This is a genomic window from Asanoa sp. NPDC049573 (assembly GCF_040676615.1).
Classification (GTDB): domain Bacteria; phylum Actinomycetota; class Actinomycetes; order Mycobacteriales; family Micromonosporaceae; genus Asanoa.
In genome coordinates, this window is record NZ_JBFAPI010000023.1 from 54,792 (window position 1) to 95,261 (window position 40,470).

A 40,470-nucleotide genomic window follows, 5' to 3' on the forward strand; every position below is an offset into this window, starting at 1 on the left:
GAGCGGCACCGGTTACTGGTCACCGGCCACCGGCGTCTACCGGCCCGACCTGCTGTCGCTCGCGTTCGGTCGCGAGCCGCACCTGCCCACCGTGCTGGCACCCACCGGCCTCGCCGGCCGGTTGCCCGGGGGCGCCGCGCTCGGCCCGGGCACCGGCGACAACGCGGCGGCCGCGCTGGGCGTCGGCGCCCAGCCCGGCGACGTGGTCGTCTCGATCGGCACGTCCGGCACCGTGTTCAGCGTGGCCGACCTGCCGGCCGCCGACCCCAGCGGCATCGTCGCGGGCTTCGCCGACGCCACCGGCCGGTTCCTGCCGCTGGTCTGCACGCTCAACGCCGCCCGGGTGCTCGACGCGGCGGCGGCGCTGCTCGGCGTCTCGCACAGCCGGCTCGCCGAGCTCGCGGCCGAGGCGCCGTCCGGCTCCGACGGCCTGGTGATGGTCCCCTACCTGGAGGGGGAGCGGACCCCCAACCGGCCACTGTCGACCGGTGCGGTGCACGGCCTGACGCTGCGCAACTCGACGCCGGCCCACTTCGCCCGGGCCGCGGTCGAGGGCATGCTCTGCGCGCTGGCCGACGGCCTGGACGCGCTGATCGCCGAGGGCGCCGCGGTCAACCGGGTGATCCTGATCGGCGGCGGTGCGCGCAGCGAGGCGGTCCGGCGGATCGCGCCGGAGATCTTCGGCTGCGGCGTCGTGGTGCCCGAGCCCGGCGAATACGTCGCCGACGGCGCGGCCCGCCAGGCCGCCTGGGTGGTCTCCGACCAGCCCGCGCCGCCCGCATGGGCGACCGGCCGGGTCGAGCACTACGACGCCCGCCCGGTGCCGGCGATCCGCGACCAATACGCCTCCGTCCGCGAACTCGTCCACGACCGACCGGCGTGAAACTCGTCTGACTGGCCCGGCCGCGTTACCGTCGGACAGCGATGGAGCAGCCGGGCGGCGCCGACGCGCCACATGAGATCCGCGAGCGTGCCGGAGCGCTCGCGGAATACCTGCTCGCCGTCCGCGCGCTGCTCGACAAGCCGGTCCGCACGATCCCGCCGGCCGACGCCTACTGGCACGACGACCTGCCCACCGACCCGGCCGTCGACCTCGGCCCGCGGCAACCCGGTGCCGGCTGGCTGCGGGTCGGCCGGCCGGGCGCGCCGCCGCCTCCGTCCATCCCGACGCCGCTGCTGCGCCACCTGGTCTGGGACCTGACCGCGGAAAACCCACCAACCCTGCAAAATCAGGATGAGATACGCGCGGCCGCGTTCAGCCGGTGGATGGAGGAGGAGTGGCGCCCGTGGGCGACCGCCCACCGCCGGACGGCCGCCGTGAGGGCCCTGCACGACCGCCTCTACGACCTGCGCTACCGGGTCGACGTCGACTCCGCGCGGGTCGAACTCGTCTGGGGCCACGCGATCCTCGACGCGCCGGTCGGCGGCGAACCGGTCCGCTACCCGCTGCTGGCCACCCCGGTCGCGATCGACTACGACCCGGAGACCAGCACCGTCACCGTCCACCCGCAGGGCCCCGCCCGGCTGCAGGTCGACGCGCTCGGCGGGCTCGACAACCGCCGGGTCGGCGACCTGCTCGACCTGGCCGGCCCGGGCGGCCTGGTCGACGTCGACCCGTGGGACGCCGCCGAGCGGCAGGAGTTCGCCGGCCGCGCGCTGCGCCGGCTCGGCTACGAGCCGCGGCTCCGGTTCGGTGCCGAGCCGGTCGACGAGCCGCACGTGCACGACACCGGCGTGCTGTTCCTGCGGCCGCGCCAGCGGATGGTCCGCCGGTTCCTGGAGGCCGAACGCGACCGGCTGGCCGCGCCCGGCGACGGCGGGGTCGGCGCCCTGGCCGGCATCCTCGCGCACGAGCCCAGCGCGCTGCGGATGCCCGACGACGACCCCGACGCCTGGACCCGCACCGGCGAGCGGCTGCTGATGCCGATGGCGACCAACGACGCGCAGGAGTCGATCGCCGCCCGGCTGGCTGCCCACCGCACGGTCGCCGTGCAGGGCCCGCCCGGCACCGGCAAGACGCACACGATCCGCAACCTGATCTGCCACCTGGTCGCGCACGGCAAGCGGGTGCTGGTGCTGGCCCAGAAGGAAGACCCGCTGCGGGTGCTCCGCGACGGCCTGCCCGCCGAGATCCAGCCGCTGTGCCTGGCCGTGCTCGGCCGCTCGGCCGACCAGCTCGTGCAACTCCAGATCGCGGCCCGCGAGCTGTCCGACCGCGCCGCCACCCTCGACCGCACGGCGGCGGCCGACGAGGTCGGCCGGATCACCGCCGACATCGACGCCGCACACGACCGGTTCGCCCGGGCCCGCGACGAGTTGCTCGCGGTCGCCGAGCGCGAGGCGACGACGTATCCGGTCGCGGGGGTGCCCTCCTCGCCGGCCGAGGTCGGCGACTGGCTGCGCCGCACCCAGGCCGACGGCATCGTGCCCGACCCGGTCCCGCCCGGCACCCCGGCGCCGCTGACCGCGGGCGAGTTCGGCCTGCTCGGCGACCTGGCGCGGGGGATACCGGCGGCCGACCGGGCCAGCGCGCTGGCCGACCTGCCGGCCGACGACGCGCTGCCGACCGGCGAGGCGGTAGCCGCACAGCGGGCGGCGCTCGCCGACGCGGTCAAGGTGGCCGAGCAGGCCCGCGACCGCGGTGTCGACGCCGACGGCGCGCGCCGGCTCGGCCCCGAGGCGGTCGACGAACTCGCCGGTGCGCTGCGCACCGCCGCCGAGACGCTGGCCCGCCGGGCCGGCAGCTGGACCGACCGGCTCGGCCGGCTGATCCGCGAGCCGAGCTGGCAGTCGGTGTGGGACGAGCAGGTCGCCGCCAGCCAGCGGATGCTAGGCGAGCTGGGCCGGCGCACGGCGGCGCTGTCCGGCCACCGGGTGGAGATCGCCGAGGAGCATCTGGCCCAGCCCCGCCGGCTGCTCACCCACCTCGGCCAGATCCGCGAGCGGTTCGCCGCCGGCAAGCCGGTCCGAAGGCTCACCCACGGCGAGCTGGCCAAGGTGGTCGGCGACTGCCGGATCGACGGCGAACAGCCGCGGGCGGCGGCCGACGTCGACCTGCTGGCGGCGTTCGTCGAGCGCCTGCAGCTGCGGGCGCAGCTCGCCGCGCGGTGGGCGGAGTGGGCCGACCGGCTCGGCGCCCCACTCCCGGCGGACGCCGCGACTCCACGAGCCTGGATGCCGGCGGACGCTGCGGCTCCATCGGCCGGTGCCGGCGGCGTCTCGGTTGAGCCCGAGATCTGGGCCGGGCGGCTGCTCGCCGAGGCGCTCGACGCGCTCGATTGGGAGAGCCGGCGCTGGCCCGCCCTGCGCGAACACCTCGCCGTGCTGGTGCCGGCCTGCCCCCGCGCGGTCGACGCGGGCGGGCTGGCCGACCTCGCCGAGCTGACCGAGGCCGCCCTCGCGGTGTTCACCGTCGACCGGATCGAGGCGGCGCAGCGCGCGATGGGCCAGTGGCTGGCCCGGGTCACCGCCACGCCGGGCGCGCCGCCGGTGCTGCGCCAACTGGCTGCCGCCTGGTCGACCGACGACGCGGTGGGTTGGAACGCTGCGCTGGCCGAGGTCCGTCGGCTGTGGAGCATCAGGCCGGACGCGACCCGGTTCGCCGCGCTGCACGCCCGGCTGGCCGCGGTCGCGCCGCAGTGGGCCGCGGCCTACGACCGGGGCGTCGCTCCGACCGGCGGCGACGCGGCGCTGCGGGCCTGGGCCTGGCGGCAGGCGCAGACCTGGTTCGACGAGGTGGCCGGCACCCACGGGGTTGGCGACGACGAGCTGGGCCGGCGGCTGGAGCGGGCCCGCGACCAGGAGCGGCGGCTGACCGGCGAGCTGGTCGTCGGGTCGGCGTGGCTGGAGGTCGCGCGTACCCTCGACGACCGCCGCAAGGCCGCCCTGGCCGACTGGACGGCCGCGCTGCGCAAGATCGGCAAGGGCACTGGCAAGACGGCGGCCCACTGGCAGGCCGCGGCGCAACGGGCGATGGCCGAGGCGGTCACGGCCGTACCCGTGTGGATCATGTCGGTTGACCGTGCTCTTGAGCAGTTCCCCGGCGCGGGCCCGATCTTCGACGTGGTGGTGGTCGACGAGGCGTCCCAGGCCGACATCTTCGCGCTGCCGGTGCTCGGGCTGGCCCACCGCGCCGTCGTGGTCGGCGACGACCAGCAGATCGGCCCGCAACTGGTCGGCCTGCCCGCCGACCGGGTCAACGCGCTGATCGCGACCCACCTGGCGCCGGCCGGCGTGCCGTCGGCGGTGCACTTCGACACCGAGAGCAGCCTTTACGACCACGCCGTACGCCGCTCGCCCCAACGCATCCTGCTGACCGAGCACTTCCGCAGCGTCCCGGCGATCATCGGTTTCTCCAGCGAGACCTATTACGACGGCAAGATCCAGCCGCTGCGCGCCGACCGGCCGGCCGGGCTCGGTGTCGCGGTCACGGCGGTGCACGTCCCCGACGGCCGCCGGGTCACCGTCCCCGAGTACGGCGAGGTCAACGTCGCCGAGGCCGAGGCCCTGGTGTCCCAGGTGACGGCGATCGCGGCGGACCCGGCCTACCGGGGCAGGACGATCGGCGTGGTCAGCCTGCTGTCCACGAGCGGCCAGGCCGACTACCTGCAACACCGCCTGCGCGCCGAACTCGGCACCGAGGAACTCGAGCGGCGGGCGCTGCGGGTGGGCGACGCCTACACGTTCCAAGGGGACGAACGCGACGTGGTGCTCCTGTCCACGGTGGTGGCGACCGCCGACGGCACGATCGGCGCGTTCACCAAGCGCGACTACCACCGGCGGGTCAACGTCGCCGCGTCCCGGGCCCGCGACCAGCTGTTCGTCTTCCACTCGGTGAACGCCGGCGAGCTCAACCCGGACGACGCCCGCGCGCTGCTGCTGTCGTACGCGACCCGTCCGGCCGGCACGGTTTCCGAAGCCACGGACGACCCGGCCCTGGAGAGCGGCTTCACCCGTGAGGTCTGGCGCCGGTTGACGGCGGCCGGGCTGCGTCCGGTGCCGCGCTTCCAGCTCGGCGACTACCGGATCGACTTCGTGGTCAACGCCCCCGACGGCCGCCGACTGGCGATCGCCTGCGACGACCGCTACCGGGGCGCGGCCGCGTTCGCCGCCGAACTGCGCCGCCAGGCGGTGCTGGAACGGGTCGGCAACTGCGTCTTCGTGCGCCTCCGGGCCAGCCTCTTCCACCGCGACCCCGACCAGGCCATGGAGGCGGTCTGGACCCGCGCCGAAGAACTCGGCCTCGCGCCGGTGCGGCCGGTTTAGGCGATCGTGGTCAGTCGGGCGGTGAGCAGGGCGGCCTCTTCGCGGGTGCCGGTGATCTCGGTGTGGATGAGGCGGCGGAAGGCCGGGTCGAGGGGCTCGCCGTGGCTGATCGCCTCGTCCAGCGCCAGCAACGCGTTGCGCATCGCGACCCGGGCCGCGTGCACCTCCGACGCCGCGCTGTCGAGGTGGCCCGCGGGTGCCGCCGGGCGCCTGGACGCGCAGCTTCGACGTACCCGATGTGCGTCGGGCCGGTCGGTGTTGTGTGAGGCTCCGGAGGGAGCGCCGAGAGCACGGCGCCAGCGGCGGAGAAGAGGTGGATATTTTCGAACGCGCTCACGCACCATCTGCCGATAGGACATGTCTGCTCCTCAGCGGTCGGACATGTGGCGGCTGCCCCGAAGCCAGCGGAGCAGCCGCCTTGCCTTTCTACTCCTCTTCGGACGGTCGAACGGTGGGGTCGGGTGGCAGGTGTCCGGGCAACCGCAATCCGCGTTTGCGGCAGACTCGCTCTGGGTGACGCGCGACAGAACGTAACGTGGGGTCGCGGGCAGTAAATGCCGATAAATCAGTGCCAGTCGTTTCCCTGACAGTGACGTGGATCACAATTCGGGGGAGAGCGATTTCTCAGCGTCACCGGCGGCTCGGCGACACGCCGACGCGCGGTGGCCAGTCGGTATCGTCAATGCGACACTTCTGGTGGTTAGCCAACCACGTTACGTTGAATGCGTGTCGAAACAGCGCCCGAAACCACTCGACGAGTGGGACTTCCGGGCGTTCATCGCGCTCGCCGAAGAGCGCTCCTATGAAGACGCCGCCCGCCGGATGGCCGGATTGCACGGCGGTTACAGCCGCCAATCCGTGCAGCACCGGATCGGCAAGATCGAGAATTACGTCGGCGAGCCGCTGGTGCGGCGCAACGTCGACCGTCGCTACCTGCTGACCCCGGCCGGCGAGCGGGTCCTGCAGATCGCCCGCCAGGTCGTCGCGCTGCACGAGCGGATCGGTTCCGCCGCCGCCGAGCCCACCGTCTGGACGCTGGCCTGCGGCCCGCACCACACCCAATTCGTCGCGCTGGCCGAAGATCGGCTGCGCACCGCCGAGGGCGACAAGCTCCGGGTCGAATACCTCTCCCAGCCGCTCCGGGCCGAACACCAGTTCTTCGGCGACCCCGTTGACCGGCTGTTGCGCAACGAGTTCCACTTGATCATCGGCCCGCCGGTGCGCCGGCCCGGGCTGCGCTCGACCCACCTCTACGACGCCCGGCTCGAGGCGATGATCGACCGGGACTTTCCGGGAGACCGGCTTTCCCTGGCCGACCTCGTCAGCGACTACGAGGCGTTCCTGCAGCCGCGCGACGTGCGCGCCCGGCGGGTACTCGAAGACGCGATCGCCGCCGCCGGCATCCCCGACCCCGACCCGGCCCGCCGGGTGGCGATGGAGACCTACGAGACGGCGACGAGCGTGATCCGCCTGCAGAGCGAACGCCGCCGCCCCGGGCGAGACCGCGGCCGCATCCTGGTCGTCCCGTCCGACGTCGCGCTGCCCTACAAGGCCGGCATGGTCTTCGGCGGCCGCGAGGCCCACCGGTTCAAGTGGGTGCCGATCCACGATGGCGGTGCGACGCTGCGGATGGAGACCTGCGTGACCGTCCGCGACGCCAACCACACCGCGCTGCGCCCGGTGATCGACGCCCTTCGGGCGGGCGTCCGGCAACTCGGCGGCATATCCGGGTCGCCACTCACTTTCGCCACACCCATCCCGTCGCAGCGCACCTAGATCTCCAGGGGCGGTCGCCCGATGTAGCCTCCCGGAATGACCACGACCGGGGGCCGCGCGCACCGGATCTACAGCGTCGTGGTGTTCATCGTGCTGGCGTCGCTCGACAACGTCGCGGTGGGCCTGGTGCCGCCCCTCTACGGCTCGATCGCCGACTCGTTCGACGTGCCGCAGGGCCTGGTCGGCACCGTCACCGCGGTGTCGTTCCTGGTCAGCGCCGTCGCCTCGGTCGCCTGGGCCTATTACGGCGACCGGGGCAACCGCAAGCCACTGCTGATGATCGGCACGGTGCTCTGGGCGGCCGGCATGACCGGCAGCGGCCTCGCCGGCACCTACCTGCTGTTCTTCGTCTCCCAGGTGGCCGCGGCGATCGGCCTCGGCGCGGTCAGTTCGGTCGGCTTCTCGGTGGTCAGCGACCTCATCAAGCCGAAGCGCCGCGGCCTGGTGATGAGTCTGTGGGGCCTGTCCCAGGGCGCCGGAACGTTCTTCGGCACCCTGATCGGGGGCGTGCTCGGCGCCGCCGACTGGCGCCGCCCGTTCTTCGTGCTGAGCGTCGTCGGCCTGGTCGCCACGGTCGCCTACTTCTTCACCTACGACATCCGCCGCGGCCAGAGCGACCCGGAGCTGGCCAGGGCGATCGCCGAGGGCCACGAATACGACTACCGGATCAGCCGCCGGAGCCTGCCCTCGATCGTGCGGCGGCGTACCAACGTGTGGTTGATCCTGCAGGGCCTGCCCGCCCAGATCGCGTTCGGTTCACTGGTCTGGCTCCCGGTTCTGTTCCGGGAACGCGCGATCGCGCAGGGCTATCCCGAGGGCACGGCGATCGTCGTCGGCAGCATCTTCGCCACGATGTTCCAACTCGGCGGGGCCCTCTCGATCGTCGGCGGCCTGGTCGGCGACAAACTCCAGCGCCGCACCTTGCGCGGCCGCGCGCTGGTGTCGGCCGTCGGCATCCTGGCCGCCGTACCCCTGTATCTGGTCCTGTTCTTCCTGCCCTTCAAGATCGAAGTGCCGTCCGGCGGCGGTTCCGGCCAGATCGTGGTCGCGGCCCTGAAGAGCGTCGTCACCGAGCCGTCGGTCTGCGTCACGTTCCTGATCGCGATCGTCGCCCTGGCGCTGACCTCGGCCAACTCGCCCAACTGGTTCGCCCTGATCGCCGACATCAACCCACCCGAATACCGCGGTACGGTCTACAGCCTCGGCAACCTGACCAACGGCGTCGGCCGCGCGATCGGCAACGGCCTGATCCCGGTCGCCTTCGCGGTGCTGGCGTCGACCTATGCCTCGCCGCTGAACTATTCGATCGGCCTGGCCGCGTTCCAGCTCTTCTTCATACCGACCGGCATCATGTACTGGCTCGCCTCGCGCAGTTCGCCCCGCGACATCAGGGGCTTGCACGCTCTGTTGGCCGAGCGCGCCGAAGTCACGGCACACACCCCGACCACCGACGGCGCCCAGGACCACACGCGTCGGTGAGCCGCGCCGCTTGCCGGTTCCGCGCCCGGCCGCCGGCCGAGGACGTGATCGGCCTGCTGTGCCCGGTGGTGATGGTGCTGATTTCGCATACCTGTTTTGGCATGTGCCTACATGCCAAAACAGGTGCGTGCCCGCAGCCCTACCTCTGGGGCGCGGGAGCAGGTCGCCCATTTCCGAGCACCGGTCCCCGCTGCGGTCGGGGCGGGGATCCTGCGATCCCCGCCCCGACCGGCTTCGATCGCGGATACTAGGTCAGCCGCGCCCAGACGGTGACGTCCGTGGGGACCTCGCGGCCGGGCACCGGCTCGCTGGACAGGAGGACCTCGGCGCCGGCCGGCAGGGTGGCCGGGCTGTCGCCGAAGTTGGTCAGGATCAGGAGGTCGCCGTTGCGGAACGCGACCACCTCTTCCGGACCTGGAACCCAGGACAGCTCGCCGCCGCCCAGTCCGTGCCGCCGGCGAAGCCGCAGCGCCGCCACGTACATCTCGTAGGTCGACCCCGGCACACCCACCTGGCGGTCCAGCGCCAGCTCGCCGAACACCGGCGGCTGCGGGAGCCAGCTCTTGTCGGTCGGTCCGAAACCGTACGACGGCTCGTCGGCCTCCCACGGGATCGGCACCCGGCAACCGTCCCTGCCCACCGACGTGCCGCCGGTGCGGAAGAACGTCGGGTCCTGCCGGCTCTCGTCCGGCAGCGTGGTGTGCTCCGGCAGGCCGAGCTCCTCGCCCTGGTAGAGGTAGGCCGACCCGGGCAACCCCAGCATCAACAGCGTCGCCGCGCGGGCCCGGCGCAGACCGAGTGCGGCGTCCGGCTGCGGGTCGCCGGCGCCGATGCCGTTCGGCCGGGGCGCGCCGACCGGCAGCCCGAGCCGCGACGCGTGCCGCAGCACGTCGTGGTTGGAGAGCACCCACGTCGTGGGCGCGCCGACCGCCGCGCTCGCCGCCAGGGAGCGCGAGATCACCGACCGCTGCGCGGCCGCCGTCCAGGAAGCCTCCAGGTATTCGAAGTTGAACGCCTGGTGCATCTCGTCGGGCCGAACGTACGCGGCCAGCCGCTCGGCCGGCTGCACCCAGGCCTCGGCGACCAGGATCCGGTCGCCGGCGTAGCTGTCCAGGATCTTGCGCCAGCGCCGGTAGATCTCGTGTACGCCGTCCTGGTCCCACATCGGCGGCCGGGCGCCGCCCTCGGTGCCCTCGCCGGTCATCGGGATCATCGGCAGGTGCCAGTCGGCCAGGTCGGCCTGCTTGACCAGCCCGTGCGCCACGTCGACCCGGAAGCCGTCGACGCCGCGGTCGAGCCAGAAACGCAGGATGTCTTCGAACTCGGCGCGGACCTGCGGATTGTCCCAGTTGAGGTCGGGCTGCTCGACGTCGAACAGGTGCAGGTACCACTGACCGTCGGGGACCCGGGTCCAGGCGCTGCCGCCGAAGACGCTCTGCCAGCTGTTGGGTGGCTCGTCGCCGGAGGGGCCGCGCCCGTCGCGGAAGACGTACCGGTCGCGTTCGGGGGTGCCGGGCGCGGCCGCCAGCGCGGCCTGGAACCAGGCGTGCCGCGACGAGGTGTGGTTGGGCACCAGGTCGACGATCACCCTGATCCGCCGGGCGTGCGCCTCGGTGATCAGCTTGTCGGCGTCGTCCAGCCTGCCGAAGATCGGGTCGACGTCGCGGTAGTCGGCCACGTCGTAGCCCGCGTCGGCCTGCGGCGACGGGTAGAACGGCGAGAGCCACACGGCGTCGACACCGAGGTCGGCCAGATGGTCCAGGCGGCTGATGATGCCGGGGAGGTCCCCGATGCCGTCACCGTCGGAGTCGGCGAACGAGCGCGGGTAGACCTGGTAGATGACGGCGTCGCGCCACCACTTCACGGTGTACTCCAAGCAATAGATTTCTAGGGTTCCCGGGGCGGCCCGGTCGAAGCGCGGACGACCAGTCGGGTCGGCAGCACCACGGACCGGTCACCGTACTCGTTGACGTTGCCGCGCAGCGGGCCGAGCAGTGTTTCCGCCGCGATCCTGCCCTGTGCGGCCGCCGGTTGGGCGACCGTCGTGAGCCCGACCACACCGGAGACGTCGTGGTCGTCCACGCCGATCACGCTGACGTCTTCGGGCACCCGCAGGCCGGCCGAGCGCAGTGTGGCGATCGCGCCCATCGCCATCTCGTCGGAGGCGGCGAAGATCGCGGTCGGCGGCTCGCCCCGGCGCAGCAGTTCCGCGGTGGCCTTGCTGCCGCCGGCGATCGTGAAGGTCGCCTCGACGTCGAGCGCCGGGTCGGGCTCGATGCCCTGGGAGCGCAGCCGCTCCTGGAAGCCGTGCCGGCGATCGAGGTGGGTCGAGATGGCCAACTCGTCGGTCGGGTCACCGGAGATGTGCGCGATCCGCCGATGGCCGAGCGAGAGCAGGTGGTCGGTCGCCGTGCGGCCGGTCGCGATGTCGTCGATCCGCACGCTCGGCCAGCCCGGCACCGGCGTCCCGGCACTCACCGTCACGCCGGGTAGCGCCAGCCCGGTGACCGCCGCGAAGTCGCGCTCGGCCAGCGGCGTGGCCACGAGCATCAGCGCGTCGACCCGCTTGTGCAGCGTGCTGGTGTAGAGCAGGCGCTGCCGGGCGTGCTCGCTGCCGCCGAGGTTGAACAGCAACAGGTCGTAGCCGGCCCGGTGCAGCCGCTCCTCGGCGGCCTCGACGACGGTGCTGAAGAACCAGGGCGTGACCCGCGGCACGACCACCGCCACCGCCCGGGTCTTGCCCCCGGCCAGCCGGGACGCGCTGGGCGAGGCGATGTAGCCCAGCTGGGCGGCCGCCTCCAGCACCCGCTCCCGGGTCGTCTGCGAGACCGTTGGCAGGCCGCGCAGCGCCCGGGACACGGTGGCGGTGGAGACGCCCGCCAGCCGGGCCACGTCGTCGATCCTCGTCATGGTCCGTCACCTCACGTGCGGAAGGACGGTCACTGGCGGGAATCAGCCCTTGACGCTGCCGGTCAACAGTCCCCGCACGAAGTAACGCTGTAGGGACAGGAAGACGATCAGCGGTATGACGATCGACACGAACGCGCCGGCCGTCAGCCGTTGCCACTCGCCACCTCGGGTGCCGGCGAGGTCGGCCAGGCGCACGGTCAGCGGTGCCGTTTGTCGGCCACCACCGGAGAAGATCAGCGCGACCAGCAGGTCGTTCCAGACCCAGAGGAACTGGAAGATCGCCAGCGACGCGAGCGCCGGGGTGATCAGCGGCAGCACGATGCTGCGGAAGATCTTCGAGTGGCCGGCGCCGTCGACCCGGGCCGCCTCCATCAGCTCACCCGGCAGCTGGGAGATGAAGTTGTGCAGCAGGAAGATCGCGAACGGTAGCGCGAAACAGGTGTGCGCGAACCAGACCTGGATGAACTTCTGCTCCTGGTCGAGGTCCCACGCCGGCATCAGCGTGACGCCGCCGAGCGAGACGCCTCGCGAGAAGAAGCTCAGCAGGGGTACGAGCGCCATCTGCAACGGCACGATCTGCAGCGCGAAGACGACGATGTAGAGCCAGTCCCGGCCACGGAAGTTGATCCACGACAGCGCGTACGCGGCCAGGGCGGCGAACGCGATCGGGAACAGCACCGACGGGATCGTGATGACCAGCGAGTTGATGAAGTAGAGGGCGAGCTGGCCGGAGGACGACGACCGTCCGAACAGGACGTCGTTGTAGTTCTGGAAGGTCAGCTGCGGATTGGTGAAGAAGGTCCACCAGCCGGTCGTCTTGATCTCGTCTTCGGGCCGGAACGACGACAGCAGCAGGCCGAACGTCGGGACGGTCCAGAGCAGCGCGATGACGATCGACACGGTCGTCGCGGTGCGGCTGGTGAGCCTCTTGCGCACCCGGCCGACCGCGGTCCGCGGCGGCGCTTCGCCGACCGTCTCGCCCGCGAGGACGGGAGTCGTGGTTGTCATGCTCAAACCTCCCGCTGGCGGCGCAGGTTGCGGATCTGGAAGATGACGATCGGGATGACCAGGATGAACAGGAAGACGGCGAGCGCGGAGCCCTGGCCGTTCTCCTGGTAACGGAAGGCCTGGTTGTACATCTCGAGCGCGACGACGTTGGTGTCGTAGTTGCCGTTGGTCATCGTCCGGACGATGTCGAAGACCTTGAGCGTGGCGATCGTGATGGTGACCACCACGACGATCAGCGAAGGCCGGATGCTCGGCAGCGTGACCCGCCAGAACATCTGCCAGGGCGTGACGCCGTCGAGGCGGGCGGCTTCCACGATGTCGGCCGGGATCGCCTTGATGGCCGCGGACAGGATGACCATCGAGAAGCCGGCCTGGATCCACACCATGACGACGATCAGCAGCAGCGTGTTGAGCGGCGGGTCGAGCAGCCACTGCTGCGGCGTGCCGCCCACGGCCACCCAGAGCCAGTTGAGCAGGCCGATCTGGTCGCCCTCGCCGCGGTAGGCGTAGACGAACTTCCAGATGATGCCGGCGCCGACGAACGAGATGGCCATCGGCAGGAAGATCAGCGACTTGGCCACCGACTCGAACCTGGCCCGGTCGATCATGACCGCGTAGAGCAGGCCGACCGAGGTGGCCAGCAGCGGCACCAGGATGACCCAGGCGAGGGTGTTGATCAGGACCCGGACGATGTCGTTCTCTTGGAAGATCCACCCGTAGTTGCGCAGGCCGACGAACTTCTCGCCGTTGCCGTTGAAGAGCGACAGGATGACCGTCCGGATCGCCGGGATGACGAGACCGATGAGCAGCAGCAGCAGGGCGGGGACCATGAATGCGAGGCCCAGCAGGCCTTCGCGCTTCTTGCGCAGGCGCCGGGGCAGCGGGCCGGGGGAAGGCCCGTCGGCCGGCGCCGCCGCGGCGGCGATGAGGGCGGCCTCGCGGCGCCGGGCGAAGAAGTTGGGCACGACGTCGAGCAGGAGCAGCAGTCCACCGACCACCACCACGAACGCGATAACGCCGTACAGCAACATCGTCAGCTTCGGCGCGAAGTCTTCGAACTCCATCCGCCCTCCAGGGATGCGAGCGTGTGACAAGGGGGTTTGAGTGAAACGGTGGCCGGCCCCGTGGGGCCGGCCACCGTTCGGGGTCTTACTTGGGCCAGGAGCCCTCGATCTGGCCGAGCACCTCGGTGGTGCTCTTGCCGTTGATCCAGTCGACCATGCCCTTCCAGAACGTCCCGGCGCCGACGGCGGCGGGCATCAGGTCGGAACCGTCGAACCGGAAGACGGCGCTCTTGTCCTGGAGGATCTCGACCGCCAGCTTGTCGATCGGGTTGGCGACGTTGGCGATCTCCAGCTTGTTGTTGGCCGACACCCAGTTGCCGAGCTTGGCGCGGGCGTTGGCGGCCTCGCCGGAAGCCAGGTAGGTCTGCACCTTCTGGACCTCGGGACGGTCGGCGAACGCGACGGTGAACTCGCCACCGCCGAGGACCGGCTTGCCCTTGGCCGGGTCGACGGCCGGCAGGTAGAAGGCGAAGGTGTCGCCGTCTTCGCCGACCTTGGTGCCCTCGGGCCACTGGTTGGCGTAGAACGATGCCATCCGGTACATCGCGCACTTGTTCTTGAGGATCGGCGTGCCGCCCTCCTGGAACGAGGTGGTCGCGATGCTCTTGACGTCGCCGAAGCCGCCGTTGACGTACTTCGGGTCCTTCAGGATCTTGCCGACCCGGTCGACCGCCGAGACGACCTTGGGGTCGTTGAACGGGATGGTGTGGTCGACCCACTGGTCGTAGACGTCGGCACCGGCGTCGCGGAGCATCACGTCTTCGATCCAGTCGGTGGCCGGCCAGCCGGTCGCGTCACCGGACTCGATGCCCGCACACCACGGCTTGATGCCGGCGGCCGCGATGGTGTCGCTGAGCGTCATCATCTCGTCCCAGGTGGTCGGGACCTTCCAGCCCTTCTCGGCGAACAGCTTCGGCGAGTACCAGACGAAGGACTTGACGTTGGAGCCGAACGGGGCGCCGTAGAACTTGCCGCCGACGGTCGCGTAGTCCAGCCATTCCTTCGGGTAGTTGGCCTCGGCCATCGCCTTGGTGTCGGCCGACGCCTCCTTGAGCTTGCCGGCATCGGCGAAGCGCTTGAGCAGGCCCGGCTGGGGCACGAAGGCGATGTCGGGGGCGTTGCCGCCGTCGACCTTCACCGGCAGCTGCGCCTCGAACTCGCCGCTGCCCTCATATTCGATGGTGATGCCGGTGCAGTCCTCGAACGACTTCCAGGACTCCTCGAGGAGGTCGGCCTCGGCGTCACGAATGGACGAGTAAATCGAAACGGTGGTGCCGTCACTGCCGGTGTATTTGTCGAAAGCAGCACACTCCGGCGAGCTGCTGCCGCTGTCGCTGTCACCACTGTCGCCGCTGCAAGCGGCGGCGCTGAGGGCCAGCGCCAGGGTGGTGGCCAGCACGAGGGCTTGGCGAGGTCTGGTGGAGACCGCCATGCCGTCCTCCTTCCTTGCCGACGATCGCGGGCGCGCTGGCCCGGTGCCGGTGTCGAATGTGGGCGTGTTCACATGCAAGCGCTTGCATGGAGGTCCGTCCAGATCGTGGAAGGCACGACGATGTAACAATCGAGAAACTTACAGAGAGAAATGCACCGTTGTCACATTGACAAATACGGAAATGCCCGCCTGGAAACGCTCCAGGCGGGCATTTCGCCGGACGACGCCTACACCGGACGTCTCGGGTCCGTCCGGCGGGACTGTCAGAAGACGTCGCTGCCGGGTCGGAGGGCGACGGTGAACGGTGTCTCGGAGTGCCGGCCGCCGGTGGTCGGTGGCGGCGGTGCGGAGAACTCTTCCTCGGTCATCGCCTTGAGACCGCTGAACGCCATGCCGATCAGCGCCGCGGAGGAGATCAGGACGATGGGCACGAGCAACTGCATGGGCGATACGCCCTGGACGTGATGGATGCCGGACTCGTGCAACCGGACGTGCAGCGCGGCCATGCCGGTGTAGTGCATGCCGCACACCGCCAGCGCCATCACCCCGGCGGCCATCGTGATCCGGGTCCAACTGCCCACCGTGACGGTGAACCACAGGGCGACCGTAGCCGCGACCACCGCGACGCCGATCGAGGCCAGGACCAGCCGCGGGTCGTAGCTGATGGTGCCGTAGACCCGCATCGCGAGCATGCCGGTGTAGTGCATCGCGACCACACCGAGGCCGGTGACGAAGCCGCCGCCGAGAACGCGCAGCACCCGGCGCCGGCCGAAGCCGACGATGAACAGCCCACCACCGACGGTGAGCACGGACAGGGCCAGGCTCGCCATGGTCAGGTAGGGGTCGTAGCGCAGCGGACTGGCCGGCACGGAGAAGCCGAGGATCGCCATGAAGTGCATCAGCCAGATGCCGGCGCCGCCGATCGCGATCGAGGCGAGCACGAGCCAGCGGGCCCGCCGGGACCGTTGTCGGGTCGCGCGTGCGCGCGCGGTGCACACCAGGCCGAGCAACGAACCGATGAAGGCCAGCAGGTAGGCCGCGATCGGGTTGAAGGCGCCGTGTGCAAAGTGATGAATCTCTGCCACCAGGCAATCCCCGCACGCGGCCCCGGAAAACTGACGCACAGAGTGTCCGGCTAATCACGCCCAGGCAGACACCCGACGGAACGGGCTAACGCGACCGGGGTCGTCGGTGGGCCCACGGGCAGTGGGCCGCGCCGACGACCCCGGAAGGGTCGCAGGGATGGGGGGCGAGTGGGCCGGTGGTCACCGGCCCGATGGGTCCGGCGTCAACTGAAGATGCTGACGCCGCCGGGGCCGACGAGCAGGCCCACGATGATGAGCACGACTCCCCACAGGATCTGCCGACGGAACAGCGCGAAGATGCCGGCGACGACGAGGATCACTGCGAGGATCCAAAGAAGTAGGTCCATGCAGATCAAATACCCGAGGGCGTCGGCGGAGAAACGTGTTCCGGAGCGAGGTTGAACACGCTGTACGCCTGTTTGATGACCGGGTGGGCGACATTGCGCACCCGGACCCCGCCCGGGGTGCGGCCGCGCTCGCTGCCGTGGTGCGCGTGCCCGTGCACCGCCAGCGCCGTCGGCGCCGAGTCGATCGCCTGACCGAGCAGGTAAGAGCCGAGGAACGGGTAGATCTCCAGCGGCTCGCCGGCGAGCGTGTCGGGCACCGGCGCGTAGTGCGTCAGCGCCACCCGCACGTCGCAGTCGAGGTCGCGCAGCGCGCTGCCGAGCCGTTCGGCCACCACGCCGGTGGTGCGCACGAAGGCCTTCATCTCCGGCTCGCCGAACTCGCTGGCGCACCGGCCGGCGAACCCGCCTCCGAATCCCTTGACCCCGGCGACGCCGAGCCGCACCCCGTCGATGTCGACCACGGTGCTGTCGCCTTCCAGCACCGTGATGCCGGCGTCGGTCAGCGCGGCGAGCACGCCGGGCACCTCGTCACAGTGGTGGTCGTGGTTGCCGAGCACGGCGATCACGGGTACGCCCAGCCCGCCGAACTCGGTGGCCACGCACTTGGCCTCGGCCTCGGTGCCGTGCCGGGTCAGATCGCCGGCGAGCAGCAGCACATCGGCCTGGCCGGGCAACTCCTCGAGCGCCGGCCGGAAGCGGCCCAGCACGTCGCGGTCGATGTGCACGTCGCCGACGGCAGCGATCCTGATCACGCGAGCTCCTCCGCCTCGGTCGGCGCGCCGGCCCGGGTCACCCCGATGTCGACCGCGAACGTGACGCCCGGGAACCGCTCCCCGACGAGGCGGACGATCTCGTCCTTCCGGTGCGGGCTCTCGACCTCGCCGCACAGCACCAGCCCGGTCTCCGAGCGGACCACGGTGATGCCCTGCTCGGCGACGCCGAGGTCCTCGGCCAGCGCGCGCTGCACCTCGGCCTCCGTGTAGTCGTTCATTCAGTCCCTCCGGTAACCGGGGTAGGGCACGACATCGAGCCGATCGAGCAAAACCAGAAACGCCTCGGCGTACGGCGACTGCGCGGTCTCCTTGCGTACCCGGTCCCAGTCGATCTGCTCGCGCAGCGAGCGGGCCAGCGGGAGGCCACGGGCGAAGTCGCAGTAGTGCTGGGAGAAGCTGAGCAGTTTGTGCACCATCAGCCCGGTCGCGGAGAGCACCGGCATCTGGATCGCGTCGACCGTGCGGGTCACCGTGTCGCCGAACGTCTCGTCGGTCACCGGGCTCTCGATCGGCCGGTGGATCAGGTCGACCAGGTGGCCGTCTTCGTCGTAGACCTTGACCAGCCAGTCCTCCGGCGGCCGTTCGGCGGTGAAGCCGGCCTCGACCAGCGCGGCCAGGGACCGCTCGGCGTCCTCCTCCTTGATCAGGAAGTCGACGGCGTGGTCGCTGGAGTGCCCGCCGTGCGCGTACACGGCGAAGCTGCCGGCCAGCGCGAACGGAATCTCCTCCTGCTTGAGGACGGCGGCGACCCGCTTGAGGGTCAGCAGCAACGAATCGTCCCCGTGCGATGCCATGTGGCCTCTCCCGTCATGTCAGGAACCATCCCCGTACCCGTGGGTCCAGGGCCTCACACCTGTAACGAGGGTGATTGCTGGCGGTTCATCCCATTGGTCACCCGGCGTGCCCCCGCCCGCTACCGTTGTCCGGCATGGCGGGTAGCAGGCGGCTGCGGACGGTCGCGCTGGTTGGCATCGACGGGTCCGGCAAGACGACCCAGGCCAACCGGCTGGCGGTGGTGCTCGCCGACGCGGGAGTGCCGGCCACCTACCGGCAGAACGCCGGCGGGCGGGCCTGGTTCGGCCACTTCGCCCGGCGGGTCGGCCGGCCGGACGGGCCCGGCCTGTTCGGCCGCCGCGGGATGCTGCTGGTCGAGTCGGTGCTGCGCTGGCTCGCGATCGCCCGCACCTGCCTGCGGTCGGCGTTCGGCGGCGAGCTCGCGGTGATGGACCGCCACGCCGTCTGCCAGTACGTCAGCATCCGGGCCCATGCCGGCGGCCGGGGCGAGCGGTTCGCCCGGTTGGCCTACGGGCTGTTCCCGGCGCCGGACGTGACCGTGCTGCTGGCCATCGACCCGCAGGACGCGTACGCCCGGATCGAGGCCCGTGGCACCGACCACGAGAGCCTGGCCTACCTGACCGCCGCCGACGCGGCCTACCGGGCGCTGCCCGAGGCTGCCGGCTTCCTGGTGGTCGAGGCCGGCGGGGCACCGGACGAGGTGACCACGGCGGTGCTGGCCGCGCTCCGGCCGCTGCTGCCGCCGCTCGCGCTGCCGCCGGACCTGGACCCGGGCGGGCCGGTCACGCCCGTCCGTACACCGGAATCGCCGCACCGCTCGTCGGCGCCGACTCGTCGCTCGCCAGGAACCTGATCACCGCCGCGATCTCGGCCGGCGGCACCCACTTGCTGAAGTCGGCGTCGGGCGACTCGCGGCGGTTGGCCGGGGTGTCGATCACGCTCGGCAGCACCGCGTTGCTGCGCACGCCGCGGTGCTTGTAGTCGGCCGCGACGCCGTTGGAGAACGCCAGCACCGCCGCCTTGGACAGCGCGTAGGCACTGCCGGTGGCGAACGGCGCGAGGGCCGCGCGGGCCGACAGGCAGACCACCGCGCCGCCGTGGCGGAGCAGGTGCGGGAGGGCCAGCGAGGTGGCCAGGAAGGTGGGCCGCACGTTGAGCGCCAGCAGTCGCTCCACCTCTTCCACCGAGGTCTCGTGCACGAGCGTGCCGCCGCCGTAGCCGCCGACCAGGTTGACCACCGCGCGCAACGGCGCCTCCGGATCGGCGGCCGCAGCCTCGACCGCGGCGCCGACCGCGGCCGGGTCGGTGAGGTCGGCTGCGACCTCGACGACCTCGGGGCGGCCCGTCTCCTTGGGGCTGCGCACCGGAGCGAGGACCCGCCAGCCGGCGCCGGCGAACTCGTCGACGACGGCACTGCCGAGCCCGCCGTGTGCGCCCGTCAACAGCACGGTTCGACCGTTCATGGGCCCACCGTATCCGTTCCGCTGTCAGTGAAAGCCTCTGTTCAGGCGCGCCACACCCGCCGGATGATCGGGCGATGCGACTTCTCGTACTCGGTGGAACGGTCTTTCTCGGTCGTGCGGTGGCCCGGCTGGCGCAGGCGGGCGGCCACGACGTGACCTGCCTGGCCCGCGGCAGCAGCGGCGACGCGGTCCCGGGGGTGCGCTTCGTGACCGGTGACCGCGACCGGCCCGACGGACTGTCCGCAATAGACGGTGAGACCTTCGACGCGGTGGTCGACGTCACGGTCCGGCCGAGCCACGCCCGGCACGCCGCCGCCGCGCTGGCCGGCCGGGTGGGCCACTACTCGTTCGTGTCGACCTGCAACGTCTACCCCGACGACGCCACCCCCGGCCAGCGTGCCGACACCGCCAAGCTGCACGATCCGGCGCCGCCGGAGGTCGACAACCCGCGCGACGATCAGATGGACATGTACGGGCCGTGCAAGGTGGCGTGCGAGAACGCGATCCGCGACGGGATCGGTGGCGACCGGGTGCTGCTCTGCCGGGCCGGGTTGATCGTCGGCCCCGAGGACCGCAGCGACCGGTTCCCCTACTGGGTGGCGCGGATGCGCCGGGGCGGCGAGGTCCTGGCGCCCGGTGCGCCCGACGAGTCGGTGCAGTTCGTCGACGTCGACGACCTGGCCGAGTGGCTGCTGCTGGCCGCGTCCACGGGGCTGGCCGGCGCGTACGACGGGATGGGTCTGCCGATGCCGCGCGAGCGGTTCCTGACCGAGATGCGCGACGCGCTGGCCCCGCCCGGCACCACGCTCACCTGGGTCGACCAGGACTTCCTGGTCGAACACGACGTGCGGCCGTGGTCGGGGGAGCGGGCCCTGCCGCTCTGGCTGCCCTTGCCCGAGTATGGCGGCTTCCTGACCAGGGACACCGCCCGCACGGTGGAGGCCGGTCTGCCGGCGCGCCCGATAGCCGAGACGGCCCTGCGTACCGCCCACTGGATGGACACGGCGCCGCAGGACGTGAAGCCAGGCGGTTTGTCGGCCGAAGACGAGGCGTTCGTCCTGCGCGAGTGGCACGCGCGGTCGGTGTGACCGCCCGTGGCGGGTAGTTGACGGCGCTCGGCGCGTGAAAGTAAGTTTCATGCGTGGCGAAGACAGCGAAGGTTTCTGCGATGCCCGAGCCGGGCCTGATCGTGCAGATCAGTGGCCTGCTCCCGGCGCTGTCGCCAGCCGAACAGCGGGTCGCCCGGCTCGTCGTCGCCGACCCGGCCGACGCGGCCCGGCGCACGATCACCGACCTGGCGACGGCCGCGGAGACCTCGGAGGCCACGGTCATCCGGTTCTGCCGCTCCGTCGGCCTCGAAGGCTACCCCCAGCTGCGGATCCGGCTGGCCGCCGAGGCCGCTCGCCGGGTCGAGCCGCTGGACGCGCGGGTGGTCGGCGGCGACATCCCGCCCGGCGCCGACCTGACCCAGATCATCGCCACGATCGCGTTCAACGACGCCCGCGCCGTCGAGGAGACCGCGCAGCAACTCGACCCCGAGGTCTGCGAGGCGGTCGTCGAGGCGCTCAACGGCGCCAGCCGGATCGAGATCTACGGCGCCGGGGCGAGCGGTTTCGTCGCCTCCGACTTCCAGCAGAAGCTGCACCGGATCGGCCGCACCGCCTATTACTGGCCCGACGTGCACACCGCGCTCACCTCGGCCGCGCTGCTCGGCAAGGGTGACGTGGCGATGGGCATCTCGCACACCGGCACCACCGCCGACGTGCTCGACGTGCTCGACGTGGCCCGGTCACGCGGTGCCGTCACGGTCGCGCTGACCAACTTCCCGCGGTCGCCGATCGCCGACGTGGCCGACCACGTGCTGACCACGGCCGCGCGGGAGACCACCTACCGGTCCGGCGCCACCGCCAGCCGGCTCGCGCAACTCACCGTCGTCGACTGCCTGTTCGTCGGCGTCGCGGCCCGCAACCGGGCCAAGGCCAGAAAGGCGCTGGAGGTCACCGCGGAGGCGGTGCGGGCCCGCCGGGTGACGCGGCGGCGCGGGTGAGCGGTCCCGAGGTGGTTCGCGTCGCGGCACCGACCGAACGCCGCAACCCGTCCTCGTACGACCTCGACCTGTTGCCGACCCGCGACGTGCTCCGACTGATCAACGACGCCGACCAGACCGTGCCGGGCGCGGTGGCCGCCGTCCTCGACGCGGTCGGTGCGTGCGTCGACCTGGCCGTCGACGCGCTGCGGGCCGGGCGCCGGGTGCACTACTTCGGTGCCGGCACGTCGGGCCGGGTCGGCGTGATCGACGCGGCCGAACTGCCGCCGACGTTCGGCACGCCGGTCGACTGGTTCTGCCCGCACCTGGCCGGTGGGCGCGACGCGATGTGGGGCGCGGTCGAAGACGCCGAGGACGACATCGCCGGGGGCGCCCTGGAGGCGCGGACCTGCGTGCAGCCGGGGGATCTGGTGGTCGGCCTGGCCGCCTCCGGGCGTACACCCTATGTGTTGAGCGCGTTGCGTGCGGCCCGTGCGCTCGGCGCCCGCACCGCACTGGTCGCGGCCGACCCCGACGCCGCGGCCCGTGACGAGGTCGATTTGTTCATCGGTCTCGACACCGGCCCGGAAGTGGTGACCGGGTCAACTCGGATGAAAGCCGCGAGTGCGCAGAAACTGGTGCTGCACGCGTTTTCCACGACCGTGATGGTGCGGCTCGGCCGGGTCTACTCGAACCTGATGATCGACCTCTCGGCGACCAACGCGAAGTTGCGCGGCCGCCTGATCTCGATCCTGATGGAAGCGACCGGTTGTCCGGAAGCCGACTGCACGCGTGCATTGACCGGCGCCGACGGAGACCTGAAGACCGCGCTGGTGTCTCTGGTCTCAGGTGCTGCCGTCACGGAAGCCCGCGCGGCCCTCGCGCGTTCCCACCAACAGGTTCGGGAAGCCATCGCACTGCTCGCGTGAGCCATTTTGGGTGATGTCCGAGTGAACCGTGGCGCTCTGTGGTGCGTGTCACTACGCAGTGACGCGAATCGCATCCGCGCAGTGGCCTACGTCGCTGCGGGGACACGGCCGGAAATGGTGTGATAAATAGGGCGCGCGGTAGGCCAACGGCGGCAGGTACGCGACCCGATCCTCAAAGCCTGAGAGCCAGCAGGGTGAATATGACACTCACTCTCAGGAAGCACTCAGGCATTCGTGACAGTTTCGACTCGCAAGACGGAATCCCCGGAGCGTCTCAACTGTTGTGTAGGTGTCAGCACCGATGGGCACCTCGCGAGTTACGCCGGGGAGGGGCAGGTCGGTGTGGAACACGAGAACGTTGGGGTAACCGAGGGGACAGTGGGCAACGTGGAGAACAACATCGTGATGCGCACGGACGAGGTCGCCGAGGAGCGCGACCTGGTCGGCGTCTACCTGCACGAGATCTCCCGGACGCCGCTGCTCGACGCGGCCCGTGAGGTTGAGCTCTCCAAGTCGATCGAAGCCGGCCTCTACGCCGAGCACCTGCTCGAAGTGGGCGAGGCTCGCGAGGGTGTTTCGCGCGAGGAGTTGGAGCGGCTGGTCGTCGAGGGTGACCGGGCCAAGGACCTGTTCATCCGCGCCAACCTGCGGCTCGTCGTGTCGATCGCGCGGCGCTACGTGCGGTCCGGCATGCCCATGCTCGACCTGATCCAGGAGGGCAACACCGGCCTGGTCCGCGCGGTCGAGAAGTTCGACTACGAGCGCGGCTTCAAGTTCTCCACCTACGCCACGTGGTGGATCCGGCAGGCGATCAGCCGGGCCATCGCACAGCAGGAGCGCACCGTGCGACTGCCCGTGCACCTGGTGGAAGACGTCAACCGGATGCGCAATGTGGCCCGCCAGCTGACCCGTGAGCTCGGTTCCGACCCGGAGCCCGAGCAGATCGCGACGGCGCTCGGCGTGCCCGTCGAGCGGGTGCACGAGCTGGTCCGCTGGTCGCAGGACACGGTCTCGCTCGACACCCCGGTGGGCGACGACGGCGACACCAACCTCGGCGACCTGGTCGCCGACCAGGACGCGCCGTCGCCGGAAGACGTCGTGCTCAGCACGCTCGAGCGGCAGCGGATCGAGAGCCTGCTCAACCACCTCGACGACCGTTCGGCCGGCATCATGCGGGCGCGCTACGGGCTCGAAGACGGGCGCGAGCACTCGCTGACCGAGGTCGCCTCGCGGTTCTCGCTCTCCCGGGAGCGGATCCGGCAGCTCGAGATCCAGGCGTTGGGTCGGCTGCGTGAGCTGGCCCGGGCCGAGGGTCTGCAGGCCGCATAGCTTGACCTGAAGCGGCTGGCGTCCGGTTGGACGCCAGCCGCTTTTTGTCGTACCCGTGCGGGAGCCTTGCTCGCATGACACCTACCGTGGTCCATCGGGCGGTCCTGCCGGCCGCCCCGCCCTACGAGTTCGCCCTCAGCGTTCGCGCGCTCGAGGGCTTCGCGCCGATGGCCGGCGAGCATCAGGTCACCGGCGGCCCGGTGCGCCGGGCGTTCGCCCATCCCGACCCCGCCAAGGCCGCCGCGGGGGCGGCCGTGGTGGCGCAGGTCGGTGCGGCGCCCGGCGGCGTGCAGCTTTCGGTGCTGGCCTCGGCGCCCTTGTCGGCCCCTGAGACGGTCGCGGTCGAGCAGACCGTCGCCAACTGGCTCGGGCTCGCCGACGACCTGCGCGGGTTCCATGCGATCGCCGCCGCCGATCCGGCGATGGCGCCGCTGCTGCGGGTGGCGCGCGGGCTGCACCAGGTCCGCTTCCCGTCGCTGGCCGAGGCGACCGTCTACTTCACGCTGACCCAGCGCAGCACCCAGTGGTTCGCCGGTGCCCGCCGGCGCCGGATGGCGGCCGAGCTCGGGCCGTCGCTGGTGGTCGACGGCGTGGTCTTCCACGCCTTCCCGTCGCTCGAGATGGTGGCCGGGCTCGACGACGAGACCCTGCTCGGCTACGCCGGCAACGCGCAACGGGCCACCCGGATCCGCGAGGTGGCGGCCGGGGTGGCCGGGCTGGGCGAGACCTGGCTGCGGGTGGCGCCCTACTGCGACGCCCGCACCGCTCTGCTGGCCGTGCCCGGCGTCGGCCCCTTCACCGCCAACGCGCTGTTGCTGCGGGCGCTGGGCCGGCCCGACGAGGTGCCGCTGGAGATGCGGCAGTTCCGGCTGGCGGCCGAGCAGGTCTACGGCACGCCGCCGCCGACGCCCGACGAGTTGCGGGCCCGCTACGGTCCGCACATCGGCTGGTGGTCCTACGTCGCCCGCACGGCGTCGGGCTGGCTCGCGGAGCCGCGGCCTCAGGCGGTCCGCGAGATGGTCAGGTCGAGTCCCTCGCCGGGGTCATAGGTCCATGACGCGGTGAAGCCCGGCCAGGTGCCGTCCTGGCGGCCGTCGCTGGGCCGGGTGGAAAACATCTTCTCCTTCACCGACTCGGGCACCTTGGCCTGGTCCAGCACGCACTCGAGGCTGGTCAGGCTCAGACCGCTCTTGTCCTTGGTGCCCGTGCTGTCGACGAGCAGCCGGGCGCCGTCGCCCTCGAGGCGCGTGCCGTTGGCCGGCGCGTCGCACGTCTGCTGCGTCTGCGCAAGGAGGTTGGTGGTGTCCGCCTGATGGTCACTGTCGCCGGGCGCGAGCGCGACGGCGGCCGCCCCGATCACGGCGAGGAGGAAGACCGCCCCACCGCCGATGACCAGGGCCGTTCGCCGCGTCCGCCGCGACTGGTCATGCTCCGGGATCTGGTCGAGGTCGTGGTCCACGGTCGTCTCCTCGGTATCGGAGCCGCCGGGATTTCCCCGATCGTCCTAACCCGGCCGGCTGAACCCCGCAACGACCGTGTGCCACCGCTGGTTACGCCGGCGACCCGGCCCGGGCGGCGCGCACCGCTGTCGGCACGGCGGTGCACCGCGGTCAGCACGGCTGTCGGTAGGGCGGCGCACCGCGGTCGGCATGGCGGCGGACGGCTGCGCACGGCGGTCGGTACCGCCGCGGACGGCGGCGCACGGCGGTCGGCATGGGGGCACAGCGCGGCATGGCGGCGCACGGCGGTCGGCATGGGGGGCACGGCGCGGCATGGCGGCACACGGCGCTCGGCGCGGCGGCGCACGGTGGTCGGCATGGCGGTGCACCGCGGTCGGCACGGCGGCGCACTGCGCTCGGTACGGCGGCGCGTACCGCGCCGCCGTGCCGGATCGCGCTTAGCGCACGCGGCCGTAGCCGTATGGCGTCATCATGTCGACGGACGACAGTTTGACCGTCTCGCCGAAGGTCGGCGCGTGGATCACCTGGCCTCCGCCGACGTAGAGGGCAACGTGCCCCAAACCCTCGTAGAAGACCAGGTCACCGGCCTTCAGATCGCCCCGCGAGATGTGTGCGACCGTGTCCCACTGCATCGCCGCGTTGTGTGGCAGTGACTTCCCGGCCGCTCGCCATGCCGCGAGGGTCAGACCGGAGCAGTCGTAGCCGTCCGGGCCGTCGGCGGCCCAGACATAGGGGGTGCCGATCGCGTTGTAGGCGAACGTGACCGCGACACCGGCCTTGCCCGACACCGACGGGATCTTGCCGCTGTAGGCCGACCCGCTGGAGGTGGCCGAGCCGTACGCCTCCTTGCGGAGGTCGTTCAGCTTGTCCAGGTCCGCTTCGATCTTCTTCTTGCGGGCCTGCAACTCCTTGGCCTGCGCGTCCTGCTGGGCGCGCACCGTGGTGAGCCGTTCCTGGTCGGCGTTGAGCTGGTCGCGCGTCGACCGGAACGCGTCGATTTCGGTCTGGCGCTCGCGGGTCAACGCGTCCAGTGCCGACATCCGGGACAACAGCGTGTCGCTGTCACCCAGCAGCGCGGTGGCGGTGCTCAGCCGCCCCGACGTGTAGGCCGCGACGGCGATGTCGCCGACGTCCGCCTGCGCGTCGTCGAGCTTCTTCTGGAGTGGGGCCAGGCGGTACGCCACCTTGCCCGCCTCCGTCTTGGTGGCTTTCGTCTCCTCGTTGAGCTTGTTGTAGGCCTCGACGACCTTCTCCAACTCGGCGGACGACTTGTTGATCTTCTGTGTGAGCTCACTGGCCGACGGTTCGGCCGACGCTGCGCCCGCGGGCACGGCAATCGCGACCGCCACGGCGACCAGCACGAGCGCACGCAGCGACATCCGTGCTGACGACAAAGGCAGACCCTTCTTCCGCAGCCGCCTACCGGGTTAGCTGTCGGGTTCGGGCGGGAAGGACGCCCTACCGCGCAAACTCTGCGCGGATTCACCCCAGTGCTCGGTTGGGTCCCCGATTCACCTTGTTGGCCCAGGTCGTCATGGGCGCCCGGGGGAACGGGCGCGGCACGGGCCGGCGATTCGGCGGCACCGGCGCGGTGCCATCCGGGGGGATGGCTGAGGACCACACCGGCGCCCCACCGTAACCCCGCGCCCCATCTGCACAAAGCGCTGCACGGGCGAACTGCGCCCTATCGGCTGAATGATCCGCGCCGAAAGCGGGACACCTCACGCCGCCGGGCCGGCAACCAGCGCCAGCGCGCCACGCGTTGATGCTGGTCGGTCACCCTGGGCAACCAGTGCTGAGGTGGAGGAGGTTTGTCGCAATTTCCGGGTCCCGCTCACGGGAGTCAGCGGGCATACCGCCCCCAACCTGGGTAAACACCCGGCCACACCGCCGCCGGCCGCATCCCGATGTGCCAGGTGGCCGATTGCGGCACTTCCCTCGACTAGCTTGCGTTTCGCACAATGGCAGTAGAGCTTTCCGCCGCTCGTCAGCTGAGGCTCTCCGCGGATCAACGCGACCTGCCTTCGTCGAAGGCCGATCGGGAACGGCACGTCACACAGCCCGGCACCACGGAGCTGCTGGAGGCACCCCGTGAACGCAACCCGCCCCCAACCCATCAGCTCGGCCAGCCCATCGCCGACACCGCTCTACCGGCAGCCCGGCATCCTCGTCACCAGCGAGGCCTTCGTGGTGGCCGGGCGGCGGTTCCCGGTTCGCGACCTGTCCAACCTGCGCACGGCACGAGGCCCGCACGACCGCTTGACCATGCGGTCGGTGCTGGTCACCGGCGCGATCCTGGGCAGCGTCGGCATCGCGCTGAGCTTCAGCGGCGCCCGGCTGAGCCCGACGGCGTTCCTCCTGCTGGGCGCGGCCGCGTTCGTGCCGATCGCGCTGGTCTCCTTCGGCCACCGGATGCGCCCCCGCGCCTACGAACTGTGGGGCGACTACCGCGGCATGACCGTGCTGCTGTTCAGCTCCGACGAAGAACGCGAATACGGCCAGGTGACCCGCGCACTCCTACGGGCCCAGGAAGCAGACCGCATGGGCGGCATGGGCTCCCCGGTGTCCAACGTGTTCTCCGCCAACCTCTACCCCTGGTAGCAGACCTTCCGAATAGAGCGTCCGCACGGCGGGCGGGCGCGGGTCGCCGGCGAATTCCCTAGAGTTCGCCGGCGACCCTTTTCCATCGGCGCCATTGGTTGTCATGTGTACCCTGCGTGCATGCGGGACTCCTCACCTGACCTATGCCGGCGCACCCCAGATCATCCATGGCCGTCAGCACCCCATCCTTCGTTGGCTCGACCGCCTCGCTGACGCCGGCCTGCCGCTTTGTGCGGTGGTGTTCCCACCGGTCTTCGCCCTGATCGACGAATGAGCCAGCGAAGCCGGGTCCACATCGTCTCTCTCTTCACCGATCACGCGATGGATCGTCGGCTCGTCGAGCAGAACTGAGATCCGCGGTGGAAACGCATGGTCGAGGATCCCTTTCCGACGAGTCGGCCGGATCGCCAGCCGGTCCTCGCGGCTGAGATTCACACTCCGTCTCACGAGGTTGGGGGCGCCGTGCCTGAAGTATTGGTGCGTCTGAAACAAACCTGGGATCACGATCGTCCCGTACGAACTTGGAGTTCGCTCCACATTCGAGGCCTGCAAAGGTGGGAATACCGTGCCGAACGTCCGCGGGAGAACGACCACCAGGTTCGCTCGCGGGCCACGCTAGTCAGACCGGCCAGGCCGGCGCGCGTACCCATCGGCCGGCGACAACCGGACTGCTCGACGAACGCGACGTCATGCACCCGGAACCGCAGGTAACCGCAACCGAGGAACCTAGAGTTCGCCAGCGACCTTTTCGATGAAGGACAGCGAGTCGATTTCGCTGAGGGCGCCGGAGCGCAGCCAGGCGAACTCTTCGTGATAGGGCGCGGTGTCGACGGGGCGTTCGAGGAAGTTTTCCAGTAGGGCGCTTTCCAGGTAGACCACGTCGCCGTCGGCTTCGTCGGGGAAGCCGAGGATGACGAAGGAGCCGGCAGATGTCGTCGCGCCGGCAGAGAACGGAACTATCTGGATGGTGATGTTGGGAGCCGAGGCCAGCGAGACCAGATGTTCGAGCTGGTCGCGGTGGACCTTGGTGCCGCCGATCACGCGGCGCAGGACGGCCTCGTCGAGGATGATGTCGAACTGGGGTGGGTCGTCGCGGCCGAGGATCTCGGACTTGCGGCGCATGCGGACCTCGATCCGCGCGTCGACCTCTTCCGGGCGGACCTGGCCGGGAGTGCGGTGGGTGATCACGGCGCGCGCGTAGTCGGGCGTCTGCGCCAGGCCGGGCATCACGCTCGACTGGAAGCAACTCATGGCCGACGCCTCGGCCTCGAGGCCGATGTATTGCGCGTAGTGCGCCGGGATGGCCGATCGGGCGTCTTGCCACCAGGGCTTCTGTCTCGCCAGTCGGGCGAGCGCGATGAGTTCGTCAGCCTCGGGAGTGCCGTCGATGCGGTAGAGGTTGAGCAGCGCGCGGACGTCGTTGGTGGAAACACTGACGCGGCCGGTCTCGATGCGGATCAGTTTGCTCAGCGACCAGTCCATCGCTTCGGCGACGTGTTCCTGCGTCAGCTTGGCCTTATCCCGAGCCGCCTTGAGAGCCGTGCGCAATCGGCGCCGGCCTGCAGTGGGCCCTTGGACCGTCGTCACGCCCGCCTCCGGGAGATGTGGTCTCAGGCTGGCCATCTGGCACATTGCGATAAGCCAGGTTGCACCTTGCCAAGCTTACACCTGTCGATAGACCTTCGGCCATCCACTATGTATAAGTGCGGCACGCCGGCTCGAACGGCCGGCGTGCCGTGTTCCGGAAACTCAGCGAAGGTCGAACTCGCCGGCCGCCACGCCGGCGATGAAGCCACGCCAGGACGGCGCGTCGAAGGCCAGCCGGGTGTCTGGCCGGTTGGAGTTGCGCAGGATCGCACCCTCACTGACCGTAGCGACCTCGACGCAGTTGGTCGCTTCGCAGCGTGAGCTACGACGGAAAATGGGCATGGTTGTCTTGCTGTCGGACATCAGGATCTCCGCAGGCTCGGTGCTTCTCTAGGGCACAAAAAAGCGCGGCATGCGGGATTGCCACAGAGGGCCGCGCCAGGATAGGAACTTAGCGGTCAAGCGTCCACAATGGAAGATGAAGCGCTCAGATGCTGCGATTTTTTATCCCATTGGGATGAAGATCGCGCGAGTGAAAAGTGAATCACCGTGAGTGATCGCGCTCATGGTGACGGTCACTCTTCGCAGTGTGACCTTCGTGTGCGAGATTCTATTGATGGGCATGACTCTCGCCTGGCATCGCAGCAGTCACTGCGAATCAAACCAGTGTGTTGACGTGGCGGTTACGGCCGACGGCGTGCTCGTTCGGGGGAACCTCGGCGGGCCGGTCTTGCGATTTCAACCGGAAGCGTGGCGCGCCCTGTGCGCCGCGCTGAAGTCAGCCGCGCTGACCCCAGCCGCGCCGACGACGCCCGGGCTCAGGACGTGACGGTGACCGGCTCGGCGGCCTCGCTGCGCTCCCGCGCCCACTGGCTGACCTTGCGCTCGGCGTAGAACGAGACGAACGGGATCGTGCCGGCCAGCATCACCAGCAGCATGCGGCCGATCGGCCAGCGCGCCCGGCGGCCGACGTCGAAGACCGCCACCAGGTAGACCATGTAGAGGAAGCCGTGTGCCGGGCCGACGGTCTCGACCACGGTCGAGTTGTCGCCGATGTATTTCAGCGGTATGCCGACCGCCACGAGGATGACGAGCACGACACCGACGACGTACGCGATGATCCGGTATCGGGTTAGGGCTGCGCGCATGGTGCGGGGGGATCCCTTCTGATCAAGCACGACCGCGACGGCGGCCCGGGTATTGGGCGGCCTTCGCGCCCGGGTTGGCGTTGAGCCAGGCGAGATAGTCGTTGTATTCGTCGAGCGCGGGGTCGGCCGGGTCCGGGGCGGTGGCGACCGGCTGCCGGCGCGGCACCATGACCGGCCGGCGGAAGCCCGACCCGATCTTGGGCGGGCGGGTGCCCAGCACGGGCGGCAGGGCGGCGACCCGCCTCGGGCCGGGCGCGGACGGATCGCCGGCGGAAGGATCGGCAGCGGACGGATCAGCAGCAGAAAGAGAAGCGGCAGACGGATCGGCAGCAGAAAGAGAAGCGGCAGAAGGATCGCCAGCGGAAGGATCCGCGGCAGAAGGATCTGCGGCAGAGGAAGCGGCGCCAGGGGAAGCGGCGTCAGGGGAAGCGGCGTCAGGGGAAGCGGCGCCAGACGGAGCGGCGCCAGACGGAGCGGCGGGGTTCGGTACCACTGGCGTGCCCAGCGCCTCACGGATCTCGCGATACCAGAGGAACCCCACGAACCCCGCGAACAGCGGCCATTCGATCGCGTACCCCCAGCTGAGCGCGTTTCCCGCGGAGGCCCGGGAGACCTGCCACCAGCCCAGCCCCAGGAAACCGCCGATCAGGACGACCGCCAGCGCATGCTTCGCGAGCATCGGTGGGGTGACCAGACGCCTCATGTCCAACGAGGGTACCGGCGCTCGCTGAGGACTCCGACGCGGCGTCGTAGTAGGGGTGAATCTTGGTTATGCCGCGCCGGAAATGGGCAGTATCGAACCATGACCGAATCTGAGTCCGTGGACGTCGAGATCGTCGGCGAGGACGTCGGGGTGGACCCGGCCGACCTCTCCGACGACGACCTGATCCGCGAGCTGCACAGCCTCCACCGGACCCGGCTCGACACGCTGCGGCACGGCTCCGACCCGGCGCTGGCCAACCACCTGCGGCGCACCGCGGAGCTGGAGACCGAATACCTGGCCCGGCACCCAGGCCGCGAGGTCGACCCGCACCGCCTTCGCGACGGCGCGGAGGTGGAGTGACCCGCGAGCCGCTCGGCCGGGCGGCCGGCGATGTCACCGATGCTGACGACGGCGCTGCTGACGATTTCGCCGTCGAGCACGAGGACACCGCCGTCGACAAGTCGATCACCAGTGGGCGTGACCGGCACCGGCGCGAGTCGGAGAGCCCGCACGGCTGGGCCGGTCTGGAAGCACGCGACTGGTCCGGAAACTGATCCCCGCGGGCCGGGAATGATCCCGGCCGGGCCGCCGTTGAGTGAACTGTCGGTGTGTCCAGTGTCCCCGGGCCTCACCTAATTGCCTTCGCGGAATACCGTCCGGCTGGAGCCGCGTCGTGCCACTCGCCGAGAGGCGACCTGCACACCGACGCCGAAGCGCCGCCCCCGGCTTTCGAGCCGGGGCGGTGTTTTCCGTATGACCCCGAAGCCATCGACGGCCGTTCTACCCTGGCCTGGTGCTCACGATGCCACCGCTGAGCGGTGCGACCGAGTGGCTCAACTCGCCGCCGCTGGGCCCCGAAGACCTGCGCGGCCGCGTTGTGGTCGTCGATTTCTGGACGCTGACCTGCATCAACTGGCTGCGCACCGAGCCGTGGATCCGGGCCTGGTCGCGGGCCTACCGCGAGGATGGCGTGGTCGTCATCGGCGTACACACGCCGGAGTTCGGTTTCGAGCACGGTGTCGACGGCGTGCGGCAGGCGGTCGCCGACCGTGGGATCGACTACCCGGTCGTGGTCGACAACGACTACGACGTCTGGAGCGCGTTCGACAACCACTTCTGGCCGGCGCTCTATTTCGTCGACGCGGGCGGGGTGATCCGCGACTACCACTTCGGCGAAGGGCGCTACGCGGAGTCGGAGCGCACGATCCAACAACTGCTCGGCATCAAGCGCGACCTGGTCGACGTCGTCGGGCAGGGCGTGGAGGCCGAGGCCGACTGGGACAGCCTGCGGACACCCGAGACCTATCTGGGGTACGCGCGGGGCAGCGGCATCGCGGCCGACGGCGCGGCGAGCGGGTCCTACGCCTTTCCGACCTTCCTGGACTTCAACCAGTGGGCGCTCGACGGCGACTGGACGATCGGCCGCGAGGCCCTCCGGGTCGACAGCGGCGGCGGTCGGATCGCGATCCAGTTCCAGGCCCGCGACGCGCACCTGGTGCTGGCGCCCGGCCCGCGGTCACCGATACCGTTCCGGGTCTTCCTCGACGGCGAGCCGCCCGGCGAGGCGCACGGCGTCGACGTCGACGCGGACGGCAACGGACTGCTCCGCGAGGGTCGCCTCTACCAACTCGTCCGCGAACCGGGCACCGTCCGGGAACGCATCCTGGAGATCACCTTCGCGGAACCCGGCGCCGAGGCCTACGCCTTCACGTTCGGCTGACCGCCGGGCCCGCGGCGGCGACCGGCCGAGCACCAGTCGTCGGGCTCCTGCCGCACCGCGCGGGCGTCAGTTGCGCGGGAAGAGGTTGTCGAGCAGGTCGCCGGCCGGGGTGTCGCCGTTCGGTCTGTTGTCGTTGTTCCGGTCGGGGCCGTTCGTGGGCTTGTCGGTCTTCGCCGGACCGCCGCTGATCTTCAGGGTGATCGTGGCGCCTTCGACGCTGCGGCGGCTGGGCTCGCTGTAGGCGACCGTGCCCTCGGCGCAGTTGGACGAGACCGGGACCGAGTCGACCTTGACGTCGAAGCCGGCCTCCTGGAGGCGGGTGCGGGCCGTGTCGACCGAGGAGCAGGAGACGTCCGGGATCGTCTTCTGGTTGCCGTAGGCCGTCTCGCGCGTCGGTGCCGGGAAGTCGACCTTGGGTTTGCCCTTCATCGCGTCCGCCAGCGTCTCGTACACCGCCGGGTTGATCTTGTTGTGGTCCATGCTTTCCGGGGTTTCCGGGTAGTCCGGGTCGGCCATGATGCCGGCCACCGCGAGCGACGTCGTGGTGACCACCAGGCTGGCGGTGCGGTTGCTGTCGGTGGTGCCGGTCTTGCCGGCCACCGGGTGGTCGACCGTGTCGTGCACGCCGCGCGCCGTCGCGCCCTTGCACTCGTCGAACGCGGACTGGTCGCCGACCGGGCAGCGGGCCATGTCGATCGCGGCCCGGGCCACCTCGGTGCTCACCGCGCGGTTGCAGTTCGGCGCGCCCGCGTCGATCTTGGCGCCGGAGAAGTCGACGATCTGCTCGACCGGCGTCGGCTCGCAGTGCGAACCGTCAGCGGCCAGCGTCGCGTACGCGTTGGCCAGGTCGAGCGGGGTGGTCGCGGAGACGCCCAGGGTGAACGAGCCCCAGGTGTCGGCCTGCTCCTTGTCGGCCGCGTGCGCCGCCTCCGACGGGGCCAGGAACCGGATGCCGAGCGCCTTCGCCGCCTGGATCGTGTTGTAGGCGCCGGCCTGCTCCTCCAGCGGCACGAAGTAGGTGTTGACCGACGCCCCGAAGGCGCTCCACATGTCGTGCAACCCGGCCATGGTCGAGTTGTCGTTGGTCGGGCAGTAGCGGGGGATGTCGGAGCAGCTGCCGGGCTCACCCTGGGGCGCGTAGTAGCCGGACCGGTAGACCTGCTGGGCCTGGATCTCGGTGGCCAGCGGCATGCCCTTCTGCAGCGCGGCCACGGCGGCGAACATCTTGAACGTCGAGCCCGCCTGGTAGCCGTTGACCCCGCCGCCGCCGGTGATCAGCGGGTTGGTGGTGATCGGGTAGGTGCCGCGCACGCCGCGCTCGGCCTCGGCCGGGTTGCTGTGCGGCTTGTTCTTGGGCTTCGACGCGTTGTCGATGCCGAAGATCCGGTTGGTCGCCAGCGCCCGGACCCGGCCGGTGCCCGGCTCGACCGCCGCCACCATCAGCGCTTCCTTGTGGTTGACGCTGAGCTGGTCGGTCACGTTCTTCTGGGCGGCCTTCTGCACGGCCGGGTCCAGCGACGTGGTCACCCGGTAGCCGCCACCCCGCAGCCGCCGCTCGCGGTCGTAGGTGGTGCTGCCGAACGTCTCCTGGTCGAGCCACCAGCGCTGGAAGTAGTCGCAGAAGAAGCCGTAGTCGTTGGGCTTGGTCGCCGTGCAGCCGTTGTTGGGCGACTTGCCGACGAACGTGAGTTCCACCTTCTTGGCGTCGGCGGCCTGCTTCGAGTTGATCGCGCCGGTCTTGACCATCTGGTCGAGCACCCAGTCGCGCCGTTCCAGGGTCTGCGGGCGCTGGCCCTCGTCCAGCGGGTCGTAGACGCTGGGCGCCCGGATCACCCCGGCCAGCAGGGCCGACTCCGACAGGTTGAGCTTGTCGGGGGTCTTGCCGAAGTAGTAGGTGGAGGCGGCGTAGATGCCGTAGGTGCTGTGGCCGTAGGGCGCGAGGTTGAGGTAGCGCTCCAGGACGCCGTTCTTGCCGAGCTCCTTGTCGAGCGCGAGCGCCTGCCGGCTCTCCTTGATCTTGCGGCTGGTGCTCTTCTCGGTCGCCTCGACCACCTGCTGCGGGTCGGTCGCCGAGTAGGTCGCCAGCATCCGGACCAGCTGCATGGTCAGGGTCGAGCCGCCCTGCTGCGCGCCGGTCGCCTTGTTGACCACCACGGCCCGGGCCAGGCCGCGCACGTCGACCCCGTTGTGCCGGTAGAACGCCTGGTCCTCCGCCGCGACCAGGGCCTGCGGCACGGTCGGCGCGATCGCCTGGAGGGGGACGTCCTTGCGGTTCTCGTCGTAGAAGGTGGCCAGCACGGTCTTGCCGTCGCGGGCGAAGACCTGGGTGGCCTGGGGTGCCTGCTTGACCTTGAAACTGGCCGGCAACTCGTCGAACGAAACCGCACCGGCCTTGGCGATCAAGCCGGACGCCGCCGCGAGGGGGAACGCGGCGGCAGCGACGATCACGCCGGAAAGCACTCCGACCGCCGCCAGCGTGGCGACGTTGCGAAACCGGCTGTTTTCGTGCGCGTGCATGCGACCCCCGGGGTGTTTGGCGTGTATTGGACCAGACGCGCCAAACGCCCGTGCGGTTGCGGGTCGGGATGCGTGAATCCGGTCACCGTTGGTCCGACACGCGGCCTAGCCTGCATATGAAAGGGGCAAATGCCAGATATGGAGCGGGGATGGATCTGGACCAGATCAACAAACTGGCCGAGAACGACGTCGTCCGCCGGCTGCTGCAGAGCGTGCTCGGGCGCGCCGGTGACGGGCTCGACCTGAATCGGCTGCTCGACCAGCTCCAACAGGGCGGGCTTCAGCAGCAGGTCTACTCCTGGATCCAGATCGCACCCAACCGGGAGGTCACCGGGCCGCAGGTCCGGGACGCTCTCGGCGCGGCGAACCTCGACGCGGCGGCCAAGGACGCCGGCATCTCGCCGGAGCAGGCCGCCGACAAGCTCTCCGAGGTGCTGCCAGAACTGGTCGATCGGGCCAGCCCGTCCGGCGTCTTGCCGGACGCCACGACGCTGCAGGACGCGATGAGCCAGGTCCTGGGCGGCGAGACGAGGGAGGACCACCCGTCATGATCGGCATCCTGCTCTGGGCGATCATCGGTGGCGCGATCATCGGTGTGCTGGCCCGGCTGATCCTGCCCGGCCGGCAGAACATCTCCTGGCTGGCGACGATCAGCATCGGCTTCATCGCCGCCCTGATCGGCGGCGTTGTCGCCGACTTCCTCGGTGTCGGTGAGACCCGCGGCATCGACTGGATCCGGCACGGCATCCAGATCGGCCTGGCGATCCTGTTCGTCTGGATCTTCACCCGGCTGGCCACCCGCGACGCGGCGAAACGGAACCAGATCAGCCGCTGATCTTCAGCGGCAACTCGTCGAACAGCACGACCGGACCGTCGGGCTCGCGGGTGTCGAACCGGTAGGAGCGGACCACCCCGTCGGCCGAGTCGAGCACGGAGAAGACGGTCACGTCGTCGTCGGCCACGAACGGCAGCGGCGTGCCGGCGGCGTCGCGCAGCGGCGCGACCGTGGGCAGCACGGGCGTGAGCCCGCCCGGGTCGCCGCGTTCCGGGAACGCGCCGTAGGAGTTGCCGACGTTGGAGGTCTCCAGCCAGTTGACCCCGGCCGCGTCGCGGAAGCGGTTCCACAGGTGCGAGTGGCCGTTGAGCACGAGGTCGACGCCGGCGGCCGCGAACAGCGGTGCGAGATCACGAAAGACCACGTCATCGTGGATCGGGTACGCGTACCGCACGGCCCCGCCGGAGACGAGTTTCACCGGATCGGCGTACGCCGGGACGCAGTGCGCGCCGAGCCCGTGGCTGCCGTGGTGGAACAGCACCACCCGGAACCGGGCCGCGCGGGCCGCAGGCGAGGCCAGTTCGCCGGCCAGCCAGGCGTGCTGGGGCGAGCCGGCGTCGACCCGCTCGAACAGGAACTGTCCTCCTTGCGGGTCGCCCGTCCGGTCCGGCGGCTCCAGGTAGGTGTTGATCTCGTCGCGCCACGCCCGGGTGACGAACAGGGCGACCACGAACACGTCGCCGACCGTCCGCGACCACCAGCGGGGGCCGGCCGGGCCGCGGGGCACCGGGAACAGCTCCTCGTAGGCGGCGGTGTCCCAGGCGTCCGGGGCCGGGTCGTCGAACCGGGCCTGGAGCGTGCGGTGGCGGGTCCGGCGGCCCATCACCTCGTGGTTGCCGATCGCCGGGAACAGCGGGGTGTGCTGGAGCAGCGGCGCGCCCCGGTAGCGCCGGCCGCCGATCTCCGTGTCGGCCCGCCCGGTCATGCTCTCGAAGAACCCGCGCCCGGTCGGGTGCTCGAACCAGTCGGCGGCCCGGGCCGGCACGCCGACCATGTCACCCGCGAAGAGGACACCGTCGAGTTCGACACCGACCGTCTCGGCGACCTTGGCCAGGTTGGCCGGCGTGTTACGCCACATCTGGTGGTCGCTGGAGAGCAGCAGCCGGACCGGCCGGTGCCGGGGCACGGCGGGCGCCAGGGTGTAGGTCTTCGACTCCGTCACCGCGCCGTCGGCGAAGACCGATTCGACGCGGTACGGTGTGCGGCCCGCCCCGAGCCCGCGCACGTCCGACCAGTGTCGCCACACGGTCGCGCGTATCCCCTCGTCGTCGAAAAGACTGACCAGCGCGGAGCTGGTCGCTTCGACGCGCCGGTCGCCGAGCCGCACCGCGCCGCGCGCCGGCGCCGCGGTGTGCCAGAGGACCTGCACCCCGTCGTCGGATGGGTCGAGGAGATAGGGCTCGCTGTGCACCGGACAAGTATCCCGGTCCGCTGATCCGATAACGTCGTTCCATGTCCGAGACGGGTTATCCCTGGCCGATCGAGACCACCCGGCTCGCCAACGGCATGCGCGTGGTGGTCAGCGAAGACCGCAGCGCTCCGGTCGTGGCGGTCAACCTCTGGTACGACGTCGGGTCGCGGCACGAGCCCGACGGCCAGACCGGGTTCGCCCACCTGTTCGAGCACCTGATGTTCGAGGGCTCGGTCAACGTGCCGAAGACCGAACACATGCGGCTCGTGCAGGGCAACGGCGGCTCGCTCAACGCGACCACCAACCCCGACCGGACCAACTACTTCGAGACGATGCCGGCCGAGCATCTGGAGCTGGCGCTCTGGCTCGAGGCCGACCGGATGGGCGGGCTGGTGCCGGCGCTGGTCCAGGAGACCCTCGACAACCAGCGCGACGTGGTCAAGAACGAGCGGCGGCAGCGCTACGAGAACGTGCCCTACGGCGACGCCTGGCTGCGGCTGCTCCCGCTGCTCTACCCGCAGGGGCATCCCTACCATCACCCGACGATCGGGTCGATGGACGACCTCAACGCCGCCGAGCTGGGCACCTTCCAGGCGTTTCACCGCACCTACTACGTGCCCGACAACGCGGTGCTGACGGTGGCCGGCGACGCCGCGCCGGCCGAGGTCTTCGCGCTGGCGGCCAAATACTTCGGTGGGCTGCCAGCGGGCGAGCCGCGCCCGCCCGCGCCGGTCGGTTCGCTCGACGGCTGGGCCGGGCCGGTGTCCTCGGTCGTGGCCGGTGACGTGCCGGCGCCGCGGGTCTACCTCGCGCACCGCACCTATCCCTACGGCACGCCGGAGTACGACGCCGTCACCGTGCTGGCCACCGTGCTCGGCCAGGGCCGCGGTAGCCGGCTCTACCGGCTGCTCGCCGACGGTGCCCGGCTGGCCCAGCCCGACACGGTCTCGGCTTACGGTGTCGATCTCGCGAATGCGCCGGCCCCGCTGATCATCTCGGCGACGGCGCGTCCCGGCGTGACCGCCGCCCGGCTCGGGGCGGCGCTGGCCGAGGTGGTCGACTCGCTGGCCTCCGAGGCGGTGACCGACGAGGAGTTGGCCCGCGCGCAGGCGCTGCTGGAGACCGACTGGTGGACGGCGGTGGCCAGTGTGGACGGCCGGGCCGACCTGCTCGGCCGCTACGCGACCCAGTTCGGCGACCCCGCCCTGGTCGGTTCCCGCCTGCCCGGCTGGCGCTCGGTGACGACGTCGTCGTTGGCGGCGGTGGCCCGTGAGGTGCTCAGACCCGAAGATCGGGTGACGCTGGTGTACGAGCCGTTGGAGGACGTGGCATGACGCAGCTCATCGCACAGCGCCCGGAGCCCGGCACGCCGCGCCCCTACCGCTTCCCACCGGTCGTCCGCCGCTCGGTCGCCGGCGGCCAGGTGGTCGCCGCCGACCTGCCCGGCCACAACCTGGCCGTCGCCAAGCTGCTGCTCGACGCCGGCGGCGGCCGCGAGATGATCGGCGTCGAGGGCGTCGCCGAGGTGCTGGCCAAGGCGCTGGAAGAGGGCACGGCGCAGCGGTCCGGCACCGAGTACGCCATCGCTCTGGAGTCCCTCGGCACCGACCTGTCGGTCTCGGTCGACTGGGACTCGTTCGCCGCGACCGTGCAGGTGCCGGTGGCGGCGCTGCCGGCGGCGGTCGAGTTGCTCGCCGAGGCGATGCGCCGCCCGCTGCTGTCTCCTGACGACGTGTCGCGGGTGCGCGACGACGAGGCCGAGTCACTGCGGCAGTACTGGGCCAACCCCGGCCCGCGTGCCGACGCGGTGCTGCGGCTGGACCTGTTCGGGTCGGAGGTGCGGCACGGGCGGCCGCTGTCCGGCGACCCGCGCTCGGTGGCGGCGCTGACGGTCGACGACGTGGTCTCCTTCCACCGCTCCTGGTTCGCCGCGCCCGGCACCCTGCTGGTGGTCGGCGACCTGTCCCGGATCGACCTCGACGCGCTGGGCCGTGCGGCCTTCGCCGGGGCGTCCTCGCCCTCGCCGGTGGTCGGTGATCCGTTCCCGGTCGGCGCGCCCGGGTCGCGGCGGATCGTGCTGGTCGACCGCCCCGGGTCCGTGCAGTCGACGCTGCGGCTCGGGCACCCGGCGCCGCACCGGGCACACCCCGACTACGTGCCGATGACGTTGGGCGCGATCGTGCTGGGTGGGGCGTTCACGTCGCGGCTCAACCACCTGTTGCGCGAGGTGCGCGGCTACACCTACGGCATCCGCTCCGAATACGGCCTGTCCCGGCGCTTCGGGCGGTTCGTGGTCAGCGCGGGCGTGCAGACGGCCGTCACAGCGCCCGCGCTGGTCGACGCGGTGGGCGAGATCGCCCGGACCCAGGGCGACGGCGTCACCGAACCGGAGTTGGCCGTGGCGCGTGACTGGCGGGCCGGGCAGCTGTCGGTCGGGCTGCAGACGCCGCGGGCCTACGCGAGCGCCCTGACCACGTTGGTCGTCCACGACCTGCCCGACGACTACCACGCCCGCCTGCGCGAGTCCCTGCTGACCGCGACGGTCGACGAGGTCTCGGCGGCGACCGCCGCCCACCTGAACGCGGAAGGGATCACGCTGGTCGTCGAGGGCGACGCGGAGGTCATCCGCGGCGACCTGGAGGCGACCGGCCTGGGCGACGTGGTGGCGGGCGGGGTCTAGGCCGTGTCCTGATCGGCAGGACACGGCCTAGGTGTACTGCCCAGGCAGGTTGGTCGAGGTTGTGTGACGTCGGAGTGTGACGTTGCTGGACGGGTGAAGGCCTCCGGTTGTGGAGTGGAGCTGTCTA

39 protein-coding genes, 1 pseudogene and 1 riboswitch (1 of these 41 cut by a window edge) are annotated in these 40,470 nt (G+C 70.9%); of the genes and pseudogenes, 19 read left to right on the plus strand and 21 right to left on the minus strand.

The annotated features are described in order from the left end of the window. Both xylB and AB0J74_RS34165 read left to right on the plus strand, forming a co-directional pair. A protein-coding gene (gene xylB / locus AB0J74_RS34160; RefSeq protein ID WP_363455856.1) for a xylulokinase crosses the window boundary here: on the plus strand, positions 1-883 show its 3' portion. The gene continues 518 nt to the left of window position 1, outside the view; 883 of the gene's 1,401 nt are visible here — the last part of the coding sequence; its start codon lies beyond the left edge, outside the window; its stop codon occupies positions 881-883. Between the two features lie 41 nt (positions 884-924). Then, complete coding sequence (locus AB0J74_RS34165; protein WP_363455759.1) at positions 925-5,265, plus strand: AAA domain-containing protein; 4,341 nt, start codon at positions 925-927, stop codon at positions 5,263-5,265. Here AB0J74_RS34165 and AB0J74_RS34170 read toward each other — a convergent pair. Then, complete coding sequence (locus AB0J74_RS34170; RefSeq protein WP_363455761.1) at positions 5,262-5,429, minus strand: hypothetical protein; 168 nt, start codon at positions 5,427-5,429, stop codon at positions 5,262-5,264. The two genes, AB0J74_RS34165 and AB0J74_RS34170, sit on opposite strands and share 4 nt — an antisense overlap. Positions 5,430-5,991: 562 nt before the next feature. On the opposite strand from AB0J74_RS34170, the gene AB0J74_RS34175 reads away from it, so the two are divergent. Both AB0J74_RS34175 and AB0J74_RS34180 read left to right on the plus strand, forming a co-directional pair. Then, positions 5,992-7,041, plus strand: coding sequence for a LysR family transcriptional regulator (locus AB0J74_RS34175; protein WP_363455764.1), 1,050 nt, complete (start codon positions 5,992-5,994; stop codon positions 7,039-7,041). A gap of 36 nt (positions 7,042-7,077) precedes the next feature. Further along, positions 7,078-8,520, plus strand: a complete 1,443-nt coding sequence (locus tag AB0J74_RS34180; RefSeq protein ID WP_363455766.1) for an MFS transporter — start codon at positions 7,078-7,080, stop codon at positions 8,518-8,520. A gap of 247 nt (positions 8,521-8,767) precedes the next feature. Here AB0J74_RS34180 and AB0J74_RS34185 read toward each other — a convergent pair whose 3' ends face one another. From AB0J74_RS34185 to AB0J74_RS34230, 10 genes are all read right to left on the minus strand, one after another. Next, entirely contained in the window at positions 8,768-10,396 is a 1,629-nt protein-coding gene (locus AB0J74_RS34185; RefSeq protein WP_363455769.1) for a glycoside hydrolase family 13 protein, read from the minus strand. A gap of 11 nt (positions 10,397-10,407) precedes the next feature. Further along, positions 10,408-11,430 (minus strand): LacI family DNA-binding transcriptional regulator, encoded by a 1,023-nt coding sequence (locus tag AB0J74_RS34190; protein WP_363455772.1) that lies wholly within the window; start codon positions 11,428-11,430, stop codon positions 10,408-10,410. Positions 11,431-11,472: 42 nt separating this feature from the next. Next, a complete protein-coding gene (locus AB0J74_RS34195; protein ID WP_363455775.1) occupies positions 11,473-12,438 on the minus strand; it encodes a carbohydrate ABC transporter permease in 966 nt (321 codons plus the stop codon). 2 nt (positions 12,439-12,440) lie between these two features. Beyond that, a complete protein-coding gene (locus AB0J74_RS34200; RefSeq protein WP_363455777.1) occupies positions 12,441-13,502 on the minus strand; it encodes a sugar ABC transporter permease in 1,062 nt (353 codons plus the stop codon). A gap of 85 nt (positions 13,503-13,587) precedes the next feature. Then, a complete protein-coding gene (locus AB0J74_RS34205) occupies positions 13,588-14,934 on the minus strand; it encodes an ABC transporter substrate-binding protein (protein ID WP_363455779.1) in 1,347 nt (448 codons plus the stop codon). 263 nt (positions 14,935-15,197) lie between these two features. After that, a complete protein-coding gene (locus AB0J74_RS34210; RefSeq protein ID WP_363455782.1) occupies positions 15,198-16,019 on the minus strand; it encodes an MHYT domain-containing protein in 822 nt (273 codons plus the stop codon). A gap of 203 nt (positions 16,020-16,222) precedes the next feature. After that, positions 16,223-16,366 (minus strand): GPGG-motif small membrane protein, encoded by a 144-nt coding sequence (locus tag AB0J74_RS34215; RefSeq protein WP_170215717.1) that lies wholly within the window; start codon positions 16,364-16,366, stop codon positions 16,223-16,225. 5 nt (positions 16,367-16,371) lie between these two features. Then, positions 16,372-17,118, minus strand: a complete 747-nt coding sequence (locus AB0J74_RS34220) for a metallophosphoesterase (protein ID WP_363455785.1) — start codon at positions 17,116-17,118, stop codon at positions 16,372-16,374. Beyond that, a complete protein-coding gene (locus AB0J74_RS34225) occupies positions 17,115-17,357 on the minus strand; it encodes a hypothetical protein (RefSeq protein ID WP_363455788.1) in 243 nt (80 codons plus the stop codon). The genes AB0J74_RS34220 and AB0J74_RS34225 overlap by 4 nt, the downstream gene beginning before the upstream one ends. Further along, positions 17,358-17,933 (minus strand): nucleotidyltransferase family protein, encoded by a 576-nt coding sequence (locus AB0J74_RS34230; protein WP_363455791.1) that lies wholly within the window; start codon positions 17,931-17,933, stop codon positions 17,358-17,360. A gap of 134 nt (positions 17,934-18,067) precedes the next feature. On the opposite strand from AB0J74_RS34230, the gene AB0J74_RS34235 reads away from it, so the two are divergent. Beyond that, entirely contained in the window at positions 18,068-18,787 is a 720-nt protein-coding gene (locus tag AB0J74_RS34235; protein ID WP_363455793.1) for a thymidylate kinase, read from the plus strand. Here AB0J74_RS34235 and AB0J74_RS34240 read toward each other — a convergent pair. Continuing rightward, positions 18,717-19,397, minus strand: a complete 681-nt coding sequence (locus AB0J74_RS34240; RefSeq protein WP_363455796.1) for an SDR family NAD(P)-dependent oxidoreductase — start codon at positions 19,395-19,397, stop codon at positions 18,717-18,719. The genes AB0J74_RS34235 and AB0J74_RS34240 overlap by 71 nt on opposite strands. Before the next feature lie 74 nt (positions 19,398-19,471). On the opposite strand from AB0J74_RS34240, the gene AB0J74_RS34245 reads away from it, so the two are divergent. The 5 genes from AB0J74_RS34245 to AB0J74_RS34265 all read left to right on the plus strand — a co-directional run bounded on the left by AB0J74_RS34245 (position 19,472) and on the right by AB0J74_RS34265 (position 24,730). Beyond that, on the plus strand, positions 19,472-20,485 hold the full coding sequence (locus AB0J74_RS34245; protein WP_363455798.1) for an NAD-dependent epimerase/dehydratase family protein: 1,014 nt from the start codon (positions 19,472-19,474) through the stop codon (positions 20,483-20,485). Between the two features lie 53 nt (positions 20,486-20,538). After that, positions 20,539-21,444: a MurR/RpiR family transcriptional regulator gene (locus AB0J74_RS34250; RefSeq protein WP_363455801.1), complete on the plus strand. Its 906-nt coding sequence runs from the start codon at positions 20,539-20,541 to the stop codon at positions 21,442-21,444. Then, a complete protein-coding gene (locus tag AB0J74_RS34255) occupies positions 21,441-22,352 on the plus strand; it encodes an N-acetylmuramic acid 6-phosphate etherase (protein WP_363455803.1) in 912 nt (303 codons plus the stop codon). Before AB0J74_RS34250 ends, AB0J74_RS34255 begins: the two co-directional genes overlap by 4 nt. A 405-nt stretch (positions 22,353-22,757) precedes the next feature. Next, the gene (locus tag AB0J74_RS34260) at positions 22,758-23,681 is read left to right on the plus strand and encodes a sigma-70 family RNA polymerase sigma factor (RefSeq protein ID WP_363455859.1); all 924 of its coding nucleotides are present in this window, start codon (positions 22,758-22,760) and stop codon (positions 23,679-23,681) included. A 74-nt stretch (positions 23,682-23,755) separates the two neighbouring features. Beyond that, the gene (locus AB0J74_RS34265; protein ID WP_363455806.1) at positions 23,756-24,730 is read left to right on the plus strand and encodes a hypothetical protein; all 975 of its coding nucleotides are present in this window, start codon (positions 23,756-23,758) and stop codon (positions 24,728-24,730) included. Here the strand turns inward: AB0J74_RS34265 and AB0J74_RS34270 are convergent. Next, entirely contained in the window at positions 24,682-25,140 is a 459-nt protein-coding gene (locus tag AB0J74_RS34270; protein ID WP_363455809.1) for a hypothetical protein, read from the minus strand. The genes AB0J74_RS34265 and AB0J74_RS34270 overlap by 49 nt on opposite strands. Before the next feature lie 438 nt (positions 25,141-25,578). Further along, entirely contained in the window at positions 25,579-26,535 is a 957-nt protein-coding gene (locus AB0J74_RS34275; protein ID WP_363455812.1) for an NlpC/P60 family protein, read from the minus strand. Positions 26,536-26,542: 7 nt separating this feature from the next. Continuing rightward, positions 26,543-26,676, minus strand: a riboswitch (cyclic di-AMP (ydaO/yuaA leader). 556 nt (positions 26,677-27,232) lie between these two features. Between AB0J74_RS34275 and AB0J74_RS34280 the strand changes: the two genes are divergently transcribed. Next, complete coding sequence (locus AB0J74_RS34280; RefSeq protein WP_363455815.1) at positions 27,233-27,742, plus strand: DUF6232 family protein; 510 nt, start codon at positions 27,233-27,235, stop codon at positions 27,740-27,742. Positions 27,743-27,916: 174 nt separating this feature from the next. Here the strand turns inward: AB0J74_RS34280 and AB0J74_RS34285 are convergent, their stop codons facing one another. The 3 genes from AB0J74_RS34285 to AB0J74_RS34295 form a co-directional block, all read right to left on the minus strand. Then, a complete protein-coding gene (locus tag AB0J74_RS34285) occupies positions 27,917-28,336 on the minus strand; it encodes a Scr1 family TA system antitoxin-like transcriptional regulator (RefSeq protein WP_363455817.1) in 420 nt (139 codons plus the stop codon). Between the two features lie 132 nt (positions 28,337-28,468). Then, positions 28,469-29,374 (minus strand): helix-turn-helix transcriptional regulator, encoded by a 906-nt coding sequence (locus tag AB0J74_RS34290; RefSeq protein ID WP_363455820.1) that lies wholly within the window; start codon positions 29,372-29,374, stop codon positions 28,469-28,471. 117 nt (positions 29,375-29,491) lie between these two features. Beyond that, entirely contained in the window at positions 29,492-29,692 is a 201-nt protein-coding gene (locus AB0J74_RS34295; RefSeq protein WP_363455822.1) for a DUF397 domain-containing protein, read from the minus strand. A 259-nt stretch (positions 29,693-29,951) separates the two neighbouring features. Between AB0J74_RS34295 and AB0J74_RS34300 the strand changes: the two genes are divergently transcribed. Continuing rightward, complete coding sequence (locus AB0J74_RS34300; protein ID WP_363455862.1) at positions 29,952-30,158, plus strand: DUF397 domain-containing protein; 207 nt, start codon at positions 29,952-29,954, stop codon at positions 30,156-30,158. Here AB0J74_RS34300 and AB0J74_RS34305 read toward each other — a convergent pair. Next, positions 30,148-30,477, minus strand: a complete 330-nt coding sequence (locus AB0J74_RS34305) for a DUF3817 domain-containing protein (protein WP_363455825.1) — start codon at positions 30,475-30,477, stop codon at positions 30,148-30,150. The two genes, AB0J74_RS34300 and AB0J74_RS34305, sit on opposite strands and share 11 nt — an antisense overlap. Before the next feature lie 508 nt (positions 30,478-30,985). Next, positions 30,986-31,180, minus strand: a pseudogene (locus AB0J74_RS34310) (hypothetical protein); the annotation flags it as partial. A gap of 99 nt (positions 31,181-31,279) precedes the next feature. Between AB0J74_RS34310 and AB0J74_RS34315 the strand changes: the two are divergent. The 3 genes from AB0J74_RS34315 (at position 31,280) to AB0J74_RS34325 (ending at position 32,900) form a co-directional block, all read left to right on the plus strand. Next, the gene (locus AB0J74_RS34315) at positions 31,280-31,540 is read left to right on the plus strand and encodes a DUF6158 family protein (RefSeq protein WP_363455828.1); all 261 of its coding nucleotides are present in this window, start codon (positions 31,280-31,282) and stop codon (positions 31,538-31,540) included. Then, the gene (locus tag AB0J74_RS34320) at positions 31,537-31,734 is read left to right on the plus strand and encodes a hypothetical protein (RefSeq protein WP_363455831.1); all 198 of its coding nucleotides are present in this window, start codon (positions 31,537-31,539) and stop codon (positions 31,732-31,734) included. Before AB0J74_RS34315 ends, AB0J74_RS34320 begins: the two co-directional genes overlap by 4 nt. A 248-nt stretch (positions 31,735-31,982) precedes the next feature. Continuing rightward, complete coding sequence (locus AB0J74_RS34325) at positions 31,983-32,900, plus strand: redoxin domain-containing protein (RefSeq protein WP_363455864.1); 918 nt, start codon at positions 31,983-31,985, stop codon at positions 32,898-32,900. Between the two features lie 66 nt (positions 32,901-32,966). Here the strand turns inward: AB0J74_RS34325 and AB0J74_RS34330 are convergent, their stop codons facing one another. Beyond that, positions 32,967-35,417, minus strand: coding sequence for a transglycosylase domain-containing protein (locus AB0J74_RS34330; protein WP_363455834.1), 2,451 nt, complete (start codon positions 35,415-35,417; stop codon positions 32,967-32,969). A 149-nt stretch (positions 35,418-35,566) separates the two neighbouring features. On the opposite strand from AB0J74_RS34330, the gene AB0J74_RS34335 reads away from it, so the two are divergent. Both AB0J74_RS34335 and AB0J74_RS34340 read left to right on the plus strand, forming a co-directional pair. Beyond that, entirely contained in the window at positions 35,567-35,968 is a 402-nt protein-coding gene (locus AB0J74_RS34335; RefSeq protein WP_363455837.1) for a YidB family protein, read from the plus strand. Further along, the gene (locus AB0J74_RS34340; protein WP_363455840.1) at positions 35,965-36,252 is read left to right on the plus strand and encodes a GlsB/YeaQ/YmgE family stress response membrane protein; all 288 of its coding nucleotides are present in this window, start codon (positions 35,965-35,967) and stop codon (positions 36,250-36,252) included. Before AB0J74_RS34335 ends, AB0J74_RS34340 begins: the two co-directional genes overlap by 4 nt. On the opposite strand, the gene AB0J74_RS34345 is transcribed toward AB0J74_RS34340, so the two are convergent. Then, the gene (locus tag AB0J74_RS34345; RefSeq protein ID WP_363455842.1) at positions 36,242-37,663 is read right to left on the minus strand and encodes a metallophosphoesterase; all 1,422 of its coding nucleotides are present in this window, start codon (positions 37,661-37,663) and stop codon (positions 36,242-36,244) included. The two genes, AB0J74_RS34340 and AB0J74_RS34345, sit on opposite strands and share 11 nt — an antisense overlap. A 41-nt stretch (positions 37,664-37,704) precedes the next feature. Between AB0J74_RS34345 and AB0J74_RS34350 the strand changes: the two genes are divergently transcribed. Both AB0J74_RS34350 and AB0J74_RS34355 read left to right on the plus strand, forming a co-directional pair. Then, entirely contained in the window at positions 37,705-38,997 is a 1,293-nt protein-coding gene (locus tag AB0J74_RS34350) for a pitrilysin family protein (RefSeq protein WP_363455845.1), read from the plus strand. Further along, entirely contained in the window at positions 38,994-40,343 is a 1,350-nt protein-coding gene (locus tag AB0J74_RS34355; protein ID WP_363455848.1) for a pitrilysin family protein, read from the plus strand. Before AB0J74_RS34350 ends, AB0J74_RS34355 begins: the two co-directional genes overlap by 4 nt. The last annotated feature ends 127 nt before the right edge of the window (positions 40,344-40,470 follow it).

Coding starts and splice junctions, on each gene's coding strand:
- AB0J74_RS34165 (WP_363455759.1), top strand. CDS start 925: ATGGAGCAGCCGGGCGGCGCCGACGCGCCACATGAGATCCGCGAGCGT.
- AB0J74_RS34180 (WP_363455766.1), top strand. CDS start 7,078: ATGACCACGACCGGGGGCCGCGCGCACCGGATCTACAGCGTCGTGGTG.
- AB0J74_RS34190 (WP_363455772.1), bottom strand. CDS start 11,430: ATGACGAGGATCGACGACGTGGCCCGGCTGGCGGGCGTCTCCACCGCC.
- AB0J74_RS34195 (WP_363455775.1), bottom strand. CDS start 12,438: ATGACAACCACGACTCCCGTCCTCGCGGGCGAGACGGTCGGCGAAGCG.
- AB0J74_RS34200 (WP_363455777.1), bottom strand. CDS start 13,502: ATGGAGTTCGAAGACTTCGCGCCGAAGCTGACGATGTTGCTGTACGGC.
- AB0J74_RS34205 (WP_363455779.1), bottom strand. CDS start 14,934: ATGGCGGTCTCCACCAGACCTCGCCAAGCCCTCGTGCTGGCCACCACC.
- AB0J74_RS34215 (WP_170215717.1), bottom strand. CDS start 16,366: ATGGACCTACTTCTTTGGATCCTCGCAGTGATCCTCGTCGTCGCCGGC.
- AB0J74_RS34225 (WP_363455788.1), bottom strand. CDS start 17,357: ATGAACGACTACACGGAGGCCGAGGTGCAGCGCGCGCTGGCCGAGGAC.
- AB0J74_RS34230 (WP_363455791.1), bottom strand. CDS start 17,933: ATGGCATCGCACGGGGACGATTCGTTGCTGCTGACCCTCAAGCGGGTC.
- AB0J74_RS34235 (WP_363455793.1), top strand. CDS start 18,068: ATGGCGGGTAGCAGGCGGCTGCGGACGGTCGCGCTGGTTGGCATCGAC.
- AB0J74_RS34240 (WP_363455796.1), bottom strand. CDS start 19,397: ATGAACGGTCGAACCGTGCTGTTGACGGGCGCACACGGCGGGCTCGGC.
- AB0J74_RS34245 (WP_363455798.1), top strand. CDS start 19,472: ATGCGACTTCTCGTACTCGGTGGAACGGTCTTTCTCGGTCGTGCGGTG.
- AB0J74_RS34260 (WP_363455859.1), top strand. CDS start 22,758: ATGCGCACGGACGAGGTCGCCGAGGAGCGCGACCTGGTCGGCGTCTAC.
- AB0J74_RS34265 (WP_363455806.1), top strand. CDS start 23,756: ATGACACCTACCGTGGTCCATCGGGCGGTCCTGCCGGCCGCCCCGCCC.
- AB0J74_RS34290 (WP_363455820.1), bottom strand. CDS start 29,374: ATGTGCCAGATGGCCAGCCTGAGACCACATCTCCCGGAGGCGGGCGTG.
- AB0J74_RS34295 (WP_363455822.1), bottom strand. CDS start 29,692: ATGTCCGACAGCAAGACAACCATGCCCATTTTCCGTCGTAGCTCACGC.
- AB0J74_RS34300 (WP_363455862.1), top strand. CDS start 29,952: ATGACTCTCGCCTGGCATCGCAGCAGTCACTGCGAATCAAACCAGTGT.
- AB0J74_RS34305 (WP_363455825.1), bottom strand. CDS start 30,477: ATGCGCGCAGCCCTAACCCGATACCGGATCATCGCGTACGTCGTCGGT.
- AB0J74_RS34315 (WP_363455828.1), top strand. CDS start 31,280: ATGACCGAATCTGAGTCCGTGGACGTCGAGATCGTCGGCGAGGACGTC.
- AB0J74_RS34325 (WP_363455864.1), top strand. CDS start 31,983: ATGCCACCGCTGAGCGGTGCGACCGAGTGGCTCAACTCGCCGCCGCTG.
- AB0J74_RS34330 (WP_363455834.1), bottom strand. CDS start 35,417: ATGCACGCGCACGAAAACAGCCGGTTTCGCAACGTCGCCACGCTGGCG.
- AB0J74_RS34335 (WP_363455837.1), top strand. CDS start 35,567: ATGGATCTGGACCAGATCAACAAACTGGCCGAGAACGACGTCGTCCGC.
- AB0J74_RS34340 (WP_363455840.1), top strand. CDS start 35,965: ATGATCGGCATCCTGCTCTGGGCGATCATCGGTGGCGCGATCATCGGT.
- AB0J74_RS34350 (WP_363455845.1), top strand. CDS start 37,705: ATGTCCGAGACGGGTTATCCCTGGCCGATCGAGACCACCCGGCTCGCC.
- AB0J74_RS34355 (WP_363455848.1), top strand. CDS start 38,994: ATGACGCAGCTCATCGCACAGCGCCCGGAGCCCGGCACGCCGCGCCCC.